Origin of the sequence: Bacillus cereus group sp. MYBK14-1 (genome assembly GCF_051916885.1) — a bacterium.
In the GTDB taxonomy this organism is placed as follows: domain Bacteria; phylum Bacillota; class Bacilli; order Bacillales; family Bacillaceae_G; genus Bacillus_A; species Bacillus_A cereus.
Genome location: NZ_JBQAHM010000004.1, coordinates 288,358 through 346,028, shown reverse-complemented (window position 1 = coordinate 346,028; position 57,671 = coordinate 288,358). Strand labels below are relative to the sequence as shown.

Here is a 57,671-nt window from a genome sequence, read left to right as displayed (position 1 = left end):
TTGCATTACTGGAAAGAACGCTTTGAAAAATTTGATGTGAAACATAGTGAAATGACAACATATGCAAATCGTCCTGCTTTGCAATTTGAGGATGCTGAAGGTCTTCGCTTAGTACTACTCGTTTCAAACGGGGAAAAAGTGGAGCACTGGGAAACTTGGGAGAAATCAGAAGTTCCTGCAAAGCATCAAATTCAAGGAATGGGTTCTGTAGAACTGACAGTGCGTAGACTTGATAAAATGGCGAGTACACTTACAGAGATATTCGGTTATACAGAGGTTAGCCGAAATGATCAAGAAGCAATTTTCCAGTCCATTAAAGGAGAGGCTTTTGGAGAAATCGTTGTGAAATATTTAGATGGTCCTACTGAAAAGCCGGGCCGAGGCAGCATTCACCATTTAGCAATTCGCGTGAAAAACGATGCAGAGCTTGCTTATTGGGAAGAACAGGTGATACAAAGAGGCTTCCAGTCCTCAGGAATCATCGACCGTTTTTATTTTAAAAGCTTATATTTCCGCGAATCAAACGGAATCCTATTTGAAATTGCAACAGATGGCCCAGGATTTACAGTTGATGGAGATGTGGAACATTTAGGAGAAAAACTTGATTTACCACCATTCCTAGAAGATCAGCGTGCAGAAATTGAAGCGAATTTAGCACCGATTGAAGAGAAGTAATAGAAGAAAATATACAACTTTAACATATAAATGAAACCCCATTGGAGGAATATAAAATGAACCAATTAAAAGGAATTCACCACGTTACAGCGATTACAAGTAGTGCAGAAAAAAACTATGAGTTCTTCACTCACGTTTTGGGAATGCGTTTAGTTAAGAAAACAGTAAACCAAGATGACATTCAAACGTATCATTTATTCTTTGCAGATGATAAAGGTAGTGCAGGAACAGATATGACATTCTTTGACTTCCCAGGTATTCCAAAAGGAGTACACGGTACGAATGAAATTTCAAAAACTTCATTCCGCGTTCCGACTGATGCAGCATTAGAGTATTGGGTGAAACGTTTTGACCGTCTTGAAGTAGAACATACAGGAATTAAAGAGCAATTTGGCAAGAAAACTCTTTCTTTCGTTGACTTTGATGACCAACACTATCAATTAATCTCAGATGAACTTGATAACGGTATAGAATCAGGTAAACCATGGCAAAACGGACCAGTTCCATTAGAATACGCAATTACTGGTTTAGGCCCTGTATTCATCCGTATTGCAAACTTTAGTTTCTTCAAAGAAGTGTTAGAAAAAGTTTTATTATTTAAAGAGGTTGCGCAAGAAGGAGAATTCTATTTATTTGAAGTGAACAAAGGCGGAAACGGTGCTTCTGTCATCGTAGAACATAATACGGTTCTTCCAGAAGCACGACAAGGTTTTGGTACGGTTCACCATGCTGCATTCCGCGTAGAAAATCGCGCTGTATTAGAAGAATGGATCGAGAGAATCAGTAGTGTTGGTCTTCCTTCATCTGGTTACGTAGACCGTCATTTCTTTGAATCATTATATGCAAGAGTTGCACCACAAATTTTATTTGAATTTGCAACAGATGGCCCAGGATTTATGGGAGATGAGCCATACGAAACACTTGGCGAAAAATTATCTTTACCTCCATTCCTAGAGCCAAAACGTGAAGAAATCGAAAAATTAGTTCGTCCAATTGATACAGTAAGAAGCACGAAGGAATTTATTAAAGAGTAAAAATAGAGCAAGTAGTTTTAGCGGAGTGCTGGAACTGCTTGCTTTTTTATTTATTCTAGTAAGTTTTCTGACAATTGTTTCTCAAGTTATTAAAAAGGAAAACTTTGGTATAATTAATTAAAATATTAAATTTTCTGATAATTATTTTTCAATGCATAGAAAAGGAGTGGTAATATACAATTTTGATAATTGTATAAAAATACTAATTTTGGAGAAAAGGGGATGCGGAGTGTATGGGAGCAGATGTAGTAACGCGGGAGCAAATAAGACACTTATTGGATGATTGGTATCATTCAATGTTAAAACAAGATGTGGTTAAAGCGAAAGTACTAAATGAGGAAATAGAGTCCAAGGTTATTTATATTAAAGAAGATCAGTATGCGGTATTTTATCACGCATTATTAAAATTCCGTTATCATGTGCTAATTGATAGTTTGAGTATTACAGAGAATAGTTTTGATGAAATTAATACCTTTATAATTCCTGATGACGCACTTTTAACACATTATTATCACTTATTTAAAGGTATTCATGCAATGTATATATCAAATTACATTGAGTCACAAAATCACTTTGAAGAGGCTGGGAAATTACTTAAATATATAACGTCTTCGTTGGAACATGCTGAATTCAATTATAGATTTGCATATTTGTCTTATCAAACGTATAAACCATTGATGGCGATTGATCAAATACGTTTAGCAAAAGATGAATATGAAAAACATCCTGGCTATGAAGTTTGTATTGCTTTGTGTGAGAATATTTTTGCAATGGCTTGTATTGATTTAAAGCAATATGAACAAGCCGAAGAGAAGTTGAATTTGGCATTAGATGTATTTCAAAAGATAGATAATGAAAGATTTATTACAATGGTTCGTCATAATTTAGCATGGTTATATGCAAGTCAAAACCTTTCGAGTTTAGCAATTCGACATTTAGTAGAAGTAATAAAAAGTAATCCCAAACATTTCAAAGCAATGTTTGTATTAGCACGTGAATATTACAAAATTGGAAAAATCGATGCTGCCGCTGAATTAATTGAAAAAGGATTAGATATATGTAATAAGATACAAAATAAAGAATTTCAGCACCGTTTTGTAATTTTAAAGGAAATGAATCAAAAGACGTCTAGTGTATTATTAGAATCCACTATTTTAAATGGGATTTTATATTTTGAGAAAGAAGGTTTGTTGGATTGTATTCAAGAATATACTGAGATTTTAGCTATGCAATTTTATAAAGAAGAAAACCATGTAAAGGCAAGTAAATATTTTTATATAAATAATCAAGCACAGAAAAAACATTTAGAAAAAGGGGCGTTGAAATAATGAAAAAAGTAGGCGTAATAGCAAAAGGATTAATTTTTGTAGGGATTCTTTCATTGGGATTTAATTTTTCTTCTACTACACAGCAAGCAGTTAATATCGGTGACGGAGGAGCACCAGCAAGACCAGACTACATTAACATTGGCGACACAGGCGGAGCACCAGCAGATAATAAAGGCGACGGCGGAGTAAGCCAACTATAATAACAAAGAAAGGGACTTCAACATGAAGTCCCTTTTTCTATTTTCAGGCCATGTAGAGAAAAGAATTGACTTACTTTAAATATGTAACTATAATAGTTACAAAATAACCATTAGTGACAGAAATGAGTTATATTTTTTTAGTTTAATTGTAACTGTATTAGTTACAATTAAAAAGAGAACATAAAATAACCAAAAAATGTAAAAACTTTTAAATAGCAACAAGAGAAAGGAGACGGGAATGTTGAAACGGTTTAAGTTTTATTTGATTAGCGGTATTGTGCTTATTTTGCTTATCGTATGTAACTTCGTTGAGAAGCCGATTGCGAAGGTTGGCGAAGTGAAAGATACTGTTATGATGAAGCTGAATACGAAAGAGAGTATGGCGCAAATTGATGGACAGACGATTTATTTTAAACAAATTGGTGAGGGGAAACCTCCTTTACTTATGTTGCATGGGTTTGGTGGTTCTTCTGATGGGTTTAGTGATATTTATCCGGAACTAGCGCGAGACCATACGATTATTGCGGTTGATATTTTAGGGTTTGGGCGTTCTTCTAAGCCAGTTGATTTTCAGTATTCGTTTCCTGCGCAAGTGAATTTATATTATAAGTTAATGAAGAAGCTCGGATACGATCAGTTTGCAGTGCTCGGCCATTCAATGGGCGGAGAGATGTCCCTCAATTTAGCGTATTTATATCCAGACGCAGTGACGCATCTCATCTTGGCGGATGCTACAGGGATAGAGTCTTTCCAGCAAAAAGAAAGTTATGAAGTACCACCGCTATCGACGGACTTACAAACTGTAACTGAGATTACGAAGTATAATAAAAATGAAGTGAAAAATAGTCGTGATGATAAAGAGCATTATGATCAGCTTACGAAAATGAGAGAGCGCCGCATTGCGATGGAAGCTGATAAAATTAAGGTACCGACTTTAATTATATGGGGACGACATGATAAAAGTGTTTCTTGGAAAAATGGTGAACTGTATCATGGGCTATTTGCGAATAGTACGTTTCATATTATTGAAAAAGGATACCACGCACCGTTTCGTCAGGAACCAATTGAGTTTATGGAATATGTACAAGCATTTTTCGCGAAGCATCCACAATAAAAATTTTAAGCATAAATCCAATTCTTTCCTCATAAAGTGAAACTAATAAGGCTTGTCTAAGGAAAGGAATGAAGTGATTTGGAAACTTTACCATGGTGGGTGTATCTTGTGATTGTCGGGATTGTACTAAGTGGCTACATGGTTTTATATACTTCGAAAAAAGAGCAAGATATGGATAATGAGTTTATCGAAAAAGAAGGCGAAGTATATATGAAGCGCTTAGAAGAAGAGCGCGAGAAACGTAATCAGGATAGTGATAAGGATTCTGTATTGCTTTAATAGAAATTTTGAAAGGCTACCACCTAGTAGGATTTTACATCTAGGTGGTAGCTTTTTTTCTTCTGGGGGAGCAGTATATGTTCATCAAGCTAAGGTTATATTAGTTTAATTTTACATGTATAAGAGAGTCATCATAAACTTTTATTGATGGCATTTATATATATTTTTCCTCATAAGAATGGAACTAGTGGGGATTTTACTGGGGGGGGATTAACAATGCATAGGGATGAAACTTCATTACATCCTGATACAGGCGTTACGTCTGTAATGTTTGTTGAGCGTTCATTAAATGAAATTCGTTTTTGGTCTAGAATCATGAAGGAGCATTCTTTTTTTCTTCGATTGGGATTTAGATGTGAGGATACTCAATTAATTGAAGAGGCGAATCAATTTTATCGGTTGTTTGAACATATTGAACAAATAGCGCATTCCTATACAAATGAAACAGATCCTGAGCAAATAAAAAGATTTAATGCAGAAGTACAACAAGCCGCAACTAATATTTGGGGATTTAAACGAAAAATTTTAGGATTAATTCTCACATGTAAATTGCCAGGACAAAATAACTTTCCACTTTTAGTTGACCATACAAGTAGGGAAGCTGATTATTTTAGAAAACGTTTAATACAATTAAATGAAGGTAAATTAGATGCCCTTCCTGATGCTATTATTAAAGAAAATGTTTTCTTTTTACGGATTATGGCAGACCATGCTAAATTTATTGGCCATCTTCTTGATCCGTCGGAAAGAAAGCTTGTAGATACAGCACGAAATTTTAGCAATGATTTTGATGAATTGATGTATCAAGCAATTGACTTAGAATCTATGAAACCACAATCCCAAACAGCTCCTCTTTTAGATCAATTTTTAGATCAAAATCGCGTGTCAGTTGCATCTCTTCGGGATTTTAAGAAAACAGCACGTGATTTAATTGAGCAATGTAAAATAAAGAGTATCATTCATCCATTATTAGCAGACCATGTTTTCCGTGAAGCTGATAGATTTCTTGAAATCATTGATATGTATGATGTTCATCTTACAAATATTCAATCACAACCTAGATATTAGAAGATAAGGAAAGATACTATTTTTCCTTAAGCTGAGAAGTTAACAATTTATTGTTAGCTTCTTTTCTTTGTGATTAAAATTTTCTTTTAAGGACTACATAAATCCTTTTGACCAAATATGTAATTCTTTGTAAAATGTTATATATGGAAAGATTATGAATATACAGGAAATCTATGGGTAGTAGATTTTAATAAATTATTCGGGGGAAATTTATTAATTAAGTATATTAACTTGTTGGCACTACATTTTACAAATAAAGGGGTATTAGTAATCATGAAAGCAAAGAAATTAGTAAGTTTAGCGTTACCAGTTATGTTATTGAGTGGTTGTATTACAATTGAAACGGATGGTAAGAAAGCTGAAACAAAGAAAGAAGAGACGCAAAAGGTAGAGAAAGAGAATAAGACTTCTGAAAAAGAGAGTAAGTCAACTGATAACAAGAAAGAAGATAGCTTATCTGTAGCGAAAGGTGAAGGTACAAACAGTAGTTCATCAAGTAGTCAACCAAGTTCTTCTTCAAATAATTCAACTTCTTCACCTGGTAAGGTAACTGGTTCAGATGTTGAAAGGTACAAGGCAGATATCATAAATAGTGCTACTCAAATTGAAGATACAATGAAATTAATTGAAGGAATAGCAGATTCAGACGTAAAATCATACAAACAAAAGAAAAGTGAAGTACAACTAAGTTTAGGTGGAGCAAAGGCAACAACGAAGAAACTGAAGAATTTACAAGCGCCCCCTGAGTTACAGGGAGAACAGGCGAAGATAAAGCAATCGATGGAACTGTATGCGGATTGTTTTCAACTTCTCTTTGATGCATTGGACCAAGAAGACGAAAGTAAAATGCATCAATCAGTAAGTAAAGCACAAGAAGGTTCGAAACTGTTTGAAGAGGCAGCGAAGAGTATCGGTAGTAAAACTAACTAAAAATAAAGTATTTAAAGGGGTATTTGTAAGTGCAGTTGGTGCAAGTGAAGAGTTAGGAATTAGTTATGGAAACACATTACAAATTTATCAAATGGACGATAATGTTCGTATTCGATATGTAAAACAATAAATAATTGGTGAAAAACTCTGTAATAAATTTTACAGGGTTTTTTGTTAGTTCTAGTTTATTTTTTTGTCTTCCTAAGCGCTAAGCATACTAGTATAAGTTGAGAAATGAACAAAACAATAATGATAGGCAGATGATGTAACTCCATAGTAACTGTAACCATCTAAAGCCCAATTCATACACTATGATGGAGGATTTTTACTTCATAACCGGATGAAAAAGGAGTGTAATCATGAAGAAACGTACTGTTAATGAAGCAGGAAGGAATGTGCCACAACCAATCCGCAGCGACGGAGCAGGTGCGATTGATTCTGGACCTCGTAATGTTATGCGGGATATTCAAAATCCGAATATGCTTGTTCCGCCTATAACGGATGCAGGGTTAGTTCCTAACTTGAAGTTTTCATTCTCGGACACTTCTATGATTTTGAAACAAGGCGGGTGGTCTCGGGAGATTACTGCTCGGGAACTACCGGTTTCGACGACGATTGCCGGAGTAAATATGAGTTTAACGGCAGGTGGAGTACGAGAACTACATTGGCATAAAGAAGCAGAATGGGCGTATATGCTTTTAGGACGGGCACGCATAACGGCTGTAGATCAAAATGGACGGAATTTTATTGCTGATGTTGGACCAGGTGATCTTTGGTATTTTCCTCCTGGTATTCCGCATTCCATTCAAGGGTTGGAACATTGTGAGTTTTTGCTCGTTTTCGATGATGGGCATTTTTCTGATTTATCTACTTTAGCTATTTCTGATTGGTTTGCGCATACGCCGAAAGAAGTGCTATCGGCTAACTTCGGAGTGCCGGAAAGTGCTTTTCATTCCATTCCTTCAGAGCAAGTGTATATTTATCAGGGAGAGGTACCAGGTTCGCTTGAGAGTCAGGAAGTTCAGTCGCCGAAAGGAGAAGTTCCTTTAACGTTCAAGTACGAACTTTTAAAACAAAAACCGATTAAGACTCCTGGTGGGAGCGTTCGAATTGTCGACTCTACGAATTTTCCTATTTCAAAAACAATCGCAGCGGCGCTCGTTGAAGTGGAGCCTGGTGGAATGAGAGAGCTTCATTGGCACCCGAATAATGATGAGTGGCAATATTATCTTACCGGGCAAGCGAGAATGACTGTGTTTCTTGGAAATGGTACCGCTCGTACATTTGATTATAGAGCTGGCGATGTCGGATATGTACCGTTTGCGACGGGGCATTATATTCAAAATACAGGTACCGAAACATTATGGTTTTTAGAGATGTTCAGAAGCAATCGTTTTGAAGATGTATCGTTAAATCAATGGATGGCACTGACTCCTAAAGAAATAGTGGAGAGTAATATACATGTTGGCCCGCAAGTAATGGATTCTCTGCGTAAGGAGAAGTGGCCTGTTGTGAAATATCCGGGGTTTTCATATAGTCCGAAAAGTGATGAGTAAAAATGAAAATTTGCGTTATTCTTTCTGGAGACTGATAAGAAGGGATGGCGTATTTTTTATGCCTAATCTAGTCTTTATCCCGCTATTTGCCGGGCAGTAAGACCCACCTCAAAATTCAGCGGAATCAAAGAAGTTAGGTGGGGCGCGGGCTGTCCGTAAAAGCCCGATTAGTGAGGGCTGATTAAAGTTTCACTTTATTAGTATCCGTCCCTTGTATTATTGTTCGGGAAATTATTATTGGAGCATAGTATAGGGAAGATACATATAAAAGAGCGCCATTATAAGCTGTAACGTATAAGTTGTGCAGGAAATGCAACAATAACTCGCTTTACTCTTCATCATTTATTTGAACATAATGGGCATAGAGAGGTGATAAACACAGTATGATTTTTAGTGAGCGTTTAAAAGAAGAACGAGAAAAAAGAAATTGGTCGCAAAATGATTTGGCTGAAAAACTTCATGTGAGCAGGCAATCTGTTTCGAAATGGGAGACGGGAAAGAACTATCCGAGCATTGAAATTATTATTCATTTAAGTGATCTGTTCGGTATTACAATTGATGAACTGCTAAGGAGTGATGAAGAATTGACGCAGAAAATAATTGAAGATAGTAAGCAATTGGCGTATCCAAAATGGAAGGTGTTTTTTGATAGTCTATTTATGATAGGAGTATTTTTGTTTATTGCAAAAATCGTTGTATGGATGCTAAATAAGTTTGCTGGAGCAAGTATTACAATTGTAGCAGATGCGCCATATGTAATGAATCTTTTACCCCTTGCATTCATGATTATAGGTGGTATAGGTTCCGATAAGTTGAAGAAAATATATAGATAAGAGAAAGATTTGAAAGAAATCCCCAACACTAGCTGTTCTTTTCACTTAAATTGTGTACTATAAAGGATAGGATGACATAAAGAAGGGGACATTTAGAATGGAATTTCATGAACAGAAGATTTTGCCGGCAGTGAGGCAAATTAAAGATTTGGAAAAGCTATTACATAGTTCGTATGAATATATCGTTATTTTAGATATTCATGTCGGTCAATTGAAGAGTGTTATATCGCTTGCGAAGCAATATTGTAAAAAGGTATTTTTACATGTGGATTTAATTCATGGTTTGCAGAGTGATGGGCATGCGACGGAATATTTATGTCAGGAGTTTAGACCGTACGGGTTACTTTCAACAAAGGCGAGCGTTATTATGAAGGCGAAGCAAAAAGGTGTTGTGGCAATACAACGCATCTTTTTAATCGATTCGAGTGCGATGGAGAAGAGCTGCAATCTTTTAGATAAGACGAAACCGGATTATATTGAGGTACTTCCTGGAGCATTAACGGATGTTATTGCTGAAGTGAAAGAGCGTACTGGTGTACCGATTTTAGCAGGTGGTTTTATTCGTACTGTAGAAGATGTGGAAAGAGCATTAAATGCTGGTGCGACAGCAATTACGACATCAAAACGTGAACTATGGAAACATTACCAAAAAAAGTGACGAAAATGTGAATTTTTTCGTTGACACCGCTTTCATTTGCGGTTAACATTATAGACAAGTTAATAAACGTGACGGAGAAAAGTAGAGATCCACATTTCATTGTTTCTATATAAATTTATATAGAAGCGTGCAAGCTGTGGGTCTTTTTCTTTTGACAAAAACGAATGGCCATTCATTTTACCTCTATCACATTTGAAAGCGTTTAAATTGATTGTGGAGGGATACTATGTCAGCATTTTTAGGAGAGTTAATAGGGACTGCGTTGTTAATCGTACTTGGTGGCGGCGTTTGTGCTGGTGTAAGTTTAAAGAAATCGTTTGCGAAAGATTCAGGTTGGATTGTTATTACAATGGGCTGGGGCTTAGCAGTAGCGGTTGCAGCGTATGCGGTTGGATCAATTAGTGGGGCACATTTGAATCCAGCTTTAACGATAGGATTAGCATTTAAGGGAGCGTTCCCATGGAGCGACGTACCAGGTTATATCGTAGCACAAATGATTGGGGCAATTATCGGGGCAGTTATCGTATATTTACATTACTTACCACACTGGAAAGAAACAGAAGATCCAGGAACAAAGTTAGGTGTATTTGCAACAGGTCCAGCAATTCCGAACACATTTGCAAACCTTTTAAGTGAAATGATTGGAACATTCGTTTTAGTATTTGGTATATTAGCAATTGGTGCAAATAAATTTGCAGATGGATTAAATCCATTTATCGTAGGTTTCTTAATTGTAAGTATTGGTTTATCATTAGGTGGGACAACAGGATACGCAATTAACCCAGCGCGTGATTTAGGTCCGCGTATCGCACACTTCTTCCTTCCGATTGCAGGAAAAGGCGGTTCAAACTGGAAGTATGCATGGATTCCAGTAGTTGGTCCAATTTTAGGTGGATCACTTGCAGGTTTATTCCATCAAGTTGTATTTGAAGGAAAACAAAATTCAGCACTTATTTATGTGATTATCGCAACTGTGATTGTACTAGCAATCTCTTATATGACAAGTAAAAAAAGCGGAAGCAATACAAATAGTAGAAAAGTAGCATAAGGGGGAAACCGATATGAAAAAATATATTCTTTCATTAGATCAAGGAACAACAAGCTCACGCGCAATTCTTTTCAATAAAAAAGGTGAAATTGTTCATTCAGCTCAAAAAGAGTTTACACAACATTTTCCAAAGCCGGGCTGGGTAGAGCATAATGCACAAGAAATTTGGGGATCTATTTTAGCAGTTATCGCAACTTGCTTAAGCGAAGCAGATGTAAAACCAGAACAAATCGCAGGTATCGGTATTACGAACCAACGTGAAACAACGGTTGTCTGGGATAAAACGACTAGTAAACCAATTTACAACGCAATCGTATGGCAATCTCGCCAAACAGCTGAAATTTGTGATGAGTTAAAAGAAAAAGGTTATAGCGAAATGGTTCGCGAAAAAACAGGTCTTTTAATTGATGCATACTTCTCTGGTACGAAAGTAAAATGGATTTTAGATAACGTTGAAGGTGCAAGAGAAAAAGCAGAAAACGGCGATCTATTATTCGGAACAATTGATTCGTGGCTTGTATGGAAACTATCTGGTGGTAAAGCACACGTAACAGATTACTCAAACGCATCACGTACGTTAATGTTTAACATTCACGACTTACAGTGGGATGATGAGCTTCTAGAAATGTTAACAGTACCAAAGAGCATGCTTCCAGAAGTGCGTCCATCATCTGAAATTTACGGAGAAACAATTGATTACCACTTCTTCGGCCAAAATGTACCGATTGCAGGTGTAGCTGGTGACCAACAAGCAGCATTATTTGGACAAGCTTGTTTCGGTGAAGGTATGGCGAAAAATACTTACGGAACTGGTTGCTTCATGTTAATGAACACAGGTGAAAAAGCAGTAGCTTCTGAGCACGGTCTATTAACAACAATTGCATGGGGAATAGATGGTAAAGTAAACTACGCATTAGAAGGAAGTATTTTCGTAGCGGGTTCTGCAATTCAATGGTTACGTGACGGAATGCGCATGTTTAAAGATGCAAGTGAGAGTGAAGTGTATGCGAGTCGCGTTGAATCAACTGACGGTGTATACGTTGTACCAGCATTCGTTGGACTAGGAACACCTTATTGGGATAGTGAAGTACGCGGCGCTATGTTTGGTGTAACGCGCGGTACGACGAAAGAGCATTTCATTCGTGCAACGCTAGAATCTTTAGCTTACCAAACGAAAGATGTATTATGCGCAATGGAAGCAGATTCAGGTATTGAGCTGAAAACATTACGCGTTGATGGCGGAGCGGTTAAAAATAACTTCTTAATGAAGTTCCAAAGTGATATTTTAGATGTTCCTGTAGAGCGTCCCGTAATCAACGAAACAACGGCTCTAGGTGCAGCATACTTAGCTGGTCTTGCGGTTGGATATTGGAAAAACCAAGATGAAATTAAAGAACAGTGGCATATGGACAAACGCTTTGAACCAACGATGGAAGCGAAAACAAGTGAAGAGCTATATGCTGGATGGAAAAAAGCAATTGAAGCAACAAAAGCTTTCAAATAATCATAAACAGTGTTATAATGGTGACAAGTTAATAATTCGGTAGGAGATTTGGAGAGACCACAACGCGCTATAGAGGCGAAATCTATAGCGGAGTTTGTGGTCTCTTTTTTCGTTATCAAAGGGAGGAATTACCATGAAATTTTCAAGTAACCAACGTAAAGACGTATTAAACGGAGTAAATAAACAAGAGTTAGATGTGATCGTAATTGGTGGAGGTATTACTGGTTCTGGTATTGCATTAGATGGAGCAACACGCGGGTTATCAACAATTGTGTTTGAAATGCAGGACTTTGCAGCAGGTACATCAAGTCGTTCAACGAAGCTTGTACACGGTGGTCTACGTTATTTAAAACAACTTGAAGTGAAAATGGTAGCAGAGGTGGGGAAAGAGCGTGCGATCGTATATGAGAACGGTCCCCATGTAACAACACCAGAGTGGATGTTACTTCCGTTCCATACAGGCGGTACGTTCGGATCATTTAGTACATCAATTGGTCTTCGTGTATACGACTTCTTAGCAGGTGTAAAACGAAGCGAGCGCAGAAAGATGTTTAACCGTGAAGAAACGCTAAACAAAGAGCCTCTTGTAAAAAAAGAAGGATTAAAAGGCGGCGGTTACTACGTAGAATATCGTACAGATGATGCGCGTCTTACAATTGAAGTAATGAAAGAAGCAATTGAGCACGGCGCAAAAGCTGTTAACTACGCAAAAGTAGATAGTTTCTTATATAAAGATGGAAAAGTATGCGGTGTACGTGTAATCGATTTACTAGACGGAGAAGTATACGAAGTTTACGGTAAGAAAATTGTAAACGCAGCTGGCCCTTGGGTAGATACACTTCGTGAAAAAGATAACTCGAAAAAAGGAAAAGTACTTCAGTTATCAAAAGGTGTTCACTTAGTAATTGATCAAAAACGTTTCCCATTAGGTCAAGCGATTTACTTCGATACACCAGATAAACGTATGGTGTTCGCGATTCCTCGCGGAGGAAAAACATACGTAGGTACAACAGATACGTTCTATGATAAAGACGCAGCTGTACCACAAATGACAACAGAAGATCGCACATACATCATTAATGCGATTAACTACATGTTCCCAAGCGTGAAAATTACAGAGAAAGACATTGAATCAAGCTGGGCTGGTGTTCGTCCGTTAATTTATGAAGAAGGTAAGAGCGCATCTGAAATTTCTCGTAAAGATGAAATTTGGACTTCTGAATCTGGTTTAATTACAATCGCAGGTGGTAAATTAACTGGATACCGCAAAATGGCTGAAATGGTAGTAGACTACGTAACGAACTTACTACAAAAAGAAGGTCATAGCGCATATCCGAAGAGCGACACGAAACATATGCCAATCTCTGGTGGACATGTAGATGGTTCACACGGATTCCCAGCATTCGTTGCGAAAAAAGCTGGCGAAGGTACGAAATATGGTTTAACAACAGCACAAGCAGAAGAGTTCGCGAAATTCTACGGCTCTAACGTTGATGTACTGTTCGACTTAGCGAAAAAACATAAAGAAGAAGCGAAAGAATACAACATGCCGCTTGACGTTCTAATCCCACTTGTATACGCAATGGATTACGAAATGACAGCAAAACCAGTTGACTTCTTCGTACGCCGCAGAGGCGCTGTATTCTTCAACATCCACTGGGTATACGAGTGGAAAGAAGCAGTAATCAACTACATGGCTGCGAAACTAGGCTGGAGCAAAGAAGAACAAATGAAATATACAGCTGAACTAGAAAAAGCATTAACAGACGCTGTAATTCCTGTAGATCAACAAGAACAGGCAGCTGCGTTAGCATAAAATAGAGAACCACCTGAAGGGGAGCCTTTAGGTGGTTTTTTTATGGGGTATTTTTCTAACTATGTTGCATAACGACATATGTTGTTATACTATGTATATAAGGTGGTGGTATTGTTGGACAAAGAAATCTTGAAGGGAAGTATAGATATTTTATTACTTTCTATCATTGCAAAACGTGATACATACGGATACGAAATAGCTCAAAGTTTAAAGGATGCAAGTGAAGATTTGTATAGTATGGGACAGGGAACTTTGTATCCTGCTTTAAAGAGATTAGAGAAAAAGGAGTTTCTTGAATCTTATTGGAATGAATCTGAGAATGGGATGAAAAGGAAATTCTATACTATTACAGATAAAGGGAAAAAAGAATTGCAGAAGAAAGTGAACTCTTGGGAGAGTGTAACAGCATTAATTCAAGCTTGTCAGAAAGGAGTTATTTATGAGTGAATTTGACGAGTATATTAAGTCTATTTTAACCTATTCAGAACTTAGTGATATTGAACAGGATGAGTTATTTCTAGAAATGTATGATCACTTGAACAGCTTGAAAGAAGAATATATGGAACAAGGTATGAATGAAAAAGAAGCGATTTATAAAGCGATTCAAAGTTTTGGAGAATCAAAAGTTATTGGCGTAGAGATTAATAAATCGGTATACGAAGTTCCTAGGCCATTAAAGGTATTATCAAAAATTTTATGTATTCCTTATATAATCATTTGTTTTATTGTCTTTTTAGGAACGTTTATTTCAACTTCTACATTTGACTCTGTTCGCAGTTTGACAGGTGGGACTGTCTATCATCCCATTGAATTTTGGCAGCAATTTTTACATATATCTGATTTAGAAACGTTATTACAACTTTTTGGAATAACACTTTGGCAAGTTAAAGATTTTATTGCACATCCAGGTCCTTGGGGAAACTCAACTTATTGGTTAAGCGTTTTACAACATATAATATTAGTAGTTCCATTCGGATTTTTCGTTCCAGTGCTCATTAATAAAGTGACTAACTATAAGAAAGCTCGTAAGTGGTATGTTATGACCTTTCTTGTTTGGGAGATATTACATTTACTAACTTTGTCTGATGTTTTTGATGTGTGGCGGATTGCTATAAATATGCTCGGTGCGTCGGTAGGATATCTTTTATTTATAAGCATAATGCAACTGGATAATAAATTTAGGGTTATGCGAAAGAAGATATTTGAAAATTAGCTCGCTATTCTGTAGTTTAAATTATACAAATTCAGTTTGATGGTAATAGAGTATCGCTGAAAACATAGGTACTATGTAGTGAGAGGATTTTTTATATTCGTAATAGGTGTTGTTCCTTGTTTAATCCTACTGTTATGAAGCGGGTCCATAATCCGTCTTTATTGGTGCTATAAATGATGAGAGCGGCACAGCTGAACTAGAAAAAGTCTAGAACAACAAGAACAGGCGGCTGCTTTAGCGTAAAATAGAAAACCAACTGAAGGGGAGCCTTTAGGTGGTTTTTTCTCTTGACTAAAAATAAATAAAATGTGTTACAATGATGATAGAGTATTTAGTATGAATTTTGCATAAAATAAAGAAGACAGAAGCCTGAGAAACTTCTGCCTTTGTAACCTAACTTGCTATTGTGGTGGTAGTAGGTGCGGTTATAAGACAATTACATTAACGTTTTAGCCGAGAACCGCCCTTACCTTTTCCGCGAAGCAGGGTGGTTCTCGCTTTTTTGTATACAGAAATTAGCCATGGACCGACGTATCTTCTACCGATGACAACGCCAGCTCCGGTTAGGATACCATACACTAATTTAATTACAAACATCGCGATCATATTATCACCTCCCCCTTTTTTCAAAATGGAAGAGATGATTACCACACCTACTAGTTATAGCTTATTAAGTTACGTATTCATTGTATTATGTTTTAAAATAGGGAACAAGATATATGGATGAAAATTCCTGTTTTTAAGCAGAACATTAGTGTCAGGGGACAAGAAGTAAATAAATATTCATAAAAAAACGGTATGGACATCGCAATCTGTATTTTTTACACTAGCACACTTAGTACGTTTTGTTTCAAAAACATAAATAGATAGTATGTAGAGGGTTATGATAAATAACCCTCTTTTCGTGTTTAAATAAGTGCACTCTCTTTAACAGAAATACATAATTCAGAACGAGAGATTGATTCAGTTAGTTGCTGTAAATAAGAGTATTCTTCCGCATCTTTTTCGGAAGTGTTAGGATCTAGTAAAGGTGAAGAAAGAAGTACATCAATCGTAAGTATGTCTGCATCATGAGAGACGATGTTATAACCTGCAAAAACAGGTCGTTTTAAGTCTTTTACTTTTTGAATCATCTGATGGAATTTCGTAGCACTTATATTGATTTGTGCGAATGGAAAGCATTTTTGGATAGGATTCTCGATGGTCTTTCTAATTTTATAATCGTATACATAGTAGTACTTTTTTTGCTGCTCAAGTGTTTGCAACTCTTTCGTTAATGAGTGGTATTTGTCTGTAAGTCCAGTTGTGAGTGCACGATGTTCTTCGCCAACTAATAATGTGAAAGGTCTTGGTGAGGAGATTGAAATGGTGCGGACGTTTAGGTCAGTAAAAGTGTGCTTAGATTGTAAAATGGTATGTAATTTTTCGGTAGGAAACTCACCGTCATAAATAGCAATAAAATAGTGGTTCATCTTTTCGCTCCTTAATTTTTTTCTAAACTGATATATTCTACTTTAAAGGTGTAAGTCCTGCATAAAAAAGAAAACACCTTGATTGTTATCAAGGTGTTGTAATAAGCTCAAAACTATCCGAATCAGCCCCAAGCACAAAAGGACTAACCTCGTCAACGCTATAAAGGTGCAATTCATGCATCGCTCGCGTACAAGCAGTGTAGAACAATCTACGAACGCTCTCATCGCTGTACACATCTTTAGAAGCATCGTAAATAATAACGGCATCAAATTCAATGCCTTTCGCTAAATAAGCAGGGATAATAACAACGCCTTGTTCGTATTCAGCAGAGGTGCTCTTCACAAGTTTAATATCTTCAATGCTACTAAGTTCCTCATAGGCAGCGGCGCTTTCAGCTGCGGATTTACAGATGATTGCGATCGTATTGTGCTGCTCTGTTTGTAGTGCAGCAACTTTAGCAGTAATATGTTCGTGTAGTTCGTTGTGATTAGCTACTTTCGTCACTGTAGGTTTCGCGCCGTCACGTTCAAAGGCGTGAATGTTCTTCCCTTCCGGTACGAGAGCACGTGTAAATTCAATAATCGGTTTTGTTGAGCGATAGCTACGAGTTAAGTTAATGCCGTTTGTTTCGTCTGGCCCGTATAAATTCGTAAGTGTATCGAAATTCACCGTTTCACTCGCATGGGCAAATATCGCTTGGTTAAAGTCTCCGAGTACCGTCATTCTTGCAGCAGGGAAGAGACGTTTTAAAAACTCGAACTGGAACGGAGAGTAATCTTGCGCTTCATCTACGAGTACGTGTTTAATCGATCTGTTCGTTTGGAAGCCTTCAATTAATTCTTTTAAAAGTAAAAATGGAGTCGCATCCTCGTAATATAGCTTTCCTTCATCAAGCATGTTTACTGTTAATGAGCAAATGTCATCCCACTCTTTCGGTTTTTCCCCAGGAACCCATGATGCATCTGTGAAGAGCTGTTTATATATGCCTGTGAAATTGATGAAACGCAATGTTTGAACGCCTTTACGAAGTGGCTTCATTTTTTTACGGACAATCATACGCCCAAGTACTCTTGTTTCTTTCTCAAAGTCTTGAAAGGAGTTGTCGTCAAACTCGCCTTTTTTCTGTAAATATTTATAAGCCTTTTGGTATTCATCTTTACTAAGTAATTCAATTTCCTCTTCTACCCAAGGCTTTTTCAGTTCTGCTTTTTCAAGTGCATCTATTTGTTTATTTAGCCAATCCGTTAACTTTTCAATTCTATTATTGAAACGAAGGGAGGAGTCTGTATTGTAAAATTGCTCTGTAATTTCTTTAGCTGAGGCGATTAGTTTCCCTCTAAATTTCATTCCTCTAAATAGCATACCTGAAGATTCAAGAGATTGTCTGTACGCTCTAATCATCTCGAAAAATTGAGTGGATGCTTTAAATCGGATGCTCGCATTTCTTGTTTTATAGGTAGGGCTATTTGTTTCAGTTAGCATATATTCTAATTGCTCATAAGGGTCTTCAACGTCAAATGACTTACTCAGTCTATGATTTAAATATTCTTGGAATGTCACTTGCTGCATATTTTCTTCACCGAGTTCAGGTAGTACGTTAGAAACGTAGCTATTGAACATAGAGTTAGGGGAGAAGAGAATAATTTGATCCGCTTTTAGCCATTCGCGATATTTATATAGTAAGTAGGCGATTCGCTGCAGGGCAGCTGACGTTTTACCACTACCAGCAGCTCCTTGCACGATAAGGAGTCGGCCTTCATCGTGACGAATAATTTCATTTTGTTCACGCTGAATTGTAGCGACGATACTTTGCATATGTTTGTTCGTACCTTTTCCGAGCGCTTGTTGCAAGATTTCATCGCCAATTGTAAGGCTCGTATCGAACATAGAATCAATCTCGCCATTTTGAATAATGTATTGTAATTTTTTCTCCACATTGCCGTGAATTACGCCTTCTGGTGTACTGTATTCAGCCGGTCCTGGTGGATAATCGTAGTATACACTCGAAATGGGTGCGCGCCAGTCATATATAAGAAAGTTTTCTCCGCTAGCATCAGTAAGTGTAGCAACGCCAATATAAATTTGCTCTGCGCTAGGTTCGCCTTCTTCTTTGAAATCAATTCGTCCGAAATAAGGTGCTTTATGCATGCGTCTTAATGCGGCAAGTCGATTAAAGGTGTGCTTATGGGTAATTTGTGTGACAGCTAGTGACTGAGCTTGTTGTCTTAAGTTGATAACTGTTTCAAGATAATCATCAAAAGTATCCGTGTTCACTTTCACATCATCCCAAAAGTGTTTACGAATATTGATTACTTCTGCCCGGCGTCTGCCAGTTTCGTTTTCCAGTTTATCAATTTGCTCCGTAATTGTCTCGATTACGGTATCCAATCTTTTTTGCTCTAAATCAAGTTTTTTGTTCATACGGTAAGCACTCCTTTAAAAGTGAAAAATAGAGGTTGACTGAAGATGTGTTTTGGTGTACAATTAAAATACGGATAAATACGTTCCTTTCATTTTAGAAAACGTGTTTCTGTACTAATTTAACATAGTTTTTGAATTTAATCAATGATAATAAGATAAACCTTGGTTCTGCGTGGCGTGGATCAAGGTTTTTTTGTGTTTTTCTTTAAGGAAGAATTGCAATTTTATTGAGGAGAATGTAAGTAAAGCAAAGAAGAAAATCAGGAATAGGGGGATACTGATGCAAAAATATTTTGAGGAAGCGCATCGTTTTTGTTCTCGTAATAGAAAGCACTTAGAAAAGGATGTTATATGTGGTTGTTTCTATTGTTTAGAAATTTTTCATCCAAAAAAAATTACAGAGTGGTGGGATGATGATAACACAGCAGTTTGTCCGCATTGCGGGATTGACTCTATTATAGGAGAAAGTTCTGGATTTAAAATTACAGAAATGTTTTTAAGTGAAATGCATAAAAGATGGTTTTAGTTAAACGAATGAAAAAATAAACTTTCGTTAACGAAGAGGATACATAAAAAAGCTCGGGCCTAAGCCCAAGCTTTTTACTTCATTATTTCTTTTCTTCTTTTTTATCGTCAGCTTTTTTCTCTTCGAAAAGATCTTTTAAATCTTTATCGTCAACTTTTACGTCAGCTTTTTTGATTTCTTTCATCATAAGATCATTCATGAATGCAGCATCTTGTGCTTTCTTCTGAACTAGATCTTTTTTGATGTCGCCTTTTACTTCATCAAATGGTTTTTGTTCTTTAATGTCTGTTACTTTAATGATGTGGTAACCGAATTGTGATTTCACAGGTTCGCTTACTTCATCTTTTTTCAGCTTGTAAGCAGCATCTTCGAATTCTTTAACCATTTTACCAGCAGTAAAGTAGCCAAGGTCTCCGCCTTTTTCTTTTGAACCAGTATCTTCAGAGTATTGTTTCGCTAACTCTTCGAAAGATTTACCTTGTCCAAGTTCTTCTTTTACCTTTTTCGCAGTAGCTTCATCTTTTACAAGAATGTGGCTTGCTTTAATTTCAGGCTTGTAGTTTTCTTTTAGTTCTTTATCAGTGATTGTTTTCTCGATAGCTTTTTCTTGAGCTAATTGAGCACGCACACCAGTTTTTATAGTTTCTTCTTTAATACCTTGTTGTTTTAATAGTGTATCGAATTGATCACCGTATTGTTTTTTCATTTCATCGAACTTTTTGTCTACATCTTTGTCTTCAACTTTGTAGTTTTTAATAAGTACTTTTTCCATAACCATGTTGTTTAGTACTTGTTTACCAGCTTGTGTCTTCATTTGATCGTAGAATTCTTCTTTTGTAATGTCACCAGCTTTAGATGTAACAATTTTGTCTGATGATGATGTTCCACATGCTGATAATGCGATTACACTTGTTGCGGCTAAGGCAAGCATAGCTTTCTTCATTCGATAAACACTCCTACTATTATGTATTTTTAATTTATCCTACACCAATGAATTTTGATTCATAAGAGCCCGATTAAGTCTCACTGATACTTTTGCTTTTTTATATTGGTAAAGCGCGCTTAACAGGGCTTACCGAGGCTGAGGATAAAGTTTTGATGAATGTTTTGTTCTATAGTATAAGCAATATGTACAAAATTTAATATATCATATTTCGAACCGTTTTCATATTGATAAAGAAAAATTAACCAGCACGTGTCAGATTTTGAAATTGTGCCATATTGGGCGTATGCCGCATATACAGAATAGAGGAGGGGATGGGGATGAATTCTCAACTTATTTTATTACTTGTACTGTTTATTTTATTGGTTATTGTAGGTATAATTTGCTTATAGAGGAAAAAAGTGAGGAAGGGGCTTTCCTTCCTCACTTTCCATGAAATATAATTTCTATATAACTAGAAATTAATAAAATTGTTATACATACATTAATAACCCGAAAGACACCGGGCTGGCGGCTCGCAGCTATTTGTTTTCGTTCACACAGTGTATGTGTCATGAAATTCGTGTAAAATATAACAAGAAGTGCGAATGCGACAAAAACAACTGTTATAAGTGTCATGAGGCGAGACCTCCTTTTGGCTAAAATACATATACATATATTGTATCACACGATATTTTGTTCGTGTTACAAAATTCAGAAATAGAAGACTTTGTGTTAGAAAGTGAGGGAGAAAATGGACGTTGTTAGAAGATTAGAACAAGCTGAATACTATGTAGACCTACTATTTAAAATGATTGATGAAGAGAAGTGTCCATTTTATTCTTTGATCATAAAGAAAAAAGCTCGTAAAAAAGATATTGAACGTATACTAAATCTTTGTGAAAAACTGAACGAGCAATATGTAGTGGAGAAAGCAGAAGGGCTTCTTTTGTTCGATGCGCTGTTAGATCAATTTGAAAAAGCGCTTCCACATCAGCTCGAAGTACACGAAACTGCGGAAGCGCTAGCAAAACAAGGTTTATTTAAGCCGCTTATGAATGAATTCTTAAGCATGATTGCGAAAAAATAAATAGATTATTTCTTAACTAACTTTTGATCGGATTCTGTAAAGTTCTCTTCAATATCTTCTAATGATTTCTCAAAAATATCGATAAAGTCTTGTCCATAAATATTACGCAGGATTGCAATCAGTTCGATATTTTCTGGGAACTTCCCATAAAAATTACGAAGTGCAAGAGCCCCATTAAACACTGAATTATTTTCAGGATCATACTCCTCCATTAAGCGAAGTAGTAATTCTTCCCCTTTGTCTGTAATTTCAATGTACGTATTTCGTTTATCATCTTCCTTTTTTGAGAATACAAGATAGCCGCGTTCTTCTAGCTTTTTAGAGAAGTTAAACGCCGTTGATACGTGCATAACTCCAAACTTAGCAATCTCAGAAATAGAAGCCCCTTTTAAATGATAAGCGATTGTTAAAATATGATGTTCATTAATATTTAAATCGTAAGGTTTAATCCACTGCTGCCAATCTTTCTCTACACATTTCCATAACGCTTTCGATAATTGAGCAATGCGTTGGCTGAAAATCATCGCTTCTTTTACCGAGTAATCTTTTTCTCCACTTTTCATTTACTCACCCACTTTAACATTCTTTTTTCATTACTATCTATTATGCCAGTAAAATAAAAATTAATAAAGTCTTTTTGTGAGAATTGTGAAAATTTTTCGGAAAAATGACATTCTATACAAATCATGCATAACTATGGAAGCGTTTTATGAGTCATGAATACATACGTTGTCCTTACATGTTAAGTGATAACATATATTGTAAATGCATAAAAACACGGCATATCTATACGACATGCCGTGTCAAGGTCAATTTATATAAAAAATATTTGTTATATGCAAAAAACTAAGCAGGAATTTGTTTACGCTTTTTCTGGAACAGCTTCTTGTAGTTTCTCAATTGACTTTTGGATGTCCAAAATTTCTTTCTCAATATGGCGCTTGTTTTGAGAAATATCTTGCTTCCAGTTAGAAAGTGTATCGTGCATATCGTCTTTTAATTCTTGGAACACTTCTTTACCTTCTGAAGCAGTTTCAACGATTTGACGTTTTAATAATTTCGTATCAGCTGTAATATCAGCTAAAGTCTTTTTAATATCATTTCCTTTTTCTTTTAACTTGCCGCGCATGTCTTTACCAGAAGAAGGAGTTGAGAAAAGAACAGCTAGTCCAGCAACTGCTCCGCCGCAAATAACACCTGTAATAAAGGATTTAGCTTTTGACATAAAAGGAGGCCTCCTTATTTTTTGTTCGTATTCATGATGGAAAAATATGCATATCTTTCTTATATGTGTTATGCACAAACAATCATCCCTGAGCATTTTAAGTAAAGAAACAAGCCATGCGGAATTTGATGACTTCAGGGAAGTGGCTTGTTATGTATTACGCCTTCTTATAGTGTCATTATTTCACACTATTTGCAATTGTACTTGCGATGTTTTGTAAATTTTCCATAGTGTATTCATTTTGGTGTGATTTCCAAACAGCACCGAAACCATCTTTTTCACCGTAGCGTGGAATTAAATGAAGGTGGAAGTGGAACACAGTTTGTCCAGCTTTTTCACCGTTATTGTTAAGTAGGTTAAAGCCAACTGGATTAAACTCTGCTTTAATCGCATTTGCGATTTTTGGAACGACAGAAAAAATATGTGATGCGATTTCTGGCGTTAACGCAAAAATGTCTTGTTTGTGAACTTTCGGAATAACAAGAGTATGTCCTTTTGTTACTTGACTAATATCTAAAAATGCAAGCACATGTTCATCTTCGTATACTTTTGAGCAAGGGATTTGCCCGTCAATGATTTTACAAAAAATACAATTGTCTGCTGTATGATTCATTGATCTCATCCTTTCAAATATCCTTAGCCGTATTTTACCATAATTACATAAGAGAACAAACACGAAAAACAGGAAGCTGACTCAGCTTCCTGTTTTCTGAAGAGGGATTGAAAAAGCATTATCGTAATTTACGTTTCGCAGACACCTCATTTATTTAAGAAATGCACGGTAAATCGGCTAAAGTTTCTGCCGTAGACACCCCATTTTCAAGTGAAATGAATTGCAATCTTTTTTAAAATGAAATTGTTTATTTTTTAAAACAGTATATGCTCTTTCAGAGACACCCCGTTTCGAAAATGAAACAAATGATCTGGTTATGTGTAAATTTCATTGTCCAACTTGGACACCCCATTTCATGATGACTTCACTATGTTGTTGTACTCATCAATTGGTGGTTGCTTTTTCAATGTGTTCCTTCTTCAATAATTATGATGTCCGCTTTCGGGAAATTATATGCTAATAAATTTAAAAATTTTTTTTGAGTACATGGATACTATGTAGTACAGCATAATTTTTGGTAAGATGAATATAGAATGAATACTAATGAAGAAAGTGGTGTCGTATGAGCGAGTTATTGCGTGTAGAAAATGTTACAGGAGGATATACGAAACGACCTGTATTAAAAGACGTTTCGTTCTCTGTGAATAAAGGCGAACTTGTCGGCTTAATCGGTTTAAATGGAGCTGGTAAAAGTACGACGATTAAACATATTATCGGTTTAATGGAACCGAAAAAAGGAACTGTCACAATTAATGGGAAAACAATTCGTGATGATATGACAGCGTACCGTTCTAGCTTTTCATTTATTCCGGAAACGCCGGTATTATATGATGAATTAACGTTAGAAGAGCATTTGAAATTAACAGCTATGGCGTACGGCGTGGATGAAAAACAATATGAAGAACGTGTAGGACAACTACTACAAGAGTTTCGTATGAAAAATCGTTTAAAATGGTTTCCATCTCATTTCTCAAAAGGGATGAAACAAAAAGTAATGATTATGAGCGCATTTTTAGTGGAGCCATCTCTTTATATAGTAGATGAACCTTTCGTTGGATTAGATCCGTTAGCGATTCAATCCCTTCTTCAAATGATGGACCAAATGAAAAAGAGTGGTGCCGGTATTTTAATGAGCACACATATTTTAGCGACGGCAGAGCGTTATTGTGATTCGTTCATTATTTTGCATCAAGGTGAAGTAAGAGCGAAGGGAACGCTATCTGAACTGCAATCACAGTTTAATATGCCAGGTGCAACGTTAGATGATATTTACATCGCGCTAACAAAGGAAGAAGATTATGAATAGCACAGCGTTATGGAAAGAACGATTTCGTCACTTTCTAAAAGAAGTTCGTACATATAGTAAATACGTATTTAATGATCATTTGAAATTTATTTTCGTGTTCATCATCGGTGCGGGAGCGTATTATTACCAGCAATGGTTACAAACGTTAACAACTTCGTTTCCAACTGCGCTCGTAATGGCAGTATTAATTGGACTCGTGTTAACGGCTGGATCCATTCAAACATTATTAAAAGAAGCGGATCTCGTTTACTTACTGCCAGTTGAAGAAAAGTTAAAACCTTACTTCACAAAGGCATTTCTTTTTACATTTATGATTCAGTTATACATAATCGCAATCGTAGCAGCCGCGCTTGCTCCGTTATACTTCCAACAAATGAAGCAAACAGGAGCTGGCTACATATGGATCGTACTCGCATTTGTCATTGTAAAAGCGTGGAATTTATTTGTAGGGTGGGAAAAGTCATTTTTAACAGATCAAAATATACAAAGGGCTGATTTGTTTATTCGTTTTATCCTAAACGGTTTATTTGTATATTTCCTTGTAGAACGTACTTCAGTTCTTTTCATTGGTGGAATCGTCCTTCTCATGGTGTTATACCTTGCTATCATGCATCAAATGGTCAAAGGAAAGCCACTAAACTGGGAGTATTTAATTTCCGAAGAAGGTAAGAAGATGATGCTGCTGTACCGCATTGCGAATATGTTCGTTGATGTACCAGCATTAAAAGAAAGAGTAGCCCGCAGAAAATGGCTAGATTTCATTCTGTCGATGATAGGCGAAAAGCGTACATATTTATACTTATATACGAGAACGTTCTTAAGATCTGGTAATTATTTTGGCTTATATGTGCGCCTGCTCGCTCTAGGCGGAGTTATTCTTTACTTCATTCCGTTTTTATATGGACGATTTATCGTAAGCCTTATCTTCCTATACTTAATCGGTTATCAGCTATTAACTTTATGGAAACATCACCGCATGAAAATTTGGCTTGATTTGTACCCAGTAGGCGGAGAAGAGAAGAAGAAAGATTTTCTTACTTTATTAAATGCAATTCTTATTACAGGTAGCGTTATATTTACAATTATATTTGCACTAGCAACGAAAGATTTCATGATGACAGGAATTTTACTTATCGTAAGCATATTATTTAGTATCGGTTTCGTTTACCAATACGGGGCGAAGCGCATTGAGCGTTTAAATTGAAAGGAATGAACCTATGATTACATACGAAGAGAAGGTTATAAAAGAATTGGAGCAGTGGAAAGCTACATTCATGAAAGATTCTTCTATGATGACACGGTTCTCCAAAAAAGTGCAGACGAAGGTGCAACAGCTCATTCCGGCGAAAGTACAAAAGGTACTAACAGAGACGATTCGTATGATGGTGCAAACGATTAGCGCCGGGTCAAACTTTATAAAGCCGAAGCTAAAAGAGACGACATGGTCACTGCAAAGACGTGACGATGAAGTTCGTAAAAAAATGGATGAGTACAAAAAAATAGCAGCGGCAGAAGGAGCAGGGACTGGAGCTGGTGGTATTCTCCTCGGTCTTGCTGACTTTCCGCTTTTACTTACAATTAAAATTAAATTTTTATTCGATGCAGCGACATTGTACGGATTTGATACGAGTAAACAAGAAGAGCGTCTTTTTATCCTTCATGTTTTCCAACTTGCCTTTTCAAGTGACGATCACAGAAAAGAAATATGGAAAGCAATCGAAACGTGGGATACAGAAAAAGAAAATCATATGGACTGGGAAAAGTTCCAAACAGAATACCGAGACTATATTGATTTAGCAAAAATGCTTCAGCTCGTCCCAGTAATCGGTGCCCCGGTCGGCGCATATGCGAACTATCAATTATTACAACGACTTGGAGAAGTGACGATGAATTGCTATCGTATGCGATTGCTGAATAGGGATTAAAAACAAGGCGTCCTACATATGTAATGTAGGACGCCTTTTCTTAGAAGCTAAGTCCGATATAGCTAATTCCAACTATAATCAATACGATAAAAAGTACAATGATTAATGAAAATCCGCTCTTACCAGCTTGTCCCGCTTCACCGCCGCCATTACCACCACTACCCCCATTACCACCAAGTCCCATATGATATCCTCCTTATTGTTATATGTTGCTTTTACTTTATAACTTTCTGTATTTTCTAATAAATACCTTCTGTAGTGCTAACTAAATTGAAAATCATTTCGTTTTGTTTTATAATTTACTTACCGACCGGTAAGTAAAAATAAGTGAGGTACAGTATGACGAAGAATTTACAAACATCGCAGAACATTGTAGAGGCATCATTTAAACTTATGGCAGAACACGGCATTGAGAAGATGAGTCTTTCCATGATTGCGAAAGAGGTAGGTATCTCAAAACCGGCTATTTACTATCATTTTTCTTCTAAAGAAGCGTTAGTTGATTTTTTATTTGAAGAGATTTTTTCTGATTATCATTTTACAAAGTATTTTAATGAAGAGCGGTATACGAAAGAAAACTTTGCAGAAAAGCTAATCGCAGATGGTTTACATATGCTCTCTGAGTATGAAGGGCAAGAAGGAATACTACGCGTTATCAATGAATTTATCGTAACTGCATCGCGAAATGAAAAGTACCAGAAACGTTTATTTGAAATACAAGAGGATTTCTTACATGGTTTCCACGATTTATTGAAGAAAGGCGCGAGACTGGGCGTTGTGTCACAACATGAAACGGAAGAAAATGCTCATACGCTAGCACTAGTGATCGATAATATGAGCAACTATATGCTCATGGGATTCCAGTTAAAGTATAAAGAAATTTGGATTCGAAATGTGAAAAACGTAATGAAGGAGGAGTAAAAATGAAAATGCAAAAAAACTGGTGGCTCGGTTTTCTTGGATTTATTGGGGTTTATAAAATACCAGGTATGATTGAAGCTTTTCAAGCGGATGGAAATTGGATGAAGTTAATCGGTTTCATTTGGCTACTTTGGTTCGGATATTTTATTCCTGAGAAGAAAGAAGATTAAATTCCAATTTTCTGTAAAGTTACGTAAAATATAGATTAAGAGTATTCATATATTAGATTACTAGATTTGGAGTGGTTACATGGATCCATTGAAAAATGAAATTCACCCTGACATGGTCAAGGTGTGGAAAGCGCGTTCTTTAATTGAGCTAGGAATCAGTATTATAGTCATTTTTGCATATCTTTTCTTTATGATTAAGTTTAATTGGTGGGCTTGGATTTTCTATGTGCTCATCGGATTAACAATCGTATATACACCGTTTGATTACTTTACGTTTCCGAAACTACGTCAACGTTATTACAGCTACCAACTAAATGAAGAAGAACTTGAAATTCAGCATGGCCTTTTCGTTGTTAAGCGCGTATTAGTGCCGATGATTCGTGTACAGCACGTAACGATTGAACAAGGGCCAATTATGAGAAAATACGGATTAGCAGAATTACACATTTCAACAGCAGCAACTTCTCATAGCATCCCAGGTTTAACGATGTATGAAGCTGAAATGTTGAAAACGAAAATCGCAGAATTAGCGAAAGTGAGTGATGAGGATGTATAAAAGGCAGCATCCAATCACGATGTTATTAGAGTTAAAAATAACAGACTTTATACCACTCATTATTTTCATGTTTAGCTTAAACGGAAAGTTCCCGTTTTGGTATTTAATTCCCGCTGCATTCGGTTTACTCACCGTCTTTTCAGCGTTTGAAAAATGGTATTACACAACATACTGGGTTGAAAATAACGTATTGCATGTGAAACAAGGTCTCTTTGTGAAAAAGGAGAGCTACTTAAATAAAGAACGTGTTCAAACGATTAATACAAGTTCTAACGTACTATATCAAATGCTCGGTTTGAAAAAAATTCAGATTGAAACAGCTGGCGGAGGCGATGAAGCAGAAGTTAGCTTAGCTGGAATTATGGTAGAAGAAGCGACAGAGCTTATCGCAATGTTAAATGAGTCGGCTTCAGAATTGAAAGTAGAAAAAACATTAGAAGAAGTAGAAGTAAAAGAAATTATTACAGAGGAAAAACAAGCGAGAGAATACAAATTAACGTGGAAAGAGATTTTAATAGCCTCTGTTACATCTGGTCAATTTGGATTATTATTCTCATTAATCTTTTTTGTGTATCACCAAGTAGATGAGTACATTCCGAAATGGATAGAGAATAGCGTAAAGTCGTATGTAATGGAACATGATATATATGGCTGGATTTTTATGATAGCCATTTTGCTCGGCCTTTCGTGGATTATATCGACAATTGGTTATGCGCTAAAACATGGAGATTTCACAGTGAATCGAAGAAATGACGAAGTCCGTATTTCGCAAGGATTACTGGAGAAAAAAGAACTCGTACTAAAATTGCACCGTATTCAAGGGATTACGATAAAAGAAGGTATTTTACGCCAACCGTTCGGTTATTGTGCTGTGCAAGTAGAAGTCATTCAAAGTAAGGGAACGGGTGACGAAAAAGAAAAAGTTACACTGCATCCTATCATTCGAAAAGATCGAGTGCAACAGTTACTCGCGCATTTACAATTACCATACGAACTGAATGCAAATATTACTTCGTTACCAAAAGCAGCATTGCGCCGTTATCTCATTGATAGTTTCATCTTTTTCGCTATGCTCGCAATCCCGCTTACTGGAATAAGCATATACTTTGAAAAGTATTACATCATGTGGGCATTATTACCGCTCGCAATCCTTATCTTTACACTTGGATACGCAACATTTAAAACAAATGGTTACAGTGTTAAAGGAGAACAAATTACACTTGTCTATCGTAGCGTCGGAAAATATACAGGACTTATTAGAAGAAGACACGTCCAATCAATGGAGAAGACACAATCATATTTCCAGCGCCGTGCGGATTTATGTACGTATAAGTTTTCGAGTGCATCATCTAGTTACAAAATAGAGCATACGAGAGTAGAAGATGCGGAGAGAATGCAGGATTGGTATAAGAAGAAGTTAAGTGAGAATTAAGTGGAACGGCTCGTCTTTCGCGGAAGACGGGCTATTTTTTTATGCGAAAATAATGAATAATATATGTAAAGAAACAAGCGAGGTGAATGAGAGTGAGCAAATTTTTAATACCGTATTCATTTTCTATATTAAGTTTCTTTATTTCAGCAACAGCACTTGATTTATATGATAGGATGGGAAACAATAGTGAGCTGGTTTCGCCGAACATAATTGGAAAGATAATTCAATCTACTGCGCAAATGGGAGTCCTTACATTGTATTTCGGAGTACCTATTATTTTAGGTGGCTGTCTACTTGGTGAGCTATTGTTTAGAGGTATCATTTTACGATTTAAACTCAGCTATATTATATCTTTATTATTATATCTACTTTTAGCTTTTAGTATTGTTTTCGTAACGGTAGGCATTCCAACTACATATGAAGATTCTAATACATTTTTCATGGGGATAACTATGATTTGTGCTGTGACATTCTTTGTGGGCCGGAATATATGGGAGAAAAAAGAAATGAATAATGGAGTAACAGAATGAAATATACATGTTCGTGCTGCGGGTATAGAACAATAGAAGAAGAACCACCAGGTACATATGAAATTTGTAATATATGTTACTGGGAAGATGATGAGGTACAGTTTAACAATCCTGACTTTGAAGGCGGTGCAAATGAAGTCTCGTTAAGACAAGCACAGAAAAATTTTATTGTATTTGGTGCTTGCGAGGAATGTTTTATTGGATTAGTTAGAAAACCGACTAGTGAAGATGTGAAGGATGCTAGTTGGCAGCGAATTTGTTAAGTAAAATGTTATTACTCAATTCAATGGGAGTAATAACATTTTTTATTTAGTGCTGAAAGAATTACTGCCGTCTTATAAGGTAATAAGAAGGACTAAATTGGTAAATTTTATTAATGGATATATTTTTAATAAATACAAAAGTATAGATGTATAGTCAGCTTTGTGTGTTTAATGTTATCATATTGAATGATATGGAAATTTTTAATAGAATAAGTAACTAAAAATTCAAAGGTAATGAAGCTTTTGTTGTATAAAGAAAATACTTAGTAGTAATCAACAATATTAAAAATAAGATTCGTATTTATATAAATTTAGTAGAAATGGGGTTTTAAAAAGGAATGAGTATAAGCATAACGCGGCAAAAGATTTTGGCGGCCGCTTCTCAAATTGTGCAATGTAAAGGGGTTGCTAAATTAACCTTAGAAGCAGTGGCAAAAGAGGCGGGTGTAAGTAAAGGTGGATTATTGTATCACTTTTCAAATAAAGAAGCTTTAATAGAAGGTATGATAGTCAGAGGGGTAGAGGATTATGAGGGAGCCATTTACAATAAAGTAGCGGAAGACGCAGAGAAGAAAGGGAGATGGGTTCGCTCTTTTGTAGAGGAAAGATTAAATAATGAGAGAAGAACAGAAGAGTTATCTAGTAGTATGATGGCAGCATTCATGTTAAAACCTGAATTACTTGAGCCATTACAACAATCATTTCAGCAACTGCAAAAGAATATAGAAAACGATGAGATAGATGCAGTTTGTGCAACAATTATTAGATTAGCAGCAGATGGATTATGGTATTCGGAATATTTAGGGGTTGGAAGACTAAGCCCCGAGTTAAGAGAAAAAGTGATTCAAGCTCTTATTAGAAATTCATATAAATAGAATATACGAACTATATAATGTAAAAATAATTCACCGTTGCTTCTTTAATGTAGTGGTGAATTATTTTTTTTATTAGAAAAATAGAACAATTTTATAGAGTATTGAATTATAACCGTCCAGACGGTATAGTAATATTTGGTTTAAGAGGAAAATGAAACAAAAAAAGAATAAAAGATATTTTTAGCACACTATTCGAAAGGATAGGCCGCAAAGCTTAGAGTCTACGGTAATACATATTGGTTACTAAGATCGTCTGGTTGCACATTTTTGATGCAACCGGACGGTCTTTTTTTGTTATATAAATATAAAAAATAGGAGGGAACTATGCAAATGAAAAGTACTAAAAGACATATTTCAATGGTTTCATTAGTTTTTCTAGTATTATTTTCAGTGCTGAATGTGTGGGCTCCAGTTATTCAAGCTGCTGTGATGAAAAGTCCAGTGGACGAAATTAATATTTCCCGTACTGATGGCACGACATCTGAACCGTATCAAGCCTCAGATGGTATGAAAGTAGAAGTGAAGTGGTCAGCTAAAGAAAAAATAAAAAGTGGAGATCAATTCACAATTGATATGCCAAAAGAGTTTCGAAAAGACCTTATGAATATGAGTTTTCCTTTAAAAGATGCTGAAGGAAAAACAGTTGGTACATGTGAGATGAAAAAGGGTCTATTAACGTGTACTATGGGTGATTACGTAGAAGGAAAGAATAACATTAAAGGTTCTTTATTCGTAGAATTCTACTTTGGTCTAGAAGCATATGATGGTGTTAAAGAAATTCCATTAGAATTTAACGTTGATGGTCAAATCGTCAATAAAGAAGTAAATGTAAGTAATACGACAGAGAGACCGAAGCCACAGCCCAATACAGATAATCTATTGAAATGGGGTTCTTATAATCAAGAAGATCCTTCGATTGCTGATTGGCTTGTATATGTAAATGCAACTGGAACAGAAATGCAAAATCTTAAATTAACAGATACATTAGGACCTGGGCATGAGTTAATTACAGACAGCGTAGTATTAGAAGAGGCTGTATTTGAAGATGGTTATGCACCAACAAATATTAAGCCAGCAGATTTATCTAACATTAAAATTAATGCAACAAAGGCTGGATTTACAATTGAGTTTCCAGACAGTTCAAAAGGCTATATTTTAAGATATAAAACAAAGGTTACAAATCCTGCTGCGAAGCCTCATAAAAATACTGTGAAATTAGAAGGTAAAAATATTAAAACTGAAGAAAAAGTAGGACAAGTATTTGTAAGTGGTGGGGGAGGATCCGGTTCAGGTGACAATAATCCACCTAGCATTGAAAAAAATATAGTTGATGAGAATGGCAAGCTTGTAGAGAATGAGCAGTTAACAAAAATGGATCAAGTGATTCAATACCAAGTTGGTACACATATACCGAACGATCCTCCTAAATACACATCTATGGTAATTCGTGATGATTTAGAAGATGTTTTAGAAGTATTAGAGGCAAAAGTGTATGATCAAAATGGCCAAGATATTACTTCTAAAGGAACGTTAAATATAGATAAACAAAGAAGTGAAGTAACATTTACGTTTGGTGAGAGTTTTGACTATAAGTCGTATGAAGACCAGATAATTAATCTTAGTATCAAGGCGAAAATTAAAAATGATGCAGACTTATCTTCTTACGTAGATAAGAAGATTCCTAATAAAGCGGAATTACATTTTGATGATAAAACATTAACATCAAAAGAAGTAACTATTACGCCGCCTGAAGCTCCAAAAGACGGTACAGTATCGCTTCATAAAATAGATTCTGAGAATCCGAACAAAGGGTTAAAAGGTGCCGAATTTGAAGTCCGAAATAGTGCAAATGAAGTTGTTGCAAAACTGAAAACGGACGAAAAAGGTTTTTCAGTACCTCAACCTTTAGCTCCTGGGACGTATAAAGTATATGAAACAGTAGCACCAGAAGGATATCAAAAATTAACAAGTCCAGTAGAGGTTACACTTCAAGCTGGAGAAACAAAAACAATTGAAATTAAAAATACTATGCAAAAGGGTCAAATTGAAGTAAAGAAAATTGATTCGGAAAATGGTGAGAAACCATTAGCAAATGCAGAGTTTGATATAGTAAAAGACGGTGTAATAGTCGAACATATTGTTACAGATAAAGATGGTAAGGCAATCTCTAAACCGTTAGCACCAGGGAAATATATTTTAAAAGAAACGAAAGCGCCTGAAGGCTACCAATTAAAAGAAGCAGAGTTCGAAGTAAATGTAACAGGGGACGGCATATTCCCAATACAAGTGGAAAATGCAATGGTAGACAAAGGTAATATAGAAATTACAAAAGTGGACAAAGAAAACGGAGCAGTATTAGCGGGTGTCGAATTTGAAGTCCAAGATGAGAAAGATGAAGTAGTAAGAAAAGTAGTAACAGATAAAGATGGAAAAGCAAACGTTTCAGATCTATCAGTAGGAAAGTACAAATTAGTAGAGACAAAAAGCTTACCAGGTTATAAAAAGCTAACAGAACCAGTACCATTTGAAATAAAAAAAGGTATGACAAAAGCTTTAGCAATAAAAGTAGAAAATGAGCAGTTAGACAAAGGCTCAGTAGAAATTACAAAAATAGATAAAGATAGCCAAAAAGTACTAGAAGGCGTAGTCTTCGAAGTGCAAGATGAGCAAGGCAAAGTAGTAACAGAAGTAAAAACAGATAAAGATGGTAAAGCAAAAATCTCTGATTTATCAGTAGGGAAGTACAAATTAGTAGAGACGAAAAGTTTACCAGGCTACAAAAAGCTAACAGATTCAGTATCATTCGAAATTACAAAAGGTATGACAACAGTCCTATCGTTGAAAGTAGAAAATGAACAGTTAGATAAAGGTTCAGTAGAAATTACAAAAATAGATAAAGACAGCAAAAAAGCATTAAAAGGCGTAGTCTTTGAAGTGCAAGATGAAGCTGGAACAGTAGTAAAGGAAGTAAAAACAGATAAAGATGGTAAAGCAAAAATCTCAGATCTATCAGTAGGAAAGTACAAATTAGTAGAGAAAGAAAGTTTACCAGGCTATAAGAAATTAACAGAGCCAGTATCGTTTGAAATTACAAAAGGTATGACCGAGATCTTATCATTAAAAATAGAAAATGAAATGGTAGATACGGGAAATATAGAGATAACAAAGATAGATAAAGATAATAAAGCACCGTTAGCGGGAGTAACATTCATCGTACAAGATGAAAAGGGTAAGGAAGTTACGAAAGTAACGACAGATAAAGAAGGAAAAGCAAATGTTTCAGATTTACCTGTAGGAAAGTATGAATTAGTAGAGGTAGAAAGTTTACCTGGTTATAAAAAGTTAGAAAAACCAGTATCATTTGAAATTAAAAAAGGCATGACTGAGGTTCTATCATTAAAAGTAGAAAATGAAATGGTGGATACAGGGAATGTAGAGATAACAAAAATAGATAAAGATAGTAAAGCTCCATTAGAAAATGTTGTATTTGAAGTACGTGATTCAAAAGGAAAAGTAGTTGCGAAAGTAAAAACGGATAAAGAAGGAAAAGCAAACGTTTCAGATTTATCTATTGGAAAGTATGAGTTGGTAGAAGTAGAAACACCGGCAGGATACAAACCACTAGAAAAGCCAATTTCATTCGAAATTGAAAAGGGTAGAGTAACAGCATTACAATTGACTGTAGAAAATGAATTAGTGGATACAGGAAATGTAGAAATTACAAAAGTAGATAAAGAAAATAAAGATGCTTTAGCTGATGCAGTCTTTGAAATTCAAGATGAAGCAGGACAAGTAGTCGCTAAAATAACGACAGATAAAAAAGGACAAGCACAAGTTACTAATTTATCAGTCGGCACATACAAGTTAGTAGAAGTAAAAGCACCAAAAGGATATAAACAATTAGTAGATCCGATTACTTTCCAAATTGAAAAAGGTATGACAAAATCTCTTGCTTTAACAGTAGAAAACGAAATGTTAGACAAGGGAAATGTGGAAGTAACAAAAGTAGATAAAGATAGCCAAAAAGTATTAGAAGGCGTAGTCTTCGAAGTACAAGATGAGCAAGGCAAAGTAGTAACAGAAGTAACGACAGATAAAGATGGAAAAGTAAACGTTTCAGATCTATCAGTAGGAAAATACAAATTGGTAGAGACGAAGAGCTTACCAGGTTACAAAAAATTAACGGAACCAGTATCATTCGAAATCAAAAAAGGTATGACGAAAGTTTTATCATTGAAAGTAGAGAACGAACTGTTAGATAAAGGTTCAGTAGAGATTACAAAAGTAGACAAAGAAAGTGGCGCAGTATTAGCGGGCGTAACATTCGAAGTGCAAGATGCAGCAGGAAAAGTAGTAACAAAAGTAACAACAGATAAAGAAGGAAAAGCAACAATTTCAGATTTACCAGTAGGAAAATATAAGCTAGTAGAGGTAGAAAGCTTACCAGGATATAAAAAACTAGCGAAACCAGTATCATTCGAAATCAAAAAAGGTATGACAGAAGTTTTATCACTAAAAGTAGAGAACGAATTAGTAGATAAAGGCTCAGTAGAAATTACAAAAGTGGACAAAGAAAGTGGCGCGTTATTAAAAGGCGTAACATTCGAAGTGCAAGATGAAAAAGGCAAAGTAGTAACGAAAGTAAAAACAGATAAAGAAGGAAAAGCGAAAATTTCAGATCTATCTGTAGGGAATTACAAACTAGTAGAAGTAGAAAGCTTACCAGGCTACAAAAAGCTAACAGAGCCAGTATCATTCGAAATTAAAAAAGGTATGATAGAAGTCTTATCATTAAAAGTAGAGAATGAACAGTTAGACAAAGGTTCAGTAGAAATCACAAAAGTAGATAAAGATAGTCAAAAAGTATTAGAAGGCGTAGTCTTCGAAGTTCAAGACGACAAAGGAAAAGTAGTAACAGAAGTAAAAACAGATAAAAATGGTAAAGCAAAAATTTCAGACTTATCTGTAGGAAAGTACAAATTAGTAGAGAAAGAAAGCTTACCAGGCTACAAACAATTAACAGAACCAGTATCGTTTGAAATTACAAAAGGTATGACAGAAGTTCTATCATTAAACATAGAAAATGAAATGGTAGATACGGGAAATGTAGAAATTACAAAAATAGATAAAGATAATAAGGCACCGTTAGCAGGTGTAGTCTTTGAAGTACAAGACGACAAAGGCAAGGTAGTAACGAAAGTAACGACAGATAAAGGTGGAAAAGCAACAGTTTCAGATTTATCAGTAGGAAAGTACAAGCTAGTAGAAGTAGAGAGTTTACCAGGCTACAAAAAATTAGAAAAGCCTGTACCATTTGAAATTACAAAAGGTATGACAAAATCTTTAGCGTTCACTGTAGAAAATGAAATGGTAGATACGGGGAATGTAGAAATCACAAAAATAGATAAAGACAGTAAAGCACCATTAGAAAATGTTGTATTTGAAGTACGTGACTCAAAAGGAAAAGTAGTTGCGAAAGTAACGACGGATAAAGAAGGAAAAGCAAACGTTTCAGATCTATCAGTAGGAAAATACAAATTAGTAGAGACGAAGAGCTTACCAGGTTACAAAAAGTTAACGGAACCAGTATCATTCGAAATTACAAAAGGTATGACAAAAGTCTTATCATTGAAAGTAGAGAACGAACAGTTAGACAAAGGTGCAGTGGAGATTACAAAAATGGCCGCTGAAAGCAAGGAAGTCTTATCAGGAGCTGTGTTTGAAGTTCATGATGAAAAGGGAAAAGTAGTAGTGAAAGTAACAACAGATAAAGATGGAAAGGCAAAAATCACAGATCTATCTGTAGGTAACTACACACTAGTAGAAGTAGAAGCACCAAAGGGATATGAAAAATTAACTAATCCAATTCCATTTGAAATTACAAATGGAATGATAAATGCAGTTCAATTAGAAGTATTAAACAAATTGAATCATTTAGCACCACCAGGTCCAGAAACACCAGATCCAGAAAAACCTGGAACACCAGATCCAGAAAAGCCTGGAACACCGGATCCGGAGAAACCTGGAACACCGAATCCAGAAAAACCTGGAACACCAGATCCAGAAAAGCCAGGGACACCGAATCCAGAGAAACCTGAAAAAGAATTACCGAAGACAGGGCAGAAAATGCCTGTGGAACCATATATGGGAGCACTTCTTGTAATGATGAGTTTTGGGTTACTCGTATTAGGTAGAAAACAGCAGAGATAATAAAGGTGAAAAGGTATCCTCAAAGTATTTGAGGATACCTTTTTTAGCATAAAAAAAGCATCTAGCAAAAGTACTAGATGCAAATAAAAACACAAGGGAAGACAAAATTCTTCCCTTTTCCCGTATGTAATTATATCAAAAAATTTATAAAAAACTAGCTATATTTAAAATATAATTTTTAAAAAAGTTATATACATAAATAATTGCAATACGCGCAGTTTTATCTTTCTGAAAAATCCATTTCTTTAATTTTGAATATTAAGACTAATGTTGATAAATCTTCAGATAATTAGAAAAAATAACCAAAAGGATATATAATATTGCTTAATAAATAATTTTAATGAATTACATATATTTCATTTGGTGTATTAATTGAATATCATAATTTTAAATTTTATTAAGCAAGAATCTCGGTTACTTATTGCATTTCTAACATAGGGTGAGATAGAAAAATACAATAGTGTGGAGGTTTTTATAATGACGTTTGTTCTTAGTAAAATGAATGGGTTTAGCATAGAAGAAAAGGTACATGAATTTGAATCTAAAGGATTCCTTGAAATCTCAAATGAAATCTTTTTACAAGAGGAAGAGAATCATCGTTTATTAACACAAGCACAGTTAGATTATTATAATTTGGAAGATGATGCGTACGGTGAATGCCGTGCTAGATCTTATTCAAGGTATATAAAGTATGTTGATTCACCAGATTATATTTTAGATAATAGTAATGATTACTTCCAATCTAAAGAATATAACTATGACGATGGCGGGAAAGTTAGACAGTTCAATAGCATAAATGATAGCTTTTTATGCAATCCTTTAATTCAAAATATCGTGCGTTTCGATACTGAATTTGCATTTAAAACAAATATAATAGATACAAGTAAAGACTTAATTATAGGTTTACATCAAGTAAGATATAAAGCTACTAAAGAAAGACCATCTTTTAGTTCACCTATTTGGTTACATAAAGATGATGAACCAGTAGTATTTTTACACCTTATGAATTTAAGTAATACAGCTATTGGTGGAGATAATTTAATAGCTAATTCTCCTCGGGAAATTAATCAGTTTATAAGTTTGAAGGAGCCTTTAGAAACTTTAGTATTTGGACAAAAGGTCTTCCATGCCGTAACGCCACTTGGAACAGAATGTAGTACGGAGGCTTTTCGTGATATTTTATTAGTAACATTTTCTTATAAGGAGACAAAATGAGAGAGAATAAAATAATTATGATTTCTGGAGCCAATAGCGGTATAGGTCATGCTTGTATAAAATACTTTTTAGAAAAATCATTTTATGTAATAGCGCTTGATATTCATAATAATAATTTAATAGATTATATGAAAACAGATATGCCTTTGAAAGTAGTGCAAATTGATTTAAGTAATAGCGAAGCGATTCATAATCTTTTTACTCAATTAGATTTAGAAAAGCTTTCTCCTGATATATTAATAAATGCAGCTGGTATTCGAGAGATAACACCTGTTTTACATTTATCCGATGATATGTTTAAAAAAGTAATTGATGTAAATTTAGTAGCCCCATTTATCCTTTCTAGGGAAGTAGCTAAGCGATGGTGTGAATCGAAAATAAAAGGTTGTATTGTGAATATAGCATCGGTTTCTGGATTAATGGCTGAACCAGAGCGAGCTGCTTATGTTGCATCAAAGCATGCTTTAATCGGATTGACTAAACAGATGGCTATGGAATTTGGGAAGCAAAATATAAGGGTAAATAGTATTTCTCCCGGTGTTATTAGAACTGAACTTACAGAAGAATACTTTAGTAATAAAGCCTTGATGTCTATGATAAAAAGTAATCAATCTTTAGATACTTGGGGGTTGCCGCAGGATATTGTTTCATGTATTGAGTACTTGATTTCTGATCAGGCCCGCTTTATTACTGGTTCTAATTTTGTAATTGATGGTGGTTGGACTGCTGGGAAAAATTTATAATTGAGTGTTTTTGAGGAAAAGCACCTGTCCTTTTTTTAGGCTGGTGTTTTTCTCACTATAAACCGAGTTTTTATTGGAGGGGGATTAATTTGCTTCAAAAGAGTTTTAAGCAAGAGAAAACGGTACCGGCCTTAAAGATGATAGCATCAATGGTTATCTTTGGATCAGTTGGATTTTTTTCTGTTCAAACAAACTTACCTTCGTTTGAATTAGTGTTTGTAAGGTGTATTTTTGCGACAATATTTTTAAGTGTATGCTGGTTGCTTACAGGGCAATATAAACAAGATAAATGGGAACGAAAAGAAGTTATTCAAGTTTTAATATGTGGCTTTTTCTTAGTATTTAATTGGGTTTTCTTATTTAAAGCCTTTGAAAATATGTCAGTTACAATTGCTATCTCAGTTTATCATCTTGCACCAGTAATTGTACTGTTAATTGGAAGTATCGTCTTTAAAGAAAAATTAACATTCATATCTATCATTTCAATAATTGTGTGTTTTGCAGGAGCTTTATTAATTGCTGGTATTGATGGAAGCTTCTCTGTCGGCTCATTAATGTCTTCAGGTATGATATGGGGATTTCTTGCGGCTCTCTTTTATGCATTTACAACTTTATTTGGTAAAGGGATTAACAAAATGAGTGCGTATGCAATGACATTTTTACAAACATTCTTGGGGATATTTCTTTTAATACCATTTATAGATTTAGATGCTTTTAGTGGCCTCACTCAAAGTAATTGGACATATATTATAGCTACTGGTTTTATTCACACAGGGATAGTATATTATCTGTTTTTTGATAGTTTACGCTATTTATCTACAAAAACCATCTCAATATTAGTTTTTTTAGATCCGGCAGTGGCAATATTATTAGATACTGTACTTACTGGATTCCGTCCAACTTTAATGCAAATAACAGGAATTCTTTTTATTTTTATTGGCATGACTTTAACATTAAAAAAATCTAAAGATAAAAAACTAAGCCAAAAAGAAAAGCGAATTGAAAGCGATGCTAGTATATCTCAACAATAATGAAATATATTGTGTATAAAACGATAAACCTTGCATGAATCATGTAAGGTTTATTTTAGTTCAATATAATTCATATTTATAATACATAATTTTCAAAACTGAGGTATGTGTTTCTTTAATATGCTTTTGATTCAACTATTTTTATTTGACTATAAATTTACAAAAATGTATATAAAACCTTATTTTTTGATAATATATAAGTAATAAATTCATAGAATTGGAGTGATGAGATGCAGCCGTTAGAAAGGGAGATTCATTCTAATATGCTGAAAGTGTGGAGGATGCACGCTTTAATTGGGGCGGTAGTTATACTAACAGTCGTAATTGCGTATTTCTTTTTTATGATTAACTTTAACTGGTGGGGCTGGTTGTTCGGACTATTAGTAACAGGAGCTATTACATTTATTCCCCTTGATTATTTTGTGTTTCCAAATTTACGTCAACGCTATTATAGTTACAGATTAAATGAAGAAGAGATTGAGATTCAAAAGGGAATGTTTGTTGTAAAACGCGTACTTATTCCGATGATCCGTGTGCAGCACGTAACGATTGAGCAAGGGCCGATCATGAGAAAGTATAATTTAGCAGAATTACATATTTCAACAGCCGCAACTTCTCATAGTATTCCAGGTTTAACGAAAGAAGAAGCAGAACAGCTGAAAAGACAAATTGGAGAACTTGCGAAAGTGAGTGATAAGGATGTATAAGAGGCAACATCCGATTACGATATTGTTAGGTATTAGGATTGCGAGTTTGTTGCCACTTATTATTCTTGTTTTATTTAAACCTGATGAACAAGTGGAACCTTGGTATTTATTTTATCTTTTTCTTCTGGTTGTTTTATTCATCATGGCTATTTTTTCAGCAATTAAATGGTATTTTAAAGTGTACTGGATTGAGAATAATATTTTACATATAAAGCACGGTGTTTTTGTAAAGAAGGAAAGCTATTTAAATAAAGAGCGTGTACAAAATATTAGTACGTCTTCTAACATCATTTATCAAATGCTCGGACTTATGAAGTTAAATATAGAAGTAGCCGGTGGTGGTAATGAACCAGAAGTGATGTTGGCTGGTATTAAAGAAGACGAGGCAAAACATTTAATTTCTTTATTACATAAGAAAGAAACTACTGTAAAAGAAGAAATAGAAGAGGAAGAAAGCAAGACGGTTTATCAGTTAACAGCGAAAGAGGTTTTAGCCGCAGCGATTACATCTGGTCGGTTCGGACTAGTGTTCTCTGGACTGGTACTTCTTTACACAAAGTTTGATTTTGTTCTTCCTGAAGGATTCACAAGTAAAGTAGAAGCGTATGTGATGGGAAACGGTGTTTATAAACTAATTGTAATTGCATTAATTTTAATGGCAATTTCGTGGATTATTTCCACGGCTGGATATGTGTTGAAATATGCAAACTTTAAAATTGAGCGAAAAGGGGAAGAGATTCGTATCGTTCAAGGATTATTTGAAAAGAAAGAGTTTGTCTTAAAATTGCACCGCATTCAAGCGATTACTGTAAAAGAAGGTATGCTTCGCCAGCCGTTTGGCTATTGTGCTGTTGAAGTGGAAGCAATTCAAAGTATTGGAGCAGCAAGTAACGAAGTAATGTTGCATCCATTTATGAAGAAAAAAGATGTACAGCACCTGATCACATATTTAGAGTTACCATATGAAATCGAAGCGGAGATCGTTCACTTACCAAAAACAGCGTTGCGTCGTTATTTCATTATGGGCTGGTTAATAAGTATCATACTCACAGTTCTAATTGCCAGCGTGAGTATATATTTTAAACAATATATTGCGTTGTTTGTTATTTTACCGTTATTTATCGTGTTTTCGTTACTTGCGTATGCTAGATATAAAAGTGGCGGTTATGAATTAAGAGAAAATCAACTAACGGTTGTATATCGTAATTTTTCGAAATATACAGGAATAATGCGAAGAAGACATGTTCAAGCAGTAGGTTATAATCAATCGTATTTTCAAAGAAAAGATGAATTATGTACAACTCTTGTAGCGGTAGCTGGGCGCGGTTATGAAGTAAAGCATATGAGAAAAAAAGATTCACTTCGTATATATAATTGGTACAAAGAAAAAGGAAACACCGGTGTGTAATGGTGTTTCCTTTTTGTCATTAAATTGATATCTTTAGTCGAATCGTTGATATATTTCAAGATATGATAGATATATTCGGAAAATCGTTGATATATTTCAAGATGTGATAGATATATTCGGAAAATCGTTGATATATTTCAAGATGTGATAGATATATTCGGAAAATCGTTAATATAATTTCACGTACTGTTAGTGTTGTATTATGTTTTAATTAAACTAACACATCAAAAGTAGTCACAAAAGATGGACGAGAGAAAATACTCTTTTGCTGTTCCGCATGTGGATGCGCTGGAGCTTGTCCTTCTGCTTGCGTGGGACGTTTTTTATGAGCGTTTTCGAATGAACGTGATTCTGTCCAGTCTTTAAAGTTTTGCTCTGTTTCCCACATCGTTAAGATGACGTATGTATCGTTACTTAATGGGCGTAGAACACGGATCGCTTGGAATCCTGGTTCGTTTTCAATAAGGCCTGCGCGGTTTTTAAAACGGTTTTCAAATACAGGGCGACCTTCGTCTGTGACAGAAATGTTGTTACAAACGATATAGCCAGGTTGTCCTTTAAATTCACCGACAGCATCTAGTACGTCATACTGAAGTGAACCTTCTACAGATTCTTCTGTATTTTCTTTATAAAACATATTTTTTTCATCATTTTTTGCAGTGAAATGTGCTTGTTCTAGAGGTGTTTCGTATGAAATAATAGCCTTCATTTTAATGCCCCCTTAATAGTTTGTTTCTATTATATCAACTCTCTTAAAAAACTTCGAAGATTATATACATAAAGATACTTCTTTTTCAAATAATAAATGTACCATCATTTGGAAAGAAGGACGATGTATGAAGAAAGTAAAGTGGACTTTATTAGGCGGCGTCGCAACGTTCGTAGTAGCGATTGTAATCTATAAACTTATCGTGTTAGCTGGTGGCTATATGATGGATGAAAAGCAGCTCGTTTTCCACTCTTCATCACGTATCGTTGACCAGAAAGGGAAAGAAATTACGAAATTATACGTAGAAAATAGAGAGCTCGTACCAATCGAGCAAATTCCGAAGTATGTGCAGCAGGCGTTTGTTGCGGTGGAAGATTCTCGTTTTTATGAGCATCAAGGGATTGATTATCCGTCTATATTCCGTGCTCTTTATAAAGATACGTTAGCTAGAGAGAAGGTAGAGGGCGGTAGTACCATTACGCAGCAACTCGCTAAAAACGTCTTTTTAACTCGTGAAAAAACATTTACGCGCAAATTGAAGGAAGTCGCAATTTCTCTTCAATTAGAGCAAAAATATACGAAGCAACAAATTCTTGAAATGTATATGAATCATATTTATTTTGGTCATGGGGCTTACGGCATTCAAGCGGCAGCAAAGTTGTATTTTAATAAAAATGTTGAGGATTTAACAGTAGAGGAAGGGGCAATGCTTGCAGGCCTTCCGAAGTCACCAAACGGATATTCACCGTACTATTCTGCAGAGAAGAGTAAGGAACGCCGTGATCTAGTGTTGTCACTTATGCATAAACAAGGCTATTTGACTGCAGAAGAAAGCGTTCGTTATCAAGGGAAGACAATTGCTCTATATAAAAATTTAGATGAGAATGAGCTTGCATATATGCCGTATATTGATATGGTCATAGATGAAGCCGCTCGTTTATACGGATTGTCTCATCAAGAAGTACTTCGCGGAGGATATACGTTTGTCGTACCTATGGATGAAAAGATTCAAAAGGTAGCATATAACCAGTTTCAAGATGCAAGGAATTTCCCTGGGAAAGAAGAGGGGGCGCAAGGTGCTTTCTTATTAATGGATAATCGTACGGGAGGGATTAAAGCGGCGATTGGGGGAAGAAAGTACGTCCCGAGAGGATTTAATCGTGTTTTTGCCAAAAGGCAGCCTGGATCTGTTTTAAAACCACTTATCGTTTATGCACCAGCACTAGAAACGAAAAAGTATAATCCGTATTCTTTATTAACGAATGAAAGAAATTCTTTTGAAGGGTATGAACCTCGAAATTATAATCATGAGTATTCAAAAGAAATGACGATGTATGATGCGATTTTAGAGTCGGCAAATGTACCGGCAGTTTCTTTATTAAATGAGTTAGGGGTAGAAGAAGGAAAGCAATATTTAGAAAAAGGAAATGTTCATATTGCAGATGCTGGTTTAAGTACAGCGCTTGGCGGATTGAAAAATGGCGTTTCAACATTTGATCTTGTAAAAATGTACCGTTCATTTTTAGCAAATGGAAATATTATCGAGCCGCACGTTATTGATAAAGTATTAAACAGACACGGTGCAGTCATTGGGGAATCTCCAAAAGTAGAGACGAAAATCTTCTCGAAGCAGACAGCATGGTATATGACGAAAATGTTAGAAGGAGTTGTGAAGGAAGGAACAGCGAGAGTTGGTGTATATAACGGTGCGTTAGCTGGGAAAACAGGTACAACTTCATTGCCAAATGACGATAAGGGAGCAAGAGATATGTGGTTCGTCGGCTATACACCAAACTTAGTAGGCGCTGTTTGGATTGGTTATGACCGCACGGATAAGGAGCATCAGTTGCAAGGAGAAAGTGCATCTGCGACAAAATTGTTTAAGAAAATTTTAACGAAGGCTAATGTAGAACATAAAGAGAAGTTTATGAAGCCTGAAGGTGTGGAAACAATCGGCGCTCCGATTCGGCTGCGCAAAATTGAAGATGTAAAAATGAAATTATCATTTAGCCCTTTCGGTTTATTTAAAGCAAAATTAAGCTGGACACCACTTCCAGATAACAGAATTATGTACCGAATCTATAGAGTGGAGAATGGAATTCATACGCATGTTAGCACTGTAAATGGTGCTGGGGAATATGAGGAAAAGTTCGTTAACATATTTTCAAAACCGAGCTTTTACGTTGTACCATATAATACACAAACGAATCGTGAAGGAGAAAAGTCAAAAGTAGCTAAACCATAGTTTTTCTCTGTGTTATAATAAGAATGTTGTGAAAATGGTAAGCGTTTTTAAGAATGTTTGTGTCAATTTAATGAACAACGTACATAATATTATGCATTTTGTTTTTACAAGCTGTATAGTAAAAAAAGATAAATATCGAACGTATTCGAAGCATTGGTAAGGAAGGGAGCAAGGGTCTTGGTAAGAACTATAAATGAGACATTTTTAAAAGCATGTAGGGGGGAACGTACCGATTATGTACCAGCATGGTATATGCGTCAGGCAGGTCGTTCACAGCCGGAATATAGAAAGATTAAAGAAAAGTATTCTTTATTTGAAATTACACACAATCCAGAGTTATGTGCTTACGTTACAAAATTGCCGGTTGATCAGTATAACGTAGACGCAGCAATTCTTTATAAAGATATTATGTCACCACTACCTGCAATTGGTGTGGATGTAGAAATTAAATCAGGTATTGGCCCAGTTATCGATAACCCAATCCGTTCTTTACAAGATGTAGAAAAACTAGGGGAAATCAATCCAGAAGATGACGTACCGTACATACTAGATACAATTCGTTTATTAACGACAGAAATGTTAGACGTACCGTTAATCGGTTTTTCAGGAGCTCCATTTACATTAGCGAGCTATATGATTGAAGGCGGTCCATCTCGTAACTACCATAATACGAAAGCGTTCATGTATGCAGAGCCAAAAGCTTGGTTCGCTTTAATGGATAAACTAGCAGATATGGTTATTACATATTTAAAAGCGCAAATTAACGCAGGAGCAAAAGCAGTTCAAATTTTCGATTCTTGGGTTGGAACAGTAAATGTAGCAGATTATCGCGTATTTATTAAACCAGCAATGGAGCGTATTTTTGCAGAAGTTCGTAAGATGGGTGTACCGATGATTATGCACGGCGTAGGAGCTGCACACTTAGTGAATGAGTGGCACGACTTACCGCTTGATGTAGTCGGCTTAGACTGGCGCTTACCGATTGAAGAAGCACGTGCACGCGGTATTCATAAGGCGGTACAAGGTAATATGGACCCTTCATTCTTACTTGCACCATGGTCTGTTATTGAAGAACATGTAAAAGGTATTTTAGATCAAGGGATGAAACAGCCGGGTTATATCTTTAACCTAGGTCACGGTGTATTCCCAGAAGTAAATCCAGATACATTAAAACGTTTAACTACATTTATTCATGAATACTCTAAAGGGCAGTTAGCGAAGTAAAGGAGCATTGCTGTATGAAAAAGAAAATTGGTTTGCTTGTAATGGCATACGGAACGCCATATAAAGAAGAAGATATTGAACGTTACTATACACATATTCGCAGAGGAAGAAAGCCAAGTCCTGAAATGCTGGAAGATTTAACAGAGCGTTACCGTGCAATTGGTGGTATTTCTCCTTTAGCTACTATTACATTAGAGCAAGCTAAGAAGTTAGAGAAGCGTTTAAATGAAGTACAAGATGAAGTAGAGTATCATATGTATCTTGGCTTAAAACATATTGAACCGTTTATTGAAGATGCAGTGAAAGATATGCATAACGACGGAATACAAGATGCAATCGCACTTGTTCTTGCACCTCACTATTCTACGTTTAGCGTGAAATCATACGTTGGAAGAGCACAAGAAGAAGCTGAGAAACTTGGAAACTTAACAATTCATGGCATTGATAGCTGGTATAAAGAGCCGAAATTCATCCAGTACTGGGTCGATGCAGTGAAAGGTATATATAACGGTATGTCAGATGCAGAGCGTGAAAAAGCAGTATTAATCGTATCTGCACATAGCTTACCAGAGAAAATTATTGCAATGGGCGATCCATATCCAGATCAATTAAATGAAACAGCGGACTATATCGCGCGCGGAGCTGAAGTAGCAAACTATGCAGTAGGCTGGCAAAGTGCAGGAAACACACCAGATCCTTGGATTGGTCCAGATGTACAAGATTTAACGAGAGAACTAAATGAAAAGCACGGTTATACTTCATTCGTATATGCACCAGTTGGATTTGTTGCGGAACATTTAGAAGTTTTATATGATAACGACTTTGAGTGTAAAGTTGTAACGGATGAAATTGGCGCGAAATATTATCGTCCAGAAATGCCAAATGCATCGGACGCATTTATTGATTGTTTAACAGATGTTGTATTAAAGAAAAAAGAATCTGTACTGTAAGAAGAAAGGGGGAGCCTGCTTGAGGAAAAAGGTTGTGATCATCGGCGGAGGCATCACTGGATTAACAGCAATGTATAACTTACAAAAAAATATTCATGAAAAAAACTTGCCGATTGATACATTACTTATAGAAGCATCGGGTAAACTTGGCGGAAAAATTCAAACCGTTCGAAAAGATGGATTTACAATTGAGCGCGGACCAGATTCTTTCTTAGCACGAAAAGAAAGTGCAGCTAGATTAGTGGAAGAATTAGGTCTTGGCGATGAACTTGTAAATAATCAAGCCGGTCAATCATTTATCCTTGTAAACAATCGGTTACATAAAATGCCGAATGGATCAATGATGGGAATTCCAACGCAAATTACGCCGTTTCTATTTTCCGGGCTGTTCTCCCCAATTGGTAAACTAAGAGCTGGCTTTGATCTATTAATGCCGAGGTCAAAGCCAGTATCTGACCAATCACTCGGACAATTTTTCAGACATCGTCTTGGAAACGAAGTGGTTGAAAACTTAATAGAGCCGTTACTATCGGGTATTTATGCAGGGGATATTGATGAAATGAGCTTAATGTCAACATTCCCGCAAATGTATCAAATTGAGCAGAAACATCGCAGTATTTCACTCGGTATGCGTACGCTCGCTCCGAAAGAAGAGAAAGCTGAACCGAAAAAGGGAATGTTCCAAACAGTGAAAACAGGTTTAGAATCTATCGTAGAATCTCTCGAAGCAAAGATGCATGAAGGTACGATAATAAAGGGAACTCGCATTGAAAAAGTTGCAAAACAGGGTGATGGTTATACGATTACTCTTAGTAACGGAAAAGAAATAGAAGCGGACGCCATCGTAGTGGCAACTTCGCATAAAGTATTGCCGTCCATGTTTGCTCAGTACAAGCAGTTTCGTTTCTTCCGTAATATTCCATCCACATCCGTTGCGAATGTGGCACTTGCTTTCCAAAAGTCTGCAATCCAGCGCGATATTAATGGTACAGGATTTGTCGTATCACGAAATAGCGATTACACGATTACAGCATGTACGTGGACGCATAAAAAATGGCCACATACAACGCCAGAAGGAAAAACACTCTTTCGCTGTTACGTTGGACGTGCTGGTGATGAAGCGGTTGTAGAACAAACTGAAGAAGAACTCGTTCAGCTCGTACTAGAAGATTTAAGGAAGACGATGGATATTACAGAGGATCCAGAGTTTACAATCGTAAGTCGCTGGAAAGAAGCGATGCCTCAATATACAGTAGGCCATAACGAGCGAATGAAAAAGCTCACAACATTTATGGAGAAAGAGTTGCCAGGTATATACTTGGCAGGTAGTTCTTACGCTGGTTCTGGTCTTCCGGACTGTATTGATCAAGGTGAGAAAGCAGCAAAGCGTGTGCTAGCTCATTTGGAGAAAGTAATGGATACGGAATTAATCGCACAGTAAAGTGAAACGCCTTCAATCACATTGAAGGCGTTTTGTTACTTATTCACCAATAAACATATATAAGTTATTTGGCTTTATAACAGCATCTCCTGCATAAATAACCCACTCTGTTAAGTTATCAAAATCTAAATGATAACTATTTCCTTCACTCATATCTTCTATAAAATATGGTTCATTAATGAGTATTCCTTGAATGAAATCTTCCGTAATGTTTTGCATTTCAAACCACATATGTTCACTTTTTCCTTCTTCGTAGGAGACACCAAACTTAGCAAGGAAACGAAAATCTTCATTTGATTGTTCAATGTGAAAAATGTTGCTGAAATACCCGAAAGTATTTTTCGCATTATAAGCCATACGATCGGTTTCACTATTTGTTTTATAGAACATGAGCCCTGTAGCTTCCTCGTGTTCTTTGAAAAAACTTTCAATATATTCTTCTGAAGTATTAAATTTGAATAAGAGGACGGATGGAGATTGATGGTATTCATCTCGGGCATCCATTCCGCCTAAGAATGTATTTTGTGCATCTATTGGCTGTAATTTCACTTCTTCATCCTCGATTGAAGATAATTGGTCCATACACGTTTTATGCCCTATATAAGATAATCCTTTTTCCCACGGAACAGCGACTGTATGTATAGAACCTTGCTGACTATGCGCGATAACGATAGGCTCATTCATAGGGACTTGTCCATTCTCAACGGCATTATTAGCAAATGTTTGAAAGAGATCGCCAATGCCGTAGTAGGAAGAAATGCGATTTGGAATAATTAACTCTATTTCAGTTACGCCCGCTCTTAAAAGGCCGTGTGTATGAAACCAATGTTGCGTAGGCTCGCCTTCTTTATCGTCTTCATAAACGGAATGAATAACGTATAAGTCAGGAATGTCAGGTAATAATTCATTTTCAACGTGATATTCAATATAGCTTCTAGATAGCACTTTCATTGCTGCACTTGAATCGATTACAAATAACAAATCTGGGGCGAGGTTCCATAAAAACTGTAACTGCTGGAAAAAGCAGTCCAGTACATCGCCTACAAACAGCGTACGAGTGAAAATTTCAGTACCGAAAGCCGCATCTTCAAAATTACGATCTACGATTGTAGAATCTTGTCTATTGTACATTTTATATTCTTCTGGGTCATTCGCCTCATCAATATGCAGTTCATACGGTATGATTGTTTCATCCATATGTAACTCAACAATAAGGCTTGTCTCATCACTATAAACAATTTTTAACTCATCAACTTTAGTAGCGATAGTTTCTAGCCGTTGTTTTAACTGCTCAATTGTAATTCTAGTTGGTATAACGGCAATCATATCTGAAAAATGACGTTCTAATGTTCCATTCATAGCTGCGCGGTATGTTTCTGTTTGCACTTCCATCCAATCACTCCTATTCAAATGAATCCATTTTACATGCCAATCAAATGTCGATATTTTCTGTTTTCTCACTAACATTATAGAGTGCATTTGTAGAAGGTGTAAAATTATTATTTTGTATTATAGTTTGAAAGCTTGTAAATTAAATAAATCTTTTGTAAAATTTGTCGAAAAATAGTTCTATATAACGAATCATTTGTTATGATAGAAATGCTGAGAAAATATGAAATAGGGAGAGGAAAATGGCTGTGAAGAAATTGTTAAGCGTCTTTTTATCATTCTTGCTATTGCTTTCATTTACTGGAACTTTAGCGCAAGCAGAAGAAACTGCTTCTATGTCAGTAGAAAAAGCAATTCAAGTATTTAAGCAGCAAGGGAAAACGAAGGGGATTGTGGAAGGATATATTGTCGGATATACGCAAAGTTCTTCTAAATATACGAAGGATCCAGCTAAGTTTGATGATACAAACGTAGCAATTGCAGATTCGCCAAACGAAACGAATCCAGACAAAATCATGCCCGTTCAGTTGCCAAAAGGTGATGTGAGAACGGCAGTGAATGTAAAAGATCACCCTGAAAATATCGGGAAGAAAGTTAGTTTGACTGGGACTCTTGAATTATATTTTAGTAACCCAGGTTTAAAATCAGTAACAGCTTATAAGTTTCAAGGTGAAGGACAAAACCGTGTTAGCGATGTAGTAGCTTCACCGAACGGTGGAGAAGTTGCTAAAGGAACAGCGGTAACATTAACGACGAATACAGAAGGCGCAACAATCTACTATACGTTAGATGGCTCTAATCCTACTAATAAAAGTGTTCGTTATAATGGACAAATTATAGTGAATGAAAATAGTGTAGTGAAAGCAATCGCAGAAAAAGAAGGACTTACTTCTTCAGCAATTTCGACATTTTCATTTATTATCGTAAATAATGAACAGGTTCGTATTCATGACATTCAAGGAAAATCACATATGTCTCCTTACAACGGGAAGAAAGTAAACAATGTGGAAGGCGTTGTAACAGCGCTTGATAAAAACGGCTTTTATATAGAAGATAATCAGCCAGATAATGATCCAGCTACTTCAGAAGGTATGTACGTATATAAAAAAGATGCGAATGTAGCAGTAGGAGATCTTATTCAAGTTGATGGAGTAGTAGAAGAATATGTTGGACCAGGCTATGCAGAGCGATTTGAAACAGACTTAACGACGACAGAAATTAAGGCGAGTCGCGTTGCTGTAATCGCAAAAGATCAATCTTTGCCGGCACCGATTGTACTTGGGGAAAACGGTGTGAAAATCCCAGACCAGATTATTGATAATGATGCATTTAGTTTATTTGATCCAAATGAAGATGCAATCGACTTTTATGAAAGTATAGAAGGTATGCGTGTTACGATGCCAACACCAAAAATTATTACACCTCAGAAAAACGGAAATTTATATGTAACAGTAAAAAATGGTGGAGATAAAGTAGTAACACAATATGGCACACCTCTATTAGATGAAAATCAATTAAATCCAGAGCGCCTTTCTGTAAAAGTACCTCGTGATTATGTAGCAAAAGTAGGAGATACTTTCACTGGAGATATAACAGGGGTAGTAGGATATGATTACGGTTCTTTCCGTATTTCGCCAATAACAGAACTGCCAGCTGTAGTGGATGGTGGATTTAAGCAAGTAGGCGCAAATATTCAGCCACGTCTTGATAAGTTAACGGTTGCTACATATAACATTGAAAACTTCTCAGCGAATAAAAAAGAAACAACAGATGAAAAGGTAAAAGCGTTAGCGTATTCTATTAAATACAACTTAAAAATGCCAGATATTATCGGTGTAGAGGAAATGCAAGATAATAACGGATCAATTAATGACGGTACAACAGATGCGTCATTAAGCGCAAAACGTATCATTGATGCAGTTCTAGAAATTCGTGGACCGAAGTATGAGTATGTAGAAATCGCTCCAAACAATAATCAAGACGGAGGAGCACCAGGAGCGAATATTCGCGTCGGCTTCTTCTATAATCCATCACGCGTGAAATTAGCGACGGTACCAAAGTTACTTGATAAAAATGTTGTTCGTATTGGAGACGAAAATCCATTATTTGAAAGTACACGTAAACCGTTAGCGGCAGAATTTACGTTCCAAGGACAAAACATTGTTGTCGTTGCAAATCACTTAAACTCAAAACTAGGAGATGCAACGCCATTTGGAAAAGTGCAGCCGCTCGTATTAAAAAGTGAAGACAAACGAATTCAGTTAGCACAAGAGGTAAATCATTTCGTTCAAGGAATTCAGAAAAAGAATACGAATGCACCAGTTGTCGTGTTAGGTGATATGAACGATTTCGAATTCTCTAAACCACTAAAAACACTAGAGGGAACAATCTTAAAAGATATGTTAAACACAGTGCCAAAAGAGAATCGTTACACGTACATTCACGAAGGAAATGCACAAGTGTTAGATCATATTTTAATAACAAATAATATCGCACCACACACAATTGTAGATCCAGTGCACTTAAACTCAAATATAATGAAAGAGCACGGACGTGTAAGCGACCATGACCCAGTACTTGCTCAAATTGATTTGAAGAAAGCTTCTTAAAGAAAGGAACGCTTAGGTGACTAAGCGTTCTTTTTTTGCATCGTTATAGAATAGTATAAAGAGATGATTCCTTTTTTTGTAATCTAATGATAAAATTGATTGAATATTTAGTTTTTTAATAAGGAGGACAACAATGCAGTTACAAATAAATGGAAAGGTAATGAATCAGTTTGCAATTTTTTTTAGTACGATCGTCATGCTTCAGTTTGTAGCTGATATAACAGGACTTACAAGCAATCTAGATATTACGTATAACTTAATACATACTGCAACTTCTTATATAACATTTAGTTTGGCGGTTATTTTCACTTTAATAGGTGCAAGAAGAGAATTAAGTAAATATGCAATTGTTTCATTATGTTTAGTAGTAGTGATTAAAGCGATTTATTTTGTAGCGGTTGTTATTTTATGGGGATTGGCTGGTACACCGTAAGTGAATAGTAAATAAAACCCTAATTTCCAATATAGTAAGGAAATTAGGGTTTTATTATACTTGAAACGCCTTTCTACACCGCTCTCTTTTTTGCAACCTTCTTCTATATTTTTTTCTATCACGTTTTACTCCTTGTATATACATGATTAAGCTAACGAGGAGGAAGAAGGCACATTGTATTGTCAAAATATATGGTGACATGCCATGCAGCGGCTGCCTTGGATCATATAAATGAATAGGTGCTCCGCCTATTGTAGGGAGTACCGTATTTAGCAGGACGTAAGGAATAGAGGTAGTTGCAAATGGAAATAGAAGCGCCATATAGTCCTTTTGGGACCATGCAGATGCAGCAAGTCCTAAAAGAGCCATCAAACCTGCAAATAAAAAATTAATTCCGATATATACAGCAATGTAAGTGATGGGAGAAGTTTCATATAAGTTTGCGAACATCCCGTTATCATTTATAATGCCTGAACCAGCCGTTGGTACTCCGTCTGGAATGGTTAATTTGCAAAATAATAACGATAAGATGAATGGAAATGTATAAAGAAGTCCGCCGCAAAAAAATGTAACGATATATTTCGTTACTGAATAAGAAAATAAAGAAATTTCTTTACTGACAAACGGTTTAAAACCATCGGACTTATCCGAGTTATAACTTGTACTAAAGGGAAGACTTGCAATAACTGGCATTAATAATAAATAAACATCCATTTCATTTCCACGAAATCCAATCCATTTAATATCCGTCGATATAGGTCCATTCGCAGCGTCTCCTAAATAACGAATTACATAATAATAATGATAAATACAAATAAGAACAAATCCACTAAACATAATAATTAAAGAAACACGATTACAAAAAGCTTGCTTTATATTTAAACGAAGCGCACGCATCATGACTGAAAAAGCCTCCACTATTTTGATAAACTTGTCTATTTTCTATATTACTATTAATTGTAAAGATTTTCTTGTTTTTTTATTTGATTATTTGAAAAAGAGGAATTTTGTTGTTGTGAAGTAAGGTTTAGCTGAAATTAATTTTTCTAAAATATGGTTGACAATTAAGTATTACATTTGTAATCTTAATTATAGATTACAAATGTAATACTTAGGAGTGAAACATACGATGACAAATCAATTACCTAAAATATCTGAAGCGGAATTAGAAATTATGAAAGTACTTTGGTCGAGTTCTCCGCAAACAGCGAATGAAATTATAGAAGAACTGGAAGATGCAATGGACTGGAAACCGAAAACAATCCGCACATTAATTAATCGATTAGTACAAAAGGAAGCCGTTTCTTACCATCAAGATAAAGGGCGTATGTACGCTTATTATCCGTTAGTATCACAAGATAATTATTTGCAAGTGGAAACGAAATCTTTACTAAAACGTTTTTGCGGTGCAGCGTTTAAGCCATTACTTGTTAATTTCTTAAAAGAGGAGAAATTATCTTCAGAAGATATTAATGAATTAAAACGCATTTTAGATGAGAAGACAGAGGAGAATAAGAGGAAGGATCGATAAAAATGATAGACACGCTTATAAATGTATACCTTCCTCATTTTTTTGATTGGCTTATAGAAACGTCACTTATGGCTAGCATATTAGTCGGATTTATTTTATGTATAAAAGTTCTATTTAGAAATAAATTAACCCCCCGGTGGCAATATATGCTGTGGATCGTATTAATGATAAGACTCCTTTTACCGTGGTCGCCAGATAGCTCTTATAGCATTTACTCATTACTTTCTTATAGTTCTAGCGTATCGGAAGTTATTCCAAAAAATATGCCGGCTACTGAGAATATAGTAAACATAGAAAGCGACCGTAAAGTGGAATTGGAATCAAATTCTAAAATGGTGACAAAAACTAGCGAACCGGAAGTAAAAGTCAGTTCGGAAAAACAGACTACATTTTCTTTATACCAACTTGCTTTGTATGTTTGGCTAGCTGGGGTAATCGTATTAGCAGTCATAACGTTTCTTACAAATAGACGTTTATATTCGTACATAAAGAAACAACCGGATATTACGGATGAACAGGTCGCTACAGTGTTTAATCGCTGTAAGCAATCTATGAAAATGAAGAAGGCAGTTTCGTTACGTCTAGCGGGAAAGATTGCGAGCCCAACTGTGTTTAGTTTCTTTCGTCCGAAAGTATTACTATCAAAAAAACATATGAAAGTATTAAATAAACAACAATTACAATATGTCTTTTACCATGAGTTAGCTCATATTAAGAGAAACGATGTAGCTGTAAATTGGATTATGTACAGTTTAATCCTATTAAATTGGTTCAATCCGATTCTTTGGTACGCCTATTTTTGTATGCGAGAAGATCAAGAATTAGCCTGTGATGCATATGCACTTACTTTTATAGATAAAGAGGAACAAATTGCATACGGACATACAATTATTACCCTTCTACAACACTATTCCTATCAAGTACCAAGCCTAGCAAATTTAAGTAGAAATAAACGAACACTAAAAAGGAGAATCGTTATGATTAAAAAATTCCAAAAGAAATCGTATCGTCTTTCTTTACTTGGAGTGATTGCGATAGCAGCTATAGCAGGCGGATTTTTATTAAATGCAAGGATAACCGAGGGAGATGAAAGACAGAAGGAAAAGGTTGTAGAAAATAAGCAATCTAAAGCGGCATTTGAAAAAGCGATAGAAACAGTATATGGTACACCAGAGAATGCAAGTAGAGAATGGGGTATGTCGATAAAGTCATATAAAAGAGATACAGATCTTTTGTATTTGGCAGAAAAGAATTTTACAAAAAAAGAATTTGAACAATATGTCCAATTATTTAAAGAGGCTAGCGAAATTCAGAAACAAGCAATGGTTAAGAAAAATGTGCCTGAGAATTATGATGGAGATACAAAGGAAATTAATCTTGAACGTTTGAATAAAACTGATCAAGAAAAATTAGCTAGTATTCAGAAGAAATTAAACCCTTTTAATGATAAATTGCAGAAGTCTTTAACATATACTATAGAAGAAGCAAAAGAACATGTACCGTATCAAATTAAGGAGCCAACTTATATACCTGAAGGTTATGAATTAAAGAGAGAATGGGCTGATTCATATTTTGGAAGAGATGTAGAATTAGTTATTAAATCAGAATATACAAAAGGGAAATATGGTTTTACAATTTACCAGTCAAGGATGTATATGGATGGTAATGTTAATGGTGGTAAGGATCCACTACACTACATGATGCCTGGAGAAGAGAATCTAGAAAGTTATAGTTTAGACGGGAAAGAAATGGTATATAATAAATATTCTCAAGGAGAGAGTAAGTTAAAAGGACTCAAAATGTTTGTACCAGCACAAGGTAAGAATAGTGATTATCAAATTGTCATAGTAAATGATATTTTTACAAGAGATACAAAGATATACGAAGAGATAATCGATGATGATCTAACTAAGAAAGAGATGGAGAAAATATTACTTTCTATGTCAAAATAATAGACAGTGTTCTTAAAACTTTGGTTTTAAGAACACTGTCTATTTTATTAAGTTTCTAGTGGGATCTAGTCAGCAATTATTTACGAATATATTCTAGCTTTCCATACAAGTATACTTTTTGATAAACTATGGACAGTATGATATAACTTGACTGAAATTTTTTTATACTGGAAATAATAAAAAGAGAACTTGTATAGAATGTAAGCGTGTGGTAATATCAAAGATGTACTGATTGACTATATTATCCAATTGGTCATTTTTGGAGGTGACAATGTGGCGATAGATCGAAAACGTTCTATTATTGAAGCTGCAACAAAGTCTTTTTCAGCGTTCGGTTATAAAGCAACAACGATGGATCAAGTAGCGAAGT

General features: G+C 35.6%; 56 protein-coding genes and 1 riboswitch (2 of these 57 only partly in view). Of the genes, 44 read left to right on the top strand and 12 right to left on the bottom strand.

Translation table 11 applies throughout. The annotated features are described in order from the left end of the window. The 17 genes from ACTFR3_RS14670 to ACTFR3_RS14590 form a co-directional block, all read left to right on the top strand. Positions 1-675: the 3' portion of a ring-cleaving dioxygenase gene (locus ACTFR3_RS14670; protein ID WP_049107794.1), read on the top strand. 270 nt of this gene lie to the left of the window's left edge; 675 of the gene's 945 nt are visible here — the last part of the coding sequence; the start codon falls outside the window, past its left edge; it ends in the stop codon at positions 673-675. 56 nt (positions 676-731) lie between these two features. After that, on the top strand, positions 732-1,709 hold the full coding sequence (locus ACTFR3_RS14665) for a ring-cleaving dioxygenase (protein WP_001072557.1): 978 nt from the start codon (positions 732-734) through the stop codon (positions 1,707-1,709). A 233-nt stretch (positions 1,710-1,942) separates the two neighbouring features. Further along, positions 1,943-3,037, top strand: coding sequence for a hypothetical protein (locus tag ACTFR3_RS14660; RefSeq protein WP_224200919.1), 1,095 nt, complete (start codon positions 1,943-1,945; stop codon positions 3,035-3,037). Further along, on the top strand, positions 3,037-3,237 hold the full coding sequence (locus ACTFR3_RS14655) for a Phr family secreted Rap phosphatase inhibitor (RefSeq protein WP_224200918.1): 201 nt from the start codon (positions 3,037-3,039) through the stop codon (positions 3,235-3,237). The genes ACTFR3_RS14660 and ACTFR3_RS14655 overlap by 1 nt, the downstream gene beginning before the upstream one ends. Positions 3,238-3,475: 238 nt before the next feature. Then, positions 3,476-4,351: an alpha/beta fold hydrolase gene (locus ACTFR3_RS14650; RefSeq protein WP_440044509.1), complete on the top strand. Its 876-nt coding sequence runs from the start codon at positions 3,476-3,478 to the stop codon at positions 4,349-4,351. A gap of 78 nt (positions 4,352-4,429) precedes the next feature. Further along, positions 4,430-4,630, top strand: a complete 201-nt coding sequence (locus ACTFR3_RS14645) for a sporulation YhaL family protein (protein ID WP_000449223.1) — start codon at positions 4,430-4,432, stop codon at positions 4,628-4,630. A gap of 216 nt (positions 4,631-4,846) precedes the next feature. After that, positions 4,847-5,698, top strand: a complete 852-nt coding sequence (locus ACTFR3_RS14640) for a DUF2935 domain-containing protein (protein ID WP_000554479.1) — start codon at positions 4,847-4,849, stop codon at positions 5,696-5,698. Between the two features lie 273 nt (positions 5,699-5,971). Continuing rightward, positions 5,972-6,628 (top strand): DUF7018 domain-containing (lipo)protein, encoded by a 657-nt coding sequence (locus tag ACTFR3_RS14635; RefSeq protein WP_440044508.1) that lies wholly within the window; start codon positions 5,972-5,974, stop codon positions 6,626-6,628. Then, a complete protein-coding gene (locus ACTFR3_RS14630; RefSeq protein WP_002182520.1) occupies positions 6,588-6,758 on the top strand; it encodes a hypothetical protein in 171 nt (56 codons plus the stop codon). Before ACTFR3_RS14635 ends, ACTFR3_RS14630 begins: the two co-directional genes overlap by 41 nt. Positions 6,759-6,987: 229 nt before the next feature. Further along, positions 6,988-8,184: an oxalate decarboxylase family bicupin gene (locus ACTFR3_RS14625; protein ID WP_440044507.1), complete on the top strand. Its 1,197-nt coding sequence runs from the start codon at positions 6,988-6,990 to the stop codon at positions 8,182-8,184. 383 nt (positions 8,185-8,567) lie between these two features. Then, positions 8,568-9,017, top strand: a complete 450-nt coding sequence (locus ACTFR3_RS14620; protein ID WP_000577651.1) for a helix-turn-helix domain-containing protein — start codon at positions 8,568-8,570, stop codon at positions 9,015-9,017. Between the two features lie 97 nt (positions 9,018-9,114). Beyond that, positions 9,115-9,675, top strand: a complete 561-nt coding sequence (gene glpP, locus ACTFR3_RS14615) for a glycerol uptake operon antiterminator GlpP (protein WP_000394285.1) — start codon at positions 9,115-9,117, stop codon at positions 9,673-9,675. A 226-nt stretch (positions 9,676-9,901) separates the two neighbouring features. Continuing rightward, entirely contained in the window at positions 9,902-10,723 is an 822-nt protein-coding gene (glpF, locus tag ACTFR3_RS14610) for a glycerol uptake facilitator protein GlpF (protein WP_001272200.1), read from the top strand. Between the two features lie 13 nt (positions 10,724-10,736). Beyond that, positions 10,737-12,227 (top strand): glycerol kinase GlpK, encoded by a 1,491-nt coding sequence (gene glpK, locus ACTFR3_RS14605; RefSeq protein ID WP_000760011.1) that lies wholly within the window; start codon positions 10,737-10,739, stop codon positions 12,225-12,227. Between the two features lie 133 nt (positions 12,228-12,360). Then, positions 12,361-14,043 (top strand): aerobic glycerol-3-phosphate dehydrogenase, encoded by a 1,683-nt coding sequence (gene glpD / locus ACTFR3_RS14600; protein ID WP_440044506.1) that lies wholly within the window; start codon positions 12,361-12,363, stop codon positions 14,041-14,043. 114 nt (positions 14,044-14,157) lie between these two features. Beyond that, positions 14,158-14,490: a PadR family transcriptional regulator gene (locus tag ACTFR3_RS14595; protein ID WP_000356630.1), complete on the top strand. Its 333-nt coding sequence runs from the start codon at positions 14,158-14,160 to the stop codon at positions 14,488-14,490. Next, a complete protein-coding gene (locus ACTFR3_RS14590) occupies positions 14,483-15,256 on the top strand; it encodes a permease prefix domain 1-containing protein (protein WP_440044505.1) in 774 nt (257 codons plus the stop codon). Before ACTFR3_RS14595 ends, ACTFR3_RS14590 begins: the two co-directional genes overlap by 8 nt. Positions 15,257-15,697: 441 nt before the next feature. Here the strand turns inward: ACTFR3_RS14590 and ACTFR3_RS14585 are convergent, their stop codons facing one another. The 3 genes from ACTFR3_RS14585 to helD all read right to left on the bottom strand — a co-directional run bounded on the left by ACTFR3_RS14585 (position 15,698) and on the right by helD (position 19,150). Further along, positions 15,698-15,862 (bottom strand): hypothetical protein, encoded by a 165-nt coding sequence (locus ACTFR3_RS14585; RefSeq protein WP_000561154.1) that lies wholly within the window; start codon positions 15,860-15,862, stop codon positions 15,698-15,700. A gap of 302 nt (positions 15,863-16,164) precedes the next feature. Next, the gene (locus tag ACTFR3_RS14580) at positions 16,165-16,728 is read right to left on the bottom strand and encodes a hypothetical protein (protein ID WP_440044504.1); all 564 of its coding nucleotides are present in this window, start codon (positions 16,726-16,728) and stop codon (positions 16,165-16,167) included. Between the two features lie 88 nt (positions 16,729-16,816). Next, positions 16,817-19,150 (bottom strand): RNA polymerase recycling motor HelD, encoded by a 2,334-nt coding sequence (gene helD / locus ACTFR3_RS14575; protein ID WP_440044503.1) that lies wholly within the window; start codon positions 19,148-19,150, stop codon positions 16,817-16,819. A gap of 280 nt (positions 19,151-19,430) precedes the next feature. On the opposite strand from helD, the gene ACTFR3_RS14570 reads away from it, so the two are divergent. Continuing rightward, entirely contained in the window at positions 19,431-19,676 is a 246-nt protein-coding gene (locus ACTFR3_RS14570; protein ID WP_001174907.1) for a hypothetical protein, read from the top strand. Between the two features lie 82 nt (positions 19,677-19,758). On the opposite strand, the gene prsA is transcribed toward ACTFR3_RS14570, so the two are convergent. Both prsA and ACTFR3_RS14560 read right to left on the bottom strand, forming a co-directional pair. Continuing rightward, positions 19,759-20,619, bottom strand: a complete 861-nt coding sequence (gene prsA, locus ACTFR3_RS14565; protein ID WP_000710058.1) for a peptidylprolyl isomerase PrsA — start codon at positions 20,617-20,619, stop codon at positions 19,759-19,761. Positions 20,620-21,042: 423 nt separating this feature from the next. Continuing rightward, positions 21,043-21,237 (bottom strand): hypothetical protein, encoded by a 195-nt coding sequence (locus ACTFR3_RS14560; protein WP_000172690.1) that lies wholly within the window; start codon positions 21,235-21,237, stop codon positions 21,043-21,045. A 115-nt stretch (positions 21,238-21,352) separates the two neighbouring features. Between ACTFR3_RS14560 and ACTFR3_RS14555 the strand changes: the two genes are divergently transcribed. After that, positions 21,353-21,688 carry a DUF1878 family protein gene (locus tag ACTFR3_RS14555; protein WP_000383655.1) on the top strand — a complete coding sequence of 112 codons (336 nt, stop codon included), beginning with the start codon at positions 21,353-21,355 and terminating at the stop codon, positions 21,686-21,688. Between the two features lie 5 nt (positions 21,689-21,693). Here ACTFR3_RS14555 and ACTFR3_RS14550 read toward each other — a convergent pair whose 3' ends face one another. The 3 genes from ACTFR3_RS14550 to ACTFR3_RS14540 form a co-directional block, all read right to left on the bottom strand. Next, positions 21,694-22,251 (bottom strand): HTH-type transcriptional regulator Hpr, encoded by a 558-nt coding sequence (locus ACTFR3_RS14550; protein ID WP_000834924.1) that lies wholly within the window; start codon positions 22,249-22,251, stop codon positions 21,694-21,696. A 299-nt stretch (positions 22,252-22,550) separates the two neighbouring features. Continuing rightward, positions 22,551-22,913: a YtxH domain-containing protein gene (locus ACTFR3_RS14545; RefSeq protein WP_000030300.1), complete on the bottom strand. Its 363-nt coding sequence runs from the start codon at positions 22,911-22,913 to the stop codon at positions 22,551-22,553. 178 nt (positions 22,914-23,091) lie between these two features. Next, complete coding sequence (locus ACTFR3_RS14540) at positions 23,092-23,526, bottom strand: HIT family protein (protein WP_001016835.1); 435 nt, start codon at positions 23,524-23,526, stop codon at positions 23,092-23,094. 562 nt (positions 23,527-24,088) lie between these two features. Here ACTFR3_RS14540 and ecsA point away from each other — a divergent pair. The 3 genes from ecsA to ecsC are packed head-to-tail and all read left to right on the top strand — an operon-like array spanning position 24,089 to position 26,757. Then, complete coding sequence (gene ecsA, locus ACTFR3_RS14535) at positions 24,089-24,832, top strand: ABC transporter ATP-binding protein EcsA (protein ID WP_001292603.1); 744 nt, start codon at positions 24,089-24,091, stop codon at positions 24,830-24,832. Next, on the top strand, positions 24,825-26,036 hold the full coding sequence (gene ecsB, locus ACTFR3_RS14530) for an ABC transporter permease EcsB (protein WP_440044502.1): 1,212 nt from the start codon (positions 24,825-24,827) through the stop codon (positions 26,034-26,036). The genes ecsA and ecsB overlap by 8 nt, the downstream gene beginning before the upstream one ends. 13 nt (positions 26,037-26,049) lie before the next feature. Then, positions 26,050-26,757 (top strand): ecs operon protein EcsC, encoded by a 708-nt coding sequence (ecsC, locus tag ACTFR3_RS14525; protein ID WP_000634142.1) that lies wholly within the window; start codon positions 26,050-26,052, stop codon positions 26,755-26,757. A gap of 40 nt (positions 26,758-26,797) precedes the next feature. Here ecsC and ACTFR3_RS14520 read toward each other — a convergent pair whose 3' ends face one another. Beyond that, positions 26,798-26,941: a YjcZ family sporulation protein gene (locus tag ACTFR3_RS14520; protein ID WP_000522759.1), complete on the bottom strand. Its 144-nt coding sequence runs from the start codon at positions 26,939-26,941 to the stop codon at positions 26,798-26,800. Positions 26,942-27,096: 155 nt separating this feature from the next. On the opposite strand from ACTFR3_RS14520, the gene ACTFR3_RS14515 reads away from it, so the two are divergent. The 13 genes from ACTFR3_RS14515 (at position 27,097) to ACTFR3_RS14455 (ending at position 42,818) form a co-directional block, all read left to right on the top strand. Beyond that, positions 27,097-27,678: a TetR/AcrR family transcriptional regulator gene (locus tag ACTFR3_RS14515; protein ID WP_000164838.1), complete on the top strand. Its 582-nt coding sequence runs from the start codon at positions 27,097-27,099 to the stop codon at positions 27,676-27,678. Between the two features lie 2 nt (positions 27,679-27,680). Next, positions 27,681-27,848: a hypothetical protein gene (locus tag ACTFR3_RS14510; protein WP_000783813.1), complete on the top strand. Its 168-nt coding sequence runs from the start codon at positions 27,681-27,683 to the stop codon at positions 27,846-27,848. Between the two features lie 79 nt (positions 27,849-27,927). Next, the gene (locus tag ACTFR3_RS14505) at positions 27,928-28,404 is read left to right on the top strand and encodes a PH domain-containing protein (RefSeq protein WP_000371345.1); all 477 of its coding nucleotides are present in this window, start codon (positions 27,928-27,930) and stop codon (positions 28,402-28,404) included. Continuing rightward, a complete protein-coding gene (locus ACTFR3_RS14500; protein ID WP_440044501.1) occupies positions 28,397-29,836 on the top strand; it encodes a PH domain-containing protein in 1,440 nt (479 codons plus the stop codon). Before ACTFR3_RS14505 ends, ACTFR3_RS14500 begins: the two co-directional genes overlap by 8 nt. Before the next feature lie 92 nt (positions 29,837-29,928). Then, positions 29,929-30,366, top strand: a complete 438-nt coding sequence (locus tag ACTFR3_RS14495; protein WP_017656775.1) for a hypothetical protein — start codon at positions 29,929-29,931, stop codon at positions 30,364-30,366. Continuing rightward, positions 30,363-30,629 carry a CPCC family cysteine-rich protein gene (locus ACTFR3_RS14490; protein ID WP_017656774.1) on the top strand — a complete coding sequence of 89 codons (267 nt, stop codon included), beginning with the start codon at positions 30,363-30,365 and terminating at the stop codon, positions 30,627-30,629. Before ACTFR3_RS14495 ends, ACTFR3_RS14490 begins: the two co-directional genes overlap by 4 nt. Before the next feature lie 338 nt (positions 30,630-30,967). After that, positions 30,968-31,504, top strand: a complete 537-nt coding sequence (locus ACTFR3_RS14485) for a TetR/AcrR family transcriptional regulator (protein WP_000028016.1) — start codon at positions 30,968-30,970, stop codon at positions 31,502-31,504. Positions 31,505-31,676: 172 nt separating this feature from the next. Further along, a riboswitch (cyclic di-GMP riboswitch) is annotated at positions 31,677-31,769 on the top strand. A 59-nt stretch (positions 31,770-31,828) separates the two neighbouring features. Beyond that, positions 31,829-37,714, top strand: a complete 5,886-nt coding sequence (locus tag ACTFR3_RS14480) for a SpaA isopeptide-forming pilin-related protein (RefSeq protein WP_440044500.1) — start codon at positions 31,829-31,831, stop codon at positions 37,712-37,714. A gap of 477 nt (positions 37,715-38,191) precedes the next feature. Beyond that, entirely contained in the window at positions 38,192-38,929 is a 738-nt protein-coding gene (locus ACTFR3_RS14475; RefSeq protein WP_000144813.1) for a 2OG-Fe dioxygenase family protein, read from the top strand. After that, the gene (locus tag ACTFR3_RS14470) at positions 38,926-39,672 is read left to right on the top strand and encodes an SDR family NAD(P)-dependent oxidoreductase (RefSeq protein ID WP_001208947.1); all 747 of its coding nucleotides are present in this window, start codon (positions 38,926-38,928) and stop codon (positions 39,670-39,672) included. Before ACTFR3_RS14475 ends, ACTFR3_RS14470 begins: the two co-directional genes overlap by 4 nt. A gap of 89 nt (positions 39,673-39,761) precedes the next feature. After that, positions 39,762-40,703, top strand: coding sequence for a DMT family transporter (locus ACTFR3_RS14465; protein ID WP_000939625.1), 942 nt, complete (start codon positions 39,762-39,764; stop codon positions 40,701-40,703). Between the two features lie 230 nt (positions 40,704-40,933). After that, positions 40,934-41,410, top strand: coding sequence for a PH domain-containing protein (locus ACTFR3_RS14460; protein ID WP_001182728.1), 477 nt, complete (start codon positions 40,934-40,936; stop codon positions 41,408-41,410). After that, entirely contained in the window at positions 41,403-42,818 is a 1,416-nt protein-coding gene (locus ACTFR3_RS14455) for a PH domain-containing protein (RefSeq protein ID WP_000278131.1), read from the top strand. The genes ACTFR3_RS14460 and ACTFR3_RS14455 overlap by 8 nt, the downstream gene beginning before the upstream one ends. Before the next feature lie 211 nt (positions 42,819-43,029). Here ACTFR3_RS14455 and hmoB read toward each other — a convergent pair whose 3' ends face one another. Beyond that, the gene (gene hmoB, locus ACTFR3_RS14450) at positions 43,030-43,527 is read right to left on the bottom strand and encodes a heme-degrading monooxygenase HmoB (protein WP_000644062.1); all 498 of its coding nucleotides are present in this window, start codon (positions 43,525-43,527) and stop codon (positions 43,030-43,032) included. 127 nt (positions 43,528-43,654) lie between these two features. On the opposite strand from hmoB, the gene ACTFR3_RS14445 reads away from it, so the two are divergent. The 4 genes from ACTFR3_RS14445 (at position 43,655) to hemY (ending at position 49,387) form a co-directional block, all read left to right on the top strand. Further along, positions 43,655-45,772 carry a transglycosylase domain-containing protein gene (locus ACTFR3_RS14445; RefSeq protein WP_000756288.1) on the top strand — a complete coding sequence of 706 codons (2,118 nt, stop codon included), beginning with the start codon at positions 43,655-43,657 and terminating at the stop codon, positions 45,770-45,772. 177 nt (positions 45,773-45,949) lie between these two features. Continuing rightward, positions 45,950-46,996 carry a uroporphyrinogen decarboxylase gene (hemE, locus tag ACTFR3_RS14440; RefSeq protein WP_017656766.1) on the top strand — a complete coding sequence of 349 codons (1,047 nt, stop codon included), beginning with the start codon at positions 45,950-45,952 and terminating at the stop codon, positions 46,994-46,996. A gap of 14 nt (positions 46,997-47,010) precedes the next feature. After that, a complete protein-coding gene (hemH, locus tag ACTFR3_RS14435; protein ID WP_000726775.1) occupies positions 47,011-47,946 on the top strand; it encodes a ferrochelatase in 936 nt (311 codons plus the stop codon). A 19-nt stretch (positions 47,947-47,965) separates the two neighbouring features. Continuing rightward, complete coding sequence (hemY, locus tag ACTFR3_RS14430; protein ID WP_255913440.1) at positions 47,966-49,387, top strand: protoporphyrinogen oxidase; 1,422 nt, start codon at positions 47,966-47,968, stop codon at positions 49,385-49,387. A gap of 39 nt (positions 49,388-49,426) precedes the next feature. On the opposite strand, the gene ACTFR3_RS14425 is transcribed toward hemY, so the two are convergent. Beyond that, a complete protein-coding gene (locus tag ACTFR3_RS14425) occupies positions 49,427-50,779 on the bottom strand; it encodes a DUF4026 domain-containing protein (protein ID WP_440044499.1) in 1,353 nt (450 codons plus the stop codon). Between the two features lie 239 nt (positions 50,780-51,018). On the opposite strand from ACTFR3_RS14425, the gene ACTFR3_RS14420 reads away from it, so the two are divergent. After that, positions 51,019-53,385: a DUF6359 domain-containing protein gene (locus tag ACTFR3_RS14420; RefSeq protein ID WP_440044497.1), complete on the top strand. Its 2,367-nt coding sequence runs from the start codon at positions 51,019-51,021 to the stop codon at positions 53,383-53,385. Between the two features lie 133 nt (positions 53,386-53,518). Next, complete coding sequence (locus ACTFR3_RS14415) at positions 53,519-53,818, top strand: hypothetical protein (RefSeq protein WP_001176852.1); 300 nt, start codon at positions 53,519-53,521, stop codon at positions 53,816-53,818. Between the two features lie 54 nt (positions 53,819-53,872). On the opposite strand, the gene ACTFR3_RS14410 is transcribed toward ACTFR3_RS14415, so the two are convergent. Further along, positions 53,873-54,718: a membrane protein gene (locus tag ACTFR3_RS14410; protein WP_000984146.1), complete on the bottom strand. Its 846-nt coding sequence runs from the start codon at positions 54,716-54,718 to the stop codon at positions 53,873-53,875. Between the two features lie 229 nt (positions 54,719-54,947). Here ACTFR3_RS14410 and ACTFR3_RS14405 point away from each other — a divergent pair, with 229 nt between their 5' ends. The 3 genes from ACTFR3_RS14405 to ACTFR3_RS14395 form a co-directional block, all read left to right on the top strand. Continuing rightward, entirely contained in the window at positions 54,948-55,349 is a 402-nt protein-coding gene (locus tag ACTFR3_RS14405) for a BlaI/MecI/CopY family transcriptional regulator (protein ID WP_000184509.1), read from the top strand. A 2-nt stretch (positions 55,350-55,351) separates the two neighbouring features. Next, entirely contained in the window at positions 55,352-57,301 is a 1,950-nt protein-coding gene (locus ACTFR3_RS14400) for a M56 family metallopeptidase (RefSeq protein ID WP_440044495.1), read from the top strand. 273 nt (positions 57,302-57,574) lie between these two features. After that, on the top strand, positions 57,575-57,671 hold the beginning of the coding sequence (locus tag ACTFR3_RS14395; protein ID WP_000963381.1) for a TetR/AcrR family transcriptional regulator. It continues 476 nt past the right edge of the window; 97 of the gene's 573 nt are visible here — the first part of the coding sequence; its start codon is at positions 57,575-57,577; its stop codon lies off the right edge, out of view.

What these genes read in the sequence shown, in the direction of transcription:
- ACTFR3_RS14665 (WP_001072557.1), top strand. Translation starts at nt 732, where the DNA reads ATGAACCAATTAAAAGGAATTCACCACGTTACAGCGATTACAAGTAGT.
- ACTFR3_RS14660 (WP_224200919.1), top strand. Translation starts at nt 1,943, where the DNA reads ATGGGAGCAGATGTAGTAACGCGGGAGCAAATAAGACACTTATTGGAT.
- ACTFR3_RS14655 (WP_224200918.1), top strand. Translation starts at nt 3,037, where the DNA reads ATGAAAAAAGTAGGCGTAATAGCAAAAGGATTAATTTTTGTAGGGATT.
- ACTFR3_RS14650 (WP_440044509.1), top strand. Translation starts at nt 3,476, where the DNA reads ATGTTGAAACGGTTTAAGTTTTATTTGATTAGCGGTATTGTGCTTATT.
- ACTFR3_RS14640 (WP_000554479.1), top strand. Translation starts at nt 4,847, where the DNA reads ATGCATAGGGATGAAACTTCATTACATCCTGATACAGGCGTTACGTCT.
- ACTFR3_RS14635 (WP_440044508.1), top strand. Translation starts at nt 5,972, where the DNA reads ATGAAAGCAAAGAAATTAGTAAGTTTAGCGTTACCAGTTATGTTATTG.
- ACTFR3_RS14625 (WP_440044507.1), top strand. Translation starts at nt 6,988, where the DNA reads ATGAAGAAACGTACTGTTAATGAAGCAGGAAGGAATGTGCCACAACCA.
- ACTFR3_RS14620 (WP_000577651.1), top strand. Translation starts at nt 8,568, where the DNA reads ATGATTTTTAGTGAGCGTTTAAAAGAAGAACGAGAAAAAAGAAATTGG.
- glpP (WP_000394285.1), top strand. Translation starts at nt 9,115, where the DNA reads ATGGAATTTCATGAACAGAAGATTTTGCCGGCAGTGAGGCAAATTAAA.
- glpF (WP_001272200.1), top strand. Translation starts at nt 9,902, where the DNA reads ATGTCAGCATTTTTAGGAGAGTTAATAGGGACTGCGTTGTTAATCGTA.
- glpK (WP_000760011.1), top strand. Translation starts at nt 10,737, where the DNA reads ATGAAAAAATATATTCTTTCATTAGATCAAGGAACAACAAGCTCACGC.
- glpD (WP_440044506.1), top strand. Translation starts at nt 12,361, where the DNA reads ATGAAATTTTCAAGTAACCAACGTAAAGACGTATTAAACGGAGTAAAT.
- ACTFR3_RS14590 (WP_440044505.1), top strand. Translation starts at nt 14,483, where the DNA reads ATGAGTGAATTTGACGAGTATATTAAGTCTATTTTAACCTATTCAGAA.
- ACTFR3_RS14585 (WP_000561154.1), bottom strand. Translation starts at nt 15,862, where the DNA reads ATGATCGCGATGTTTGTAATTAAATTAGTGTATGGTATCCTAACCGGA.
- ACTFR3_RS14580 (WP_440044504.1), bottom strand. Translation starts at nt 16,728, where the DNA reads ATGAACCACTATTTTATTGCTATTTATGACGGTGAGTTTCCTACCGAA.
- helD (WP_440044503.1), bottom strand. Translation starts at nt 19,150, where the DNA reads ATGAACAAAAAACTTGATTTAGAGCAAAAAAGATTGGATACCGTAATC.
- ACTFR3_RS14570 (WP_001174907.1), top strand. Translation starts at nt 19,431, where the DNA reads ATGCAAAAATATTTTGAGGAAGCGCATCGTTTTTGTTCTCGTAATAGA.
- prsA (WP_000710058.1), bottom strand. Translation starts at nt 20,619, where the DNA reads ATGAAGAAAGCTATGCTTGCCTTAGCCGCAACAAGTGTAATCGCATTA.
- ACTFR3_RS14560 (WP_000172690.1), bottom strand. Translation starts at nt 21,237, where the DNA reads ATGACACTTATAACAGTTGTTTTTGTCGCATTCGCACTTCTTGTTATA.
- ACTFR3_RS14555 (WP_000383655.1), top strand. Translation starts at nt 21,353, where the DNA reads ATGGACGTTGTTAGAAGATTAGAACAAGCTGAATACTATGTAGACCTA.
- ACTFR3_RS14550 (WP_000834924.1), bottom strand. Translation starts at nt 22,251, where the DNA reads ATGAAAAGTGGAGAAAAAGATTACTCGGTAAAAGAAGCGATGATTTTC.
- ACTFR3_RS14545 (WP_000030300.1), bottom strand. Translation starts at nt 22,913, where the DNA reads ATGTCAAAAGCTAAATCCTTTATTACAGGTGTTATTTGCGGCGGAGCA.
- ACTFR3_RS14540 (WP_001016835.1), bottom strand. Translation starts at nt 23,526, where the DNA reads ATGAATCATACAGCAGACAATTGTATTTTTTGTAAAATCATTGACGGG.
- ecsA (WP_001292603.1), top strand. Translation starts at nt 24,089, where the DNA reads ATGAGCGAGTTATTGCGTGTAGAAAATGTTACAGGAGGATATACGAAA.
- ecsB (WP_440044502.1), top strand. Translation starts at nt 24,825, where the DNA reads ATGAATAGCACAGCGTTATGGAAAGAACGATTTCGTCACTTTCTAAAA.
- ecsC (WP_000634142.1), top strand. Translation starts at nt 26,050, where the DNA reads ATGATTACATACGAAGAGAAGGTTATAAAAGAATTGGAGCAGTGGAAA.
- ACTFR3_RS14520 (WP_000522759.1), bottom strand. Translation starts at nt 26,941, where the DNA reads ATGGGACTTGGTGGTAATGGGGGTAGTGGTGGTAATGGCGGCGGTGAA.
- ACTFR3_RS14515 (WP_000164838.1), top strand. Translation starts at nt 27,097, where the DNA reads ATGACGAAGAATTTACAAACATCGCAGAACATTGTAGAGGCATCATTT.
- ACTFR3_RS14510 (WP_000783813.1), top strand. Translation starts at nt 27,681, where the DNA reads ATGAAAATGCAAAAAAACTGGTGGCTCGGTTTTCTTGGATTTATTGGG.
- ACTFR3_RS14505 (WP_000371345.1), top strand. Translation starts at nt 27,928, where the DNA reads ATGGATCCATTGAAAAATGAAATTCACCCTGACATGGTCAAGGTGTGG.
- ACTFR3_RS14500 (WP_440044501.1), top strand. Translation starts at nt 28,397, where the DNA reads ATGTATAAAAGGCAGCATCCAATCACGATGTTATTAGAGTTAAAAATA.
- ACTFR3_RS14490 (WP_017656774.1), top strand. Translation starts at nt 30,363, where the DNA reads ATGAAATATACATGTTCGTGCTGCGGGTATAGAACAATAGAAGAAGAA.
- ACTFR3_RS14485 (WP_000028016.1), top strand. Translation starts at nt 30,968, where the DNA reads ATGAGTATAAGCATAACGCGGCAAAAGATTTTGGCGGCCGCTTCTCAA.
- ACTFR3_RS14480 (WP_440044500.1), top strand. Translation starts at nt 31,829, where the DNA reads ATGCAAATGAAAAGTACTAAAAGACATATTTCAATGGTTTCATTAGTT.
- ACTFR3_RS14475 (WP_000144813.1), top strand. Translation starts at nt 38,192, where the DNA reads ATGACGTTTGTTCTTAGTAAAATGAATGGGTTTAGCATAGAAGAAAAG.
- ACTFR3_RS14470 (WP_001208947.1), top strand. Translation starts at nt 38,926, where the DNA reads ATGAGAGAGAATAAAATAATTATGATTTCTGGAGCCAATAGCGGTATA.
- ACTFR3_RS14460 (WP_001182728.1), top strand. Translation starts at nt 40,934, where the DNA reads ATGCAGCCGTTAGAAAGGGAGATTCATTCTAATATGCTGAAAGTGTGG.
- ACTFR3_RS14455 (WP_000278131.1), top strand. Translation starts at nt 41,403, where the DNA reads ATGTATAAGAGGCAACATCCGATTACGATATTGTTAGGTATTAGGATT.
- hmoB (WP_000644062.1), bottom strand. Translation starts at nt 43,527, where the DNA reads ATGAAGGCTATTATTTCATACGAAACACCTCTAGAACAAGCACATTTC.
- ACTFR3_RS14445 (WP_000756288.1), top strand. Translation starts at nt 43,655, where the DNA reads ATGAAGAAAGTAAAGTGGACTTTATTAGGCGGCGTCGCAACGTTCGTA.
- hemH (WP_000726775.1), top strand. Translation starts at nt 47,011, where the DNA reads ATGAAAAAGAAAATTGGTTTGCTTGTAATGGCATACGGAACGCCATAT.
- ACTFR3_RS14425 (WP_440044499.1), bottom strand. Translation starts at nt 50,779, where the DNA reads ATGGAAGTGCAAACAGAAACATACCGCGCAGCTATGAATGGAACATTA.
- ACTFR3_RS14420 (WP_440044497.1), top strand. Translation starts at nt 51,019, where the DNA reads ATGGCTGTGAAGAAATTGTTAAGCGTCTTTTTATCATTCTTGCTATTG.
- ACTFR3_RS14415 (WP_001176852.1), top strand. Translation starts at nt 53,519, where the DNA reads ATGCAGTTACAAATAAATGGAAAGGTAATGAATCAGTTTGCAATTTTT.
- ACTFR3_RS14410 (WP_000984146.1), bottom strand. Translation starts at nt 54,718, where the DNA reads ATGATGCGTGCGCTTCGTTTAAATATAAAGCAAGCTTTTTGTAATCGT.
- ACTFR3_RS14405 (WP_000184509.1), top strand. Translation starts at nt 54,948, where the DNA reads ATGACAAATCAATTACCTAAAATATCTGAAGCGGAATTAGAAATTATG.
- ACTFR3_RS14400 (WP_440044495.1), top strand. Translation starts at nt 55,352, where the DNA reads ATGATAGACACGCTTATAAATGTATACCTTCCTCATTTTTTTGATTGG.